We start from the raw sequence: 56,416 nt of genomic DNA, 5'->3' as shown, positions 1-56,416 counted from the left end.
TCGACGTCCGGGACGTGGCCAGGGCGCACATCGCCGCCGGCTACACCCCGGCCGCGCACGGGCGGTACATCACGAACGCCGAGACGATGAGCATGCTGGACATCGGCAAGGCGCTGCGCGCGGAGTTCGGCTACCGGCCGTCGTTCCCGCTGATCGAGGCCCCCAAGGCGCTGATCAAGCTCGCCGCCCCGGTGGCGGGCCTGACCCGCAAGTTCGTCGACCTGAACGTCGGCTACCCGCTGCGCTTCGACAACAGCCGGACGGTGGCCGACCTCGGCATCACCTTCCGTCCGGGCGCCGAGTCGGTCGTCGAGCACTTCCAGCAGATGATCGACGACGGATTGGTCCGGGGTTAGGGCGAGCCCTAGGACAGGTACTCCGCGAGCAGCGCTGCCTCCGCACGCAGCACGTCCGCCTGCGCGGCTGCCTGCGCGGGAAGGGCTCCCGCCGCGTCGATCCGCTCGTCGTGCTCGGCGCGCACGATCGCGCGCACCTCGTCCTCGCTCAGGTCCCGCCGGTCGGTCTCGGTGGCGCCGAGGCCGGAAACCGCCCCGGCGATCGGGCCGGAGGTTCGCGCGCTCACCGGGCCGGCGTCAGCCGCCGGCTGCGCCTCGGCGTTGGCGATCGCGGCGAGCACGGTCCGCAGCACCCGCACCCGGTCGGTGTCACGGGCGCGCATCGCGGTCGTGAGGTCGGTACGGAGGGTGTCGTGGAGCTCGCTCATGCGAGCGAACCTACGACGCGGACCGGGTGCCGGGCGACCGGTTTCCCCCGGGGCCGGGGGAGGGCGCGGCGGCGTTCCGGACGCCACTAGGATTGCCCGCATGCCTGACATCACCCGAGACGAGGTCGCCCACCTGGCGAACCTCGCCCGGATCGACCTCGACGACGCCGAGCTCGACCACCTCGCGCCCCAGCTCTCCGTGATCCTGGAGAGCATCGCGTCGATCGCCGACGTGGCCGCCGCGGACATCCCGCCGACCTCGCACGCGATCCCGCTGACGAACGTGTTCCGCGAGGACGTCGTCCGTCCGAGCCTGACCGCCGAGCAGGCGCTCTCCGGTGCCCCGGCGTCGGAGCAGCAGCGTTTCTCGGTCCCGCGGATCCTGGGTGATGAGCAGTGACTGAGCAGGGGAAGGAACGAGGCACCAGCCTCCTCGACAAGTCCGCCGCCGAGCTGGCCGACCTGCTCGCCGCCGGCGAGACCACCAGCGTCGCGATCACCCAGGCCTGCCTGGACCGGATCGCCGCTGTGGACACCGACATCCACGCGTTCCTGCACGTCGACGCCGAAGGCGCCCTGGCTCAGGCGGCCGCCTCCGACGCGCGCCGCTCCGCCGGTGAGCCCGCCTCCCCGCTCGACGGCGTCCCGATCGCGGTCAAGGACGTGCTCGCGACCGAGGGCCTGCCGACCACCTGCGGCTCGAAGATCCTGGAGGGCTGGATCCCGCCGTACGACGCGACCGTGGTCGAGCGCCTCAAGGACGCCGGCCTGCCCATCCTCGGCAAGACCAACATGGACGAGTTCGCGATGGGCTCCTCGACCGAGCACTCGGCGTACGGGCCCACGCACAACCCCTGGGACCTCGACCGGATCCCCGGCGGCTCCGGCGGCGGCTCGGCCGCCGCGGTGGCCGCGTTCGAGGCTCCGCTGGCGATCGGCACCGACACCGGCGGCTCGATCCGCCAGCCGGGTGCCGTCACCGGCACGGTCGGCCTGAAGCCGACGTACGGCGGCATCTCCCGCTACGGCCTGGTCGCGATGGCCAACTCGCTCGACCAGGTCGGTCCGGTGACCCGGACGGTGCTGGACTCGGCGCTGCTGCACGACGTGATCGGCGGCCACGACCCGAGGGACTCCACCAGCATCGACCACCCGTGGGCCTCGTTCGCCGAGGCCGCCCGGACCGGTGCCGCCGGTGACCTGAGCGGCGTCCGCGTCGGCGTGATCACCGAGCTCGGCGGCGAGGGCTACCAGGCCGGCGTCCAGCAGCGGTTCGACGAGTCCGTCGCGCTGCTGGTGAAGGCGGGCGCCGAGGTCGTCGAGGTGTCCTGCCCGAACTTCGTGCACGCGCTGGCCGCCTACTACCTGATCATGCCGAGCGAGGCCTCCTCGAACCTGGCCCGCTTCGACGCGATGCGCTACGGCCTGCGGGTGCTCCCCGACGGCGACCCGAGCGCCGAGGACGTGATGCGGGCGAGCCGCGACGCCGGCTTCGGCGACGAGGTGAAGCGCCGGATCATCCTGGGCACCTACGCCCTCTCCAGCGGCTACTACGACGCGTACTACGGCCAGGCGCAGAAGATCCGCACCCTGATCAGCCGGGACTTCGAGGCCGCGTTCGAGAAGGCCGACGTCCTGGTCTCGCCGACCGCGCCGACGACGGCGTTCAAGCTCGGCGAGAAGCTCGACGACCCGGTCTCGATGTACCTCAACGACATCGCGACCATTCCGGCGAACCTGGCCGGAGTCCCGGGCCTCTCGCTGCCGGCCGGCCTGGCGCCGGAGGACGGCCTGCCGGTCGGGTTCCAGATCCTGGCCCCGGCCCTGGCCGACGACCGGCTCTACCGGGTCGGCGCGGCGCTGGAAGCCCTGCTGGAAGCGGAGTGGGGAGGTCCGTTGCTGGACCAGGCCCCGTCGTTGTCGGACGTCGAGCCTGTCGAGACGCCTGGAGGCGCAGCATGACCGAGACCCTGATGCCGTACGACGACGCGATCGCCGCCTTCGACCCGGCCATGGGCCTGGAGGTGCACGTCGAGCTGAGCACGAACACCAAGATGTTCTGCGGCTGCTCGGTGGAGTTCGGCGCCGAGCCGAACACCCAGACCTGCCCGACCTGCCTCGGCCTGCCCGGCTCGCTGCCGGTGATCAACGGCAAGGCGGTCGAGTCGGCGATCCGGATCGGTCTCGCGCTGAACTGCGAGATCGCCGAGTGGTGCCGGATGGCCCGGAAGAACTACTTCTACCCGGACATGCCGAAGAACTTCCAGACCTCCCAGTACGACGAGCCGATCGCCTTCGACGGGTACCTCGACGTCGAGGTTGACGGGGAGACGTACCGGGTCGAGATCGAGCGCGCGCACATGGAGGAGGACACCGGGAAGTCGCTGCACGTCGGCGGCGCCACCGGTCGCATCCAGGGCGCTGACTACTCGCTGGTCGACTACAACCGCGCCGGGATCCCGCTGATCGAGATCGTCACCCGCCCGATCCTCGGAGCGGGGGAGAAGGCCCCGGCCGTCGCCCGCGCCTACGTGGCGACGTTGCGCGACCTGCTGCTCGGCCTGGACGTCTCCGACGTACGGATGGAGCAGGGTTCGATGCGCTGCGACGTCAACCTGTCGCTCGCGCCCAAGGGCTCGGACGAGCTGGGCACCCGGACCGAGACCAAGAACGTCAACTCGCTGCGCTCGGTCGAGCGGGCCGCCCGCTTCGAGGTCTCCCGGCAGGCCGCGCTGCTGCAGGCCGGGGAGTCGATCCTCCAGGAGACCCGGCACTTCCACGAGGACACCGGGTCGACCACCTCGGGTCGCGAGAAGTCCGACGCCGACGACTACCGGTACTTCCCGGAGCCCGACCTGGTGCCGGTGGCGCCGAGCCGGGAGTGGGTCGCCGAGCTGAAGGCCGCCCTGCCGGTGCCGCTGCGCGAGCAGCGCGCCCAGCTCCAGGCGGACTGGGGTTTCACCGACCTGGAGATGCGCGACGTCGTCGCCGCCGAGGCGGTCGGCCTGATCGCCGAGACCGTCGCCGCCGGTGCACCGCCGCAGGCCGCCCGCAAGTGGTGGGTGGCCGAGCTGACCCGACGGGCCAACGAGGACGGCGTCGAGCTCACCGAGCTGCCGATCACCCCGGCGCAGGTGGCTGCGATCCAGGCCCTGGTCGACGCCGGCACCCTGAACGACAAGCTGGCCCGCCAGGTCTTCGACGGCGTCCTCGCCGGCGAGGGCGAGCCGGACGCCGTGGTGGCGGCCCGAGGGCTGGCCGTGGTCTCCGACGACGGCGCGCTGGGCGAGGCGATCGACCGCGCGATCGAGGCCAACCCGGACGTCGCCGAGAAGATCCGGGACGGCAAGCACGCCGCCGCGGGTGCTCTGATCGGCGCCGTGATGAAGGACATGAAGGGTCAGGCCGACGCCGGCCGGGTCCGCGAGCTGATCCTGGAGAAGTTGGCCTGAGCCCGGAATCGAGGCTGGGGTAAGGTCAAGCGTTCCCTCGGGGAGCAGACCACGCGTCGGTGGTCGGGGAAAGCCGGTCCGAGTCCGGCGCTGACCCGCAACCGTAGGCCGGCCCAGCAGCACCGGGCCGGCGAGCCGGAGCACCCGCCACTCGACGTCCCTCGTAACAGTCGCTGTCGTGGAAAGCAGCGGGCGGCGTCGGCCTCCCGCTCATGCAGCGGGAAGGAAACCCATGAAGCCCCTTGTTCGTCGCGTCTCCGCGGTGATCGCGTCCGCCGCCCTGGCCGTCTCCGGAGCCACGCTCCTCGGCAGCCCGGCACAGGCCGCCACCCCCGACCCCCGGCCTCTCGCCGTCGGGGCCACCTGGCTCACCGGTCAGCTGGTCAACGGCGTCCTCGGCGGGACCTGCGACCAGTACACCTGCGGCGTCACCCTGGACGCCGGATCCGCGCTGATCGAGGCCGGCGCGCCGGCCTCGGTGGTGAACGGGATCGGGTCCGGCTTCGACGCCGTCGCCAAGGGCTACTTCCAGCCCGGGGACATCACCACCACCGGCAGCTACTCGGCCGGTGCCACGGCGAAGACGCTCGCCTTCGGCCAGTCGCTCGGGACCCCCAAGACCACCTTCGACGGCGTCGACCTGGTGGCGCGGCTCAAGAGCCTGGTCTCGGTCGCGCCGAACATCGCCGGTCGCATCGAGGACAAGGCCGTCGTCGGCGGCAACCCGGACCCGTCCGGCGACTACGCCAACGTGGTCGGCCAGGCGTTCGCCGCCGCGGCCCTCTTCACCGACAACCCCGCCTCCGCGGAGGCGATCTCGGTCCGGGACTTCCTGCTTACCCAGCAGTGCGACGACGGGTTCTTCCGGTTGTTCTACAAGTCCGACGAGAACTTCGCGCCGGACAAGACCGGGCCGCAGGACTGCCAGTCCGGCGTCGCCGCCGGTCAGAGCGCTCCCGACGAGGACACCACCTCGACGGTGATCCGGCTGCTGCTTCCGCAGCGCGCAACCCCTGCGGTCGGCGGCGCCATCACCGACGCCAAGAACTGGCTGATCGCGCAGCAGCGCGCCGACGGTTCGTTCGGCGGCGGACAGTTCAACCCGGACTCGAACACCAACAGCACCGGCGTGGCCGGCTGGGCGCTCGGCGAGCTCGGTGCGCTCGGTGACACCGCCGCGGCAGCCGCCGCGGCCAAGGCGGCGGTCTGGGTGCGCCAGCACCAGGCCGACGAGGTCACCGGCTGCGCGAACCAGCTGACCGGTGCGACCGGCGCGATCGGCCTGAACGACGGTGCGGTGACCACCGCCCGTGCGAACGGCATCACCGGTCCGGCAGCCGCGCAGTGGCAGCGGGCGACCGCGGGGAGCCTCGCGTCCCTGCAGTACGCCCCGGCCAAGGTCGGCACCTACAAGGTCGACGACAACGCCAGCGGCTACGCCAAGGCCGGATCCACCGTGAAGTACACGGTCTCGGGCGTCGCTCCCGGAGAGAAGGTCTGCGTCAGCGGTATCGGTGCCGCCCGGCGGGTCGTGGCCGGTCCGTCCGGCTCCGTCGTGGTGCCGGTGGTGCTTCCGGCCGGGACCGCCAACCGGGTGCTGACCACCCGGGTCCAGTCGGGTAGCTCGGCCGCGGTGCAGACCGACGTGCTCGGGGCGAGGACCCTCGGCGTCGTCGCTCCGGCGAAGGTCAAGCGCGGCAAGAAGGTCACGGTCACGGTCCGCGGGCTCAAGCCGGCCGAGCGGGTCCGGGTGACCTACAAGGGCGTCAAGGTCCGGGCCGGCATCGCGAACCCGAACGGCGTCTTCGTGGCGCGGTTCCCGGTCGGCCGCAAGGTCGGCAAGGCAGCAGTGCGGGCGTACGGCCAGTTCGCCGACATCCGCAAGGGTTCGGACGTGCTCAGGGTCGTCCGCTAGCTCCTCATGACGTGCCGGGGTCGACCAGCAGGATCCGGTCGTCCCCGGCCTGCGGGTCACCACGTCCATCGGTGTTGGACGTGGTGACCCACAGGTTCCGGTCCGGTGCGACCACCACGGTGCGCATCCGCCCGTACTTGCCGACGAAGAAGCCCTTCGGGTTCGTCGCGCGAGCACCGGTCACGTCGATCCGCCACAGCCGCTCCCCGCGCAGCGACGCCATCCAGAGCCGGCCCTCGGCGAAGGCCAGCCCGGACGGGGACGCCTTCGAGGTCTCCCAGACCTGCTGCGGGTTGCGGTACCGGTCCTGCTGGCCGCGGCCTTCGACCTCCGGCCAGCCGTAGTTGGTGCCCTTCTCGATCAGGTTGAGCTCGTCCCAGGTGTTCTGGCCGAACTCCGAGGCCCACAGGTTGCCGCCCTGGTCGAAGGCGAGGCCCTGGACGTTGCGGTGCCCGAGCGTCCAGACCGGCGAGGACGGGTCCGGGTTCCCGGGGGCAGGATCGCCGTCCTGGGTGATCCGGAGGATCTTCCCTGCCGTCGTACCGGGGTCCTGGGCGAGCGGGCCGTCGCCGGTCTCGCCGGTAGCGACGTACAAGGCGCCGTCCGGCCCGAACTCCATCCGGCCGCCGTCGTGGATCTGGCCGCGCGGGATCCCGGTCAGAATGGCTCGCGGAGCTCCCAGCCGCCCGTCGGCGTACGTCATCCGCAGCACCCGGTTGTCGTCGTCGGTCGAGGTGTAGACGAAGATCCGGCGGTCCTGCGCGTACGACGGCGAGACGACCAGGCCGAGCAACCCGGCCTCGACCCCGGACACGGTCTCGTCGATCCGGCCGACCTCGTCGGCCTTCCCGTCGTGGACGCGGAGGATCCGGCCGCTGTCGCGCTCGGTGACCAGGGCGGAGCCGTCCGGGAGGAAGTCGATGCCCCAGGGCGCCTCGAGGCCGGTCGCGACGGTGCCGATCACCTTCGGGGCGCGTGCCGCGGGGGCCGGCGGGGTCGTCGGGGACGTGCTGCCGGTGGAGGCCCTGGTCGGGCTCGGCGTCGCGTCGGGTTCGTCGGTCCCACCACCGCAGGCGGCGACCAGGGCGAGCGCGGGCACCAGGCTCAGGACGGGCTTCACACCCCGAACGTAGCCGAGGAACCCCGCTACTCCACGCGATCGAGCAGGTCGAGCAGCAGCTCGTGCACCTCACCGGGGTGCTCCATCGCGACGAAGTGGGTCGCCTCGAACTCGTGGTACTCGGCGTCCTCGATCCGCTCCGCGGCGGTGCGCATGTCCGCCGCGGAGGCGAGCACGTCCCAGCGTCCGGCCACGAACGACGTCGGTACGTTGATCGAGCGCAGCGAGACCCGGACGTGCTTGGAGGTCTCCACGGCCAGGTGCATGTACCAGTCGACCGGGGTCTGCAGCATCCCGTGCACGGTCATCGCGGTCAGCTCGGGGTCGGCGACCGGGAGCATGAACCCGCTGTGGCTCAGCACGCCGACGGTCCGCGGGCCGATCGGCAGCCGGGTGGTCACCAGCGAGGCCGGCTTGCCGACGAGCCGCATCAGCCGGGCGGCGTTCACGGTGATCGCGGCCCGGAGGAAGCGCGGGACGTGCAGCGGCGCCAGCATCGAGGAGAACGTGCCGCCGGGCACGCCGGCGACGGCGAAGAGCCCGCTGACCCGCTCCGGGTGCAGGAAGGCGAGCTCGAAGGCGGTGTTGACGCCCATGGACCAGCCCATCACCGGGCAGGCGTCGATGCCGGCGTCGTCCAGGACCGCGAGGGCGTCCTCGACGAAGGCGTCGATGCCGACGCGGGTGCCGTCCTCGGGACGGTCCGAACCTCCGGTGCCGCGGTGGTTCCACGAGATCACCCGGACGCCGCAGTCGGGGTCCAGCAGTGCCGGCCAGGCGTACGGGTTGGTGCCCAGGCCGTTGCAGAGCAGGACCGTCGGCCCCTCCACGTCGTTGGTCCAGGCGCGAAGCCTGGTCCCGTCGGCCGCGATCACGTCGTAGTAGCGCAGGGCGAGGCCGTCCTCCGGCTCGGGGACGACGTGCAACGGGACCGCAGAAGCTGACATGCGCTGAGTGTGCCCCAGCCCCGCTGCGTAAGGGGGCTGTTCGTGGCTCAAATCACCGCGTGGCGGAACTCAGCCGACGTGGCTGACCGGTGCGGCCTGCTCCTCGGTGCTGGCGGTACGGCCGGCCAGGTAGCCGGCCACGAACTCCTCGACCTCGACACGTTCAAGGCGGCGGGCAGTCAGGACCGTGCAGGCCGCCATCGCGTTGCGGCGTGCCTGTTCCTGGCTGCGGGTCGACCAACGTGCCACGAGGCCCAGAGGTGATGCTTCGATCAAGCTCATCCGGACTCTCCTCCCTGTGTTGGTACCGGCGAACTTACGGACCGGAGGGGACGCCACGGTCACACCCACGTGACAAGTGTGTGAACAGGTCTGCACGTCCACCCCTTGAGGTCGACCGGGGAGGAGGCGCATGCTCGACCGATGAACGCAACGATTCTCCTGGTCGGCACCCGCAAGGGCCTGTGGGTCGGCCGGTCCGACGAGCGTCGTACGGCGTGGACCTGGTCGGGTCCGCACTTCGACATGATGGAGGTCTACTCCTGCATGGTCGACGTGCGCGACGGCCGGCCTCGCCTGTACGCCGGCGCCTCGTCGCCGTGGACCGGACCGCAGATCCAGATCTCCGACGACCTCGGCGAGACCTGGCGGGCCACCTCCGGCGCGCACTTCCCCGGTGACCTGGACGCGTCGGTCGAACGGGTCTGGCAGCTCGTCGCGGGCTCGGAACCAGGGGTCGTCTTCGCCGGTACCGAACCCGGTGCGGTGTTCCGGTCCACCGACGGCGGTGAGAGCTTCGCTCTCGAGCGCGGGCTCTGGGAGCACCCGCACCGTCAGGAGTGGGGCGAGGGCTTCGGCGGCCAGGCGTTCCACACGATCCTTCCGCACCCGACCGATCCGGACTCGGTGACCGTGGCGATCTCGACCGGCGGCTGCTACCAGACCGCGGACGGCGGCGCCTCGTGGGAGCCCCGCAACGTCGGCGTCCGGGCGGAGTTCCTCCCCGAGGGGGAGCAGTACCCCGAGTACGGCCAGTGCGTGCACAAGATCGCCCGGCACCCGGACCGCCCGGAGCGGCTCTTCCTGCAGAACCACGGCGGTGTCTACCGCTCCGACGACCACGCCGCGACCTGGACCTCGATCGCCGACGGGCTGCCGGCCGATTTCGGCTTCCCGATCGTGGTGCACCCGCACGAGCCGGAGACGGTGTACGTGTTCCCGATCAACGGCGGGGACCGGCGCTACCCGCCCGAGGCGCACGCGAAGGTCTGGCGTTCCCGGGACGCGGGGGAGTCCTGGCAGCCGCTCGACCGGGGGCTGCCCGACGACTTCTACGTCGCGGTGATGCGGGACGCCCTCTGCGTCGACACGCACGACCAGCCCGGCATCTACCTGGGTGCCCGGAACGGAGCGGTCTGGGGTTCGCCGGACGGCGGCGAGACCTGGGACCAGGTGGTCGCCAACCTGCCCGACGTGATGGCGGTCCGGGCCGCGGCGTACTGACCGGAGCGGCGGCGGAGGGCCGTTCTGCGGAACACCTGTGCGAACCGCTGGTCCCGTCGGGGAGAATGGGCCCATGACGCAGACACCTTCCTCGGCGCCCGACATGAAGCCCCGCTCCCGCGACGTCACCGACGGCCTCGAGAAGGCCGCCGCGCGAGGGATGCTCCGGGCGGTAGGGATGGGCGACGACGACTGGGTCAAGCCGCAGATCGGGGTCGCGTCCAGCTGGAACGAGATCACCCCCTGCAACCTGTCGCTGGACCGGCTCGCGAAGGCCGTGAAGAACGGCGTGCACGCCGCCGGCGGCTACCCGCTCGAGTTCGGCACGATCTCGGTCTCCGACGGCATCTCGATGGGCCACGAGGGGATGCACTTCTCGCTGGTCAGCCGTGAGGTGATCGCCGACTCGGTCGAGACCGTGATGATGGCCGAGCGGCTCGACGGCTCGGTGCTGCTGGCCGGCTGCGACAAGTCGCTCCCCGGGATGCTGATGGCCGCGGCCCGTCTCGACCTGGCCAGCGTCTTCCTGTACGCCGGTTCGACGATGCCCGGCTCGGTCGACGGCCACGACGTCACCATCATCGACGCGTTCGAGGCGGTCGGCGCGTGCCTGGCCGGCAAGATCACCCGCGACGAGGTGGACCGGATCGAGAAGGCGATCTGTCCGGGCGAGGGCGCCTGCGGCGGGATGTACACCGCGAACACGATGGCCTCGGTGGCCGAGGCCCTGGGCATGTCGCTGCCCGGCAGCGCCGCGCCGCCGGCGGTCGACCGCCGCCGTGACGGCTTCGCGCACCGCTCCGGCGAGGCCGTCGTCGAGATGCTGCGCCAGGGCATCACCGCGCGCCAGATCATGACCAAGCCGGCCTTCGAGAACGCCATCGCGGTCGTGATGGCGCTGGGCGGTTCGACGAACGCCGTCCTGCACCTGCTGGCGATCGCCCGCGAGGCCGAGGTCGACCTGACCATCGACGACTTCAACCGGATCGGCGACAAGGTCCCGCACCTCGGCGACCTGAAGCCGTTCGGCAAGTACGTGATGAACGACGTCGACAAGATCGGCGGCATCCCGGTCGTGATGAAGGCGCTGCTCGACGCCGGCCTGATGCACGGCGACTGCCTGACCGTGACGGGCCGGACGATGCGGGAGAACCTGGAGGCGCTGAACCCGAAGCCGCTCGACGGCGACGTGCTGCGGCAGATCAACGAGCCGATCCATGCCACCGGAGGCATCACCATCCTCAAGGGCTCGCTGGCCCCCGAGGGTGCCGTGGTCAAGAGCGCCGGCTTCGACGACACCACGTTCACCGGGACGGCCCGTGTCTTCGACGGGGAGCGGGCCGCGCTCGACGCCCTGGCCGAGGGCAAGATCGTCGCGAACGACGTCGTCGTGATCCGCTACGAGGGCCCCAAGGGCGGACCGGGCATGCGCGAGATGCTCGCCATCACCGGCGCCATCAAGGGCGCCGGTCTGGGCAAGGACGTCCTGCTGGTCACCGACGGCCGGTTCTCCGGCGGCACCACCGGCCTCTGCGTCGGCCACATCGCCCCGGAAGCGGTCGACGGCGGCCCGATCGCGTTCATCAAGGACGGCGACCCGATCACCCTCGACGTCGCCAACAAGACCCTCGAGGTCACGATGGACGATCTCGAGTCCCGCAAGGAGGGCTGGGAGCCGAACCCGCCGAAGTACACCCGCGGGGTCCTCGGCAAGTACGCCAAGGTCGTCCAGTCCGCCGCGCACGGGGCGGTCTGCGGCTGACGGCAGCCGTTTGTCGGTGCCGTGCGGCAGGCTGGCCGCATGGATCAGAGGATCAGCTTCATCACCCTGGCCGTCGCCGACCTCGGACGGACGCACGCCTTCTACGTCGACGGCCTCGGCTGGACCCCGGAGCTCTACGTCCCGGGCGAGGTGCTGATGATCCGCGCCGGTGAGCACCTGATGCTCTCGCTCTGGGCCGAGTCCGGCTTCGAGGGCGAGGTCGGGGCCATCCGGCGCGGCGAGGGGATCGTCCCGATCACGCTGGCGCACAACGTCCGCACCGAGGCCGAGGTCGACGAGATCCTGGCGCTCGCGGCGAGCATCGGCGCCGACCCGGTCGCCCGCGGCGAGCGCCGGGACTGGGGCGGCTACACCGGCTACTTCGCGGACCCCGACGGATTCCGCTGGGAGATCGCCGTCAACACCGCGATGGAGCACCTGGTCATCCCGGACTGACAGCTCCGGGCGCCGCGACAGGCCCGGCGTACGAGACGCCGGGCCTGTCGTGACGATCCGCTCAGCCGAAGATCGCCAGCAGGGCGGTCAGCAGGCCGCCCTGGTTCGGCAGCGTCCAGTCGCCGTCCAGCGGGGTGACCGGGATGTTGTTGGCCGCGAGCGCGGTCGTGTCCGCCTTCTTCCGGGTCTCCGCCGGCGGGACGCCCGGGTTCAGCAGGTAGGTGCCGCCGGTGGCCGGCACCGAGCCGGTGAAGTCGAATCCGATGTCGTTGGACGTCCCGGCCACGGTGGTGACGGTCTTGCCGAGCTTCTCTCCGGCAGCGGTGTCCACGAACGGGTAGTTCGCGTTGAGCACCAGGCCGGGCTTGAGCTGCTTGCTCTTGATCGTCTTCAGCACCAGATCGGTCGCGAACGCGGCAGTCTGGGCGAACGGAACGAACGGGATCTGGGCCAGGTTGCGGGGCACCTCGGCGCTGAACGCGAAGGCCGGGACGCCGTACTCGCGGGCGGTCACGGCGGCGCCGACGGTGCCGGAGTGGTTCAGCGTCGCGCCGACGTTCTGGCCGAAGTTGATGCCGGAGAGGACCACGTCCGGCCCCTCGGGCCAGTAGTTCTTCGCGAACCGGCTCAGCGCGATGTTCACCGTGTCGGCGGGCGAGGCGGACGGGACGCCGGAGGCGCACGGCCCGGCGGTCATGCAGACGCCGAAGACGGCTCCGCCGGTCGAGGAGCCCGCGCAGTCGCTGGTGTACGCCGCGGGCGGGGTGACCGCCTGGACGGTCAGCGGCACCGGAGCGAAACCGGGCGAGGCGATCCGGGCAGCGGCGCCGCTCTGCTGCGACCACGGGGCCACCACCAGGACGTCCGCGCCGGCGGCGCAGAAGGCCTTGCGGAGCTCGTACAGGCCCTTGCCGTCGGTGCCGAAGCCGGCGTCCAGCCCGCGGGCGCTGTCGTCGTTGGTGATCAGGACCTTGAGGCCGTTCAGGCTCGGCGCCGGGGGAGCGGCCTGGGCCGGGGCGATGCCGATCGTGCCGACCAGGGCGGTGAGCAGCGCGGCGCCGATGGCGACGAGTCGCGCGGGTGAGCTGATGGATCGCATGGTTCTCCTCGTGGAAGGGTGCAAGTGCCCTTACATTCGGGCCGTGCGGGTGAACCGGTCCAAGACCGGTTGGGCATGACCGACGAGTAACGAGGGGACGGCAGCGTTGAACATCCAGCAGCTCCGCTACGTCGTCATGACCGCGGACCGGGGCAGCATGACCGCTGCCGCGGCCGCCCTGTACGTCGCTCAGCCGGCGTTGAGCCGCGCGATCCGGCTGCTCGAGCGCGAGCTCGACGTGGTCCTGTTCGCGCGCTCCGGGCGCGGGGTCGTGCTGACGGTCGACGGCGAGGCCTTCCTGGTCGGCGCGCGCAAGGTGCTGCGCACGCTCGACGAGCTGCGCGGGGTCGGCGAGGCCACCAGCCGCGACGCCCAGCTGGTGATCGCCGCGACGCCGACCCTGCAGGCCTCGATGGCGGTCCCGATCCTGGCGCTGCTCCAGCAGCAAGGGATCGCCGTGCCCACCCGGCTGATCGGGGCGGGGGACGCCCGCGAGGTGCACGAGCTGGTCGGTACCGGCCGGGCGGACCTCGGGATCTGCGACCAGGCGATCGAGAGCGACCTGGTGGCGGTGCCGCTCGGGGTCGCCGAGATCCTGCTGGTCTCGCCGCCGGAGCTGGAGGCTCCCGACCCGATCACGGTGGCGCAGCTGAGCGGTCTTCCGCTGGTGCTGCCGACCAGCGGAACCGACCGCCGGGCCGCGTTCGACCGCTTCTTCGAGGCCTGCGGCTGCGTGCCCGAGGTCGCGATCGAGAGCGACGAGCGCAGCGTCTGGCTGGAGGCGGTGCTCTCCGGACTGGCCTCCTGCATCTGGCACAGCGTGGACTCGCTGCGCGCGCCGCTGCGCGAGTTCTCGGTGCGCAAGTTCGACCCGCCGATGTTCCAGGAGCTCTCGGTGGTCCACCGCGGCGCCGACGACGCGCCGGCGATGCTGCTGCTCCTCGACGTGATCCGCGAGTTCGCGGCGCTGCGGGCGTCCTCGGCGGCCTGATCGAGGGCTCGCCGTCGCCGGCCGCTGTCCGCGATCACCACCGGTGGTGTCGAATGGAGGCGTGCCGACCTCCGAGGACTCCGTCGACTGGGTGCCGCTGTACCTGGTCTCGCTGCTGCTCGCCGCGTTCCTGCTGGTGATCGCCGCCGTCGGGCAGCAGGCGCCGGCCGCGCCGGCAGATCCCGGTCCGAGCAGCGGGAAGCCGGCGCCACGGGCGATCAGGCCGGCTCCGCCCGCGTCGTCCGCCCCGACGCCGGCGGGCCCCGAGGTCCCCCGGACCCTTCCCGGGGGAGCGGCCCGGATCTTCACCGGCGACCGGGTGCTGGTCGCCTACTACGGCACCGCCGGCACCGGCTCGCTCGGGGTGCTGGGCGAGGGTTCGCCGGAGCAGATCATGCCGCGGCTGATCAGGGCGGCCGCCCCGTTCGCGCGCGGCGGCCGCCCCGTCCAACCGGTCTTCGAGCTGATCGCCACGGTGGTGCACGGAAGTCCCGGCAAGGACCGCGACTTCAATGCCGACATCCCGCGGGCGCAGGTCCAGCGCTACATCGACGCCGCGCACCACCACGGCGCGCTGCTGATCCTGGACCTCCAGCCCGGGCGCGCGGACTTCCTGTCGGTCGCCAAGCGCTGGGAGTGGGCGCTGAAGGACCCGTGGGTCGGCCTCGCGCTGGATCCGGAGTGGCGGATGCGTCCCCGGCAGGTCCCCGGCCGGGTGATCGGCTCGGTGGCGGCCGCCGAGGTCAACCGGGTCTCGGCCTGGCTGGAGGACCTGACCGTGCGCGAGGGGCTCCCGGAGAAGGTCTTCCTGCTCCACCAGTTCCGGACCTCGATGATCCGCGGCATCGAGCGGGTGCGGCCGCGACCGCACCTGGCGATGGTGCAGCACGTCGACGGGTTCGGTCCGCCGCGGGCGAAGCTGGCGACCTTCCGCGCGGTGATCAGGCCGTCGCAGTTCGCGCTCGGCTTCAAGCTCTTCTACGACGAGGACGTCCCGCGGATGCGCCCGGAGCGGGTCCTGCGGATCCGGCCGCGGATCTCGTTCGTCAGCTTCCAGTGAGCGAGCGAAAGGAGAACCAGTAGTCGAGACGCGTGTCCCAAATGATGGGATGACTGGCATAGTGAGTTGAGCGCCGTACGGCACGAGGGGCACTATGTGTCCATGCGTTTTGAGATTCTTGTACGCACGCGACGCGTGAGCTGAGGCCACCAGCCCCAACGCCCACGCGTCGACCCCTCGCTGCCATCATTGGCCGGGGGGTTTTTTGATGCAGAGAAGCCCACGAGAGACCACCGAAGGAATGCGATGACCGAGCAGGGCACGACCGGGACGCAGGTGACCGGTGCCCAGAGTCTGATCATGTCGCTGGAGAGCGCCGGCGCCGAGAACATCTTCGGCATCCCCGGCGGAGCCATCCTCCCGGCGTACGACCCGCTGTACGACTCCAAGATCCGGCACATCCTCGTACGCCACGAGCAGGGTGCCGGGCACGCTGCCCAGGGGTACGCCGCGGCGACGGGCAAGGTGGGGGTCTGCATGGCCACCAGCGGCCCGGGCGCGACCAACCTGGTCACCCCGATCGCGGACGCCTACATGGACTCGGTCCCGATGGTCGCCGTCACCGGCCAGGTCCCGGCCGCGGCGATCGGCACGGACGCGTTCCAGGAAGCGGACATCCGCGGCATCACGATGCCGATCACCAAGCACAACTTCCTGGTCACCGACCCGGCCGAGATCCCGCGCACCGTCGCCGAGGCGTTCTACCTGGCCTCGACCGGCCGCCCGGGCCCGGTCCTGGTCGACGTGGCCAAGTCGGCGCTGCAGGCGATGACGACCTTCGACTGGCCGGCCGAGATCAACCTGCCCGGCTACCGCCCGGTGGCGCGGCCGCACTCGAAGCAGATCCGCGAGGCGACCAAGCTGATCCTGGAGGCCAGCAAGCCGGTCCTCTACGTCGGCGGCGGCGTGATCCGGGCGAAGGCGGCGCAGGAGCTCCGGGTGCTCGCCGAGATGACCGGCATCCCTGTGGTCACCACGCTGATGGCCCGCGGCGCGTTCCCGGACAGCCACCCGCAGCACCTGGGCATGCCCGGCATGCACGGCACGGTCGCCGCGGTGGCGGGTCTGCAGAAGAGCGACCTGATCATCAGCCTCGGAGCACGGTTCGACGACCGGGTGACCGGCAACCTGGACTCCTTCGCGCCCGGCGCGAAGGTCATCCACGCCGACATCGACCCGGCCGAGATCGGCAAGAACCGGTACGTCGACGTGCCGATCGTCGGTGACTGCCGCGAGGTGATCGCCGACCTGATCGTCGCGCTGCAGGCCGAGCAGGACGCCGGCAACACGGGAGACTTCGAGGGCTGGGTCAAGTTCGTCGCCGGCATCAAGGCGCAGTACCCGCTCGGCTACGACACTCCCGCCGACGGCCTGGCGCCGCAGTACGTGCTCGAGCGCCTCGGTGCGATCAGCGGCCCGGAGTCGATCTACTGCGCAGGTGTCGGCCAGCACCAGATGTGGGCCACCCACTACCTGGGCTTCGAGAACCCCAACACCTGGATCAACTCCGGTGGTGCCGGCACGATGGGCTTCGCGGTCCCGGCCGCGATGGGGGCGAAGGTCGGCCGACCCGACGCCACCGTCTGGGCGATCGACGGCGACGGCTGCTTCCAGATGACCAACCAGGAGCTCGCCACCTGCACGATCGAGGGCATCCCGATCAAGGTGGCGATCATCAACAACGAGTCGCTCGGCATGGTGCGGCAGTGGCAGACCCTGTTCTACGAGGGCCGCTACTCCAACACCGACCTGCACACCGGGCCGAAGCGCCGGATCCCGGACTTCGTCAAGCTCGCCGACGCGTACGGCGCCGTGGGACTCTCCTGCGACAACGCCGGTGACGTGGACGCGACGATCAAGAAGGCGATGGAGATCGACGACGTCCCGGTGGTCGTGGACTTCCGGGTCTTCCGGGACGCGATGGTCTGGCCGATGGTCGCCGCCGGCACGTCCAACGACGACATCAAGTACGCCCGCGACCTGGCGCCCGACTTCGAGGAGGACGAGCTCTGATGACTGTTCATACGTTGAGCGTTCTGGTGGAGAACAAGCCCGGCGTCCTGGCCCGGATCGCCGGCCTGTTCAGCCGCCGCGGCTTCAACATCGACTCCCTGGCCGTCGGCCCGACCGAGCACCCGGAGATCTCCCGGATGACGATCGTGGTCAACGTCGAGGAGTCCCCGCTCGAGCAGGTCACCAAGCAGCTGAACAAGCTGATCGAGGTGATCAAGATCGTCGAGCTGGAGGACCGCGAGTCGATCGAGCGGGAGCTGCTGCTGGTCAAGGTCAAGGCCGACCTGGAGACCCGTTCGCAGATCCTCGACGTGGTGCAGCTGTTCAAGGCGCGCGTCGTGGACGTGTCCCCGGACGCGATCACCATCGAGGTCACCGGCAACTCCGACAAGCTCACCGACTTCCTGCGGGTCCTCGAGCCGTTCGGCATCCGGGAGCTCGTCCAGTCCGGCCTGGTCGCCATCGGCCGCGGCGGACGCTCCATCACCGAGCGCACCCTGCGCCCGGTTCCTGTTCCGGTCACTGCCTTCGGCGCCTGACGCGCACGACGGGCTTCGACAAGCTCAACCACCGAGAATCAATCAGAAGGAGAGCCCCCGTGGCTGAAATTTTCTACGACGACGACGCCGACCTCGCCCTGATCCAGGGCAAGCAGGTCGCAGTGATCGGGTACGGCAGCCAGGGCCACGCCCACGCGCTGAACCTCCGTGACTCCGGCGTCGACGTCCGGGTCGGCCTGAAGGAAGGCTCCAAGAGCATCGCCAAGGCCGAGGAGGAGGGCCTGCGCGTCCTCCCCGTCGCCGAGGCGGTCCAGGAGGCCGACGTCGTCGTCATCCTCGCCCCCGACCAGTTCCAGCGGCACATCTACGCCGAGTCGATCGAGCCGCACATCGCGGCCGGCGACACCCTCGTCTTCGGCCACGGCTTCAACGTGCGCTTCGGCTACATCCAGGCCCCCGAGGGCGTCGACGTCATCCTGGTCGCCCCGAAGGCCCCGGGTCACACGGTCCGTCGCGAGTACGTCGCCGGCCGCGGCATCCCGGACATCATCGCCGTCGAGCAGGACGCCTCGGGCAACGCCTGGGAGCTCGCGAAGTCCTACGCCAAGGCCATCGGCGGCACCCGCGCCGGCGTCATCAAGACCACCTTCACCGAGGAGACCGAGACCGACCTGTTCGGTGAGCAGGCCGTCCTCTGCGGTGGTGTCTCGCACCTCGTCCAGGCCGGGTTCGAGACCCTGACCGAGGCCGGCTACCAGCCGGAGATCGCCTACTTCGAGGTCCTCCACGAGCTGAAGCTGATCGTCGACCTGATGTGGGAGGGCGGCATCGCCAAGCAGCGCTGGTCGGTCTCCGACACCGCCGAGTACGGCGACTACGTCTCCGGCCCGCGCGTGGTGACCCCCGAGGTCAAGGCCAGCATGAAGTCGATCCTCGATGACATCCAGAGCGGTGCGTTCGCGACCCGGTTCATCGCCGACCAGGACAACGGCGGTGCCGAGTTCCTCAAGCTCCGCGAGGAGGAGGCGCAGCACTCCATCGAGGCCACCGGCCGCGCGCTGCGCTCGCACTTCTCGTGGAAGCAGGAAGACAAGGACTACACCGAGGGCTCGGCCGCACGCTGACAGCGGAGCGTCCGCGGCGTTGTTCGGCCCTCGACGGCCGCTTCGCTCTAAGGCCGCATTCGGGCCTCCGCCTTGCGGCCGCACGCGCTGTCAACGTGCGGGCACGCTGACCCCCGCAAGCTCATCCCGCGGCCCCGGACCGGAAACGGTCCGGGGCCGCGGTGCTTTCCCTAGGGTGGGCCCGTGACCTCTCCCTCCCTCTCCCGTCGCGGCCTGATCACCGCGGCCGGCCTCGGCGCCGGCGTCGCCCTGACCCCGGCCTGGATGGCCGACGCCGCCCGCTCGGCGGCGGTGGACGCCGACACGCTCTGGCGGTGGAACCACCTGCTGGCCGACGGCGGACCGCGGCTCACCGGGAACGCCGCGCACCGGCACTTCGTCGACTGGCTGGCGGCGAAGTTCGCCCGGACCGGGCTCAAGGTGCACCGGGACCGGCACACCTTCACCCGGTGGGCGCCGCGGCGCTGGAGCCTGACCGTCGCCGGCGAGCCCATCGACGTCGCCTACTACTTCCCGTACTCCGGCGAGACCCCGCCCGGGGGAGTCACCGGCAAGCTCGTCCACCTCGGACTGAGCCCGACGAACGCGGTGGCATGGGGCGTCGCCCGGGGCAAGATCGCCGTCGTCGAGGTCGCCTCGCCGCAGCTGCCGATCGGCGCCGCCTTCCCCTCCACGGGACACTTCCCGCCGGCCGCGAAGCAGCCGCTGCTGGCGCCGGCACCGTCGATCACCGACATCGCGGTGGCCCCGCTGCTGGAGCTCGCCCACCGGGCGGGCGTCCTCGGCGTGGTCTGCATCCGGACCGGCGTCAGCGACGCCCTGGCCAAGGACCAGTACAGCCCGTTCACGACCGGCCACCAGGGCTGCCCGGCGCTCTGGGTCGGGCCGACCGCGGGGAAGCGGCTCCGGACGCTGGCCCGTGCCGGGGCGAGGGCCACGCTCACCCTCGACGCCCAGCTGATCCCGAACGCCGCCACCGACACGATCTGGGCGGTGCTCCCGGGCAGCGATCCCCGGGAGGCGGTCGTGGTGAACACCCACACCGACGGGCCCAACGTGGCCGAGGAGAACGGCGGGCTCGGCCTGCTGGCGCTGGCGCGCGAGTTCTCCCGGGTGCCGCGGTCGCGTCGCCGCCGGTCACTGATCTTCGTGGCGACGACCGGGCACTTCCAGATCCCGCAGCTGAGCACCGGGGCCCTCCTCGCCCAGTCCGCGAGCCGCTGGATCGCCGACCACCCGGAGCTGCTCGACGGCCGGTCCCGGAAGACGGTCGCCGCCCTCACGCTGGAGCACCTCGGCTGTCGGGAGTGGGCCGACGACCCGCGCCTGAACCGGTACCGGGCGACCGGGCTGAACGACGTCGGGTTCTGCTACACCAGCAACAACCGGATGCGGCGGCTCTACCTGCGCAACGCCGCCGGCACCGCGAACCGGCGTACCTTCACGGTGGCACCGCCGCCGGCGCTGTACTTCGGTGAGGGGCACGACTTCTACAAGAAGCGGATCGCCACGATGTCGTTGATCCCGGCCCCGTCGTACCTGGTCGCGGCGCCGCGCAACGGTGCCATCGAGAAGCTCGACAAGCACCTGATGCTGGGTCAGGTCCGCACCTTCGCCAAGGTGATCCGATCGCTCGACGAGCTCAGCGCCCGGCAGATCGGGACCTCCACCGGGCTCTGACCGCCCTGACTGAAGGGGCCTTCAATCCTGCGCGAACACTGGCCCCAGAACTAGAACAAGTTCTAGAGTCACTCCATGGACCTCATCGCGATCGAAGAGATCAAGCGCCTCAAGTACCGCTACTTCCGCACCCTCGACCTGAAGATGTGGGACGAGTTCGGCGACTGCCTGGCCGAGGACGTCAGCGCCCGGTACGGGACCCAGGCGATGGACAAGCCGCTGCACTACGACAACCGCGCCGACGTGGTGGCCTTCATGTCCGAGAACCTCGGCCCCGGGATCGTCACCATCCACATCGCCAACCACCCCGAGATCGACGTCGACGGGGACACCGCCACCGGATCGTGGGCCTTCGAGGACACCGTGATCGTCCCCGACTTCAAGATGACGATCCGCGGCGGCGGCTACTACCTGGACGAGTACCGCCGGGACGCCGACGGATCGTGGCGGATCAGCGCGACGAAGTACGAGCGGATCTACGAGTCGATGACCTCGCTCGAGGACACCCCCAGCTTCAAGCTGATCGCGAACCGCTGGGACCCGTCCCTCCAGCACTGACGCAGACGTGTGCCTGAGCGCGTCACGAGTGACGCGCCCAGGCACACGATCGGCTACTTGACCTCGGAGCGGGTCACGACCCGGAGGCCCAGGGCCAGCGGGATCGCCAGCCAGATCAGGCCGGTCACTCCCAGGTGCGCCCACTCGGCGGCACTCGGGTCTCCGTTGAAGAGCGCGCCCTGGGCGTAGTTGAAGTCGACCCACGGCCAGACGTCCTCGAACCAGGACTGGGCATTCGCGAGCACCATGAACAGCGTCGGCAGCACGAACGAGATCACGAAGTAGCCGACGATCGCCGCGGGCGAGTTGCGCAGCACCACGCCGAGCATGAACCCGGCGAGCATCCCGAGGGCGTTGGCGAGCACGATCAGGGCGAAGTCCAGCAGCGACAGGTCCCAGACCGTGTCCACGCCGGCGATCGCCGAGCCGATCACGTTGCCGATCGCGCCGACGGCGAGCGCCAGCAGCATCGAGGTGACCGCGACCGTCAGGGTGGCGAGCACCTTCGCGCCGATCACCCGGCCGCGGTGCGGAACGAGGGTGAACGTGGTCAATCCGCTGCGCTGGCTCCACTCGCTGGTGACCGACAGGATCGCCACCATCGGCAGGATCACGGCCATCGGGAAGCCGATCGCCGCGGAGAAGGCCTCCTGGGTCAGCTCGTCGTTCGGTGCGAACAGCAGCGTCGCGCCGGTGGCGAGCACGGCGGCGATACCGATGCTGGCCATCAGCCAGAACCCGGACCGGGTGTTGAACATCTTGGAGATCTCGACGCCGACGATCCTCGACATCGGGATCGGGTCGACCGTGTGCGGCGCGTGGGCCGCGTGGGCCGGGCGCTCCAGGGTTGCGGTGCTCATGCTGCGCTCTTCTCTGTGGGGGCGGTGCCGGACTCTCGTTGGGTGGCGGCGGTGAGCTCGAGGAACATCTCCTCCAGCCCGGCGCCGTCGGCGGACCGGAGCTCGACCAGCGGGACGCCGGCCGCCAGGGCGACCTCGCCGACCTGGCCCGGATCGGCGTCGGTGCGGATCGTGCCGTCGGTGCCGAGCGTGCAGGCCACGCCGGCGACCTCGAGGGCGTGCGCGAGATCCCGCGCCCGCGGCGTCCGTACGACGGTCCCGGCGGCCGCGAGCAGCTCGCTCTTGGTGCCCTGGGCGACGATCCGGCCGTTGCCGATCACCACCAGGTCGTCCGCGACGACCTCGATCTCGTGCAGCAGGTGCGAGGAGAGCAGCACCGTGCCGCCCTGGTCCGCGTAGTCGCGGAGCAGGTCGCGCATCCAGCGGATGCCGGCCGGGTCCAGTCCGTTGGCCGGCTCGTCGAGGATCAGGACCTCGGGGTCGCCGATCAGCGCGGTGGCGATGCCCAGCCGCTGACGCATGCCGAGCGAGTAGTTCCGGACCCGGCGCTCGGCCTCGTCATCGGTGAGGCTGACCCGGTGCAGCAGCTCGTCGACCCGGCCCTTCGGCAGGCCCATCGTGCGCTGGGCGATGCCGAGGATCTCCCGGCCGGTGCGCCCGGCGTGCTGTGCCGAGGCGTCCAGCAGGACGCCGACCTCGAGGCCGGGGTTCGGCAGGTCGGCGAACGGCCGCCCCTTGATCGTCGCGGAACCGGTCGTCGGCTGGGTGAGCCCGACCATCATCCGCATCGTGGTGGACTTCCCGGCGCCGTTCGGCCCGAGGAACCCGGTGACTCGTCCGGCCCGTGCGGTGAACGAGACGTCGTGGACGGCGGTGAAGCCGCTGTAGGTCTTCGTGAGTGCTTCGACGGTGATCATGACCCGAACTCTCGTTCCCGGAGCCCTGCCCGCACATCGGGGAGAACACCCGAGACGCCCCTGAGATCACCCCGGGGGACCTCAGGGTCGGAACATTCCGGGCGGGCCGGTGGTTGACCCGGCATGCGTATCGAGATCTGGAGCGACGTCGTCTGTCCGTGGTGCTATATCGGGAAGCGCCGGTTGGAGAAGGCCCTGGGGTCGTTCCCCGGCAAGGAGGATGTGGAGATCGTCTGGCGCTCGTTCCAGCTCGACCCGTCCGCGCCGGCGATCCCGGTCGAGACCGTCGCCGAATCCCTCGGCCGCAAGTACGGCGGGGGAGTCGAGGGCGGCAAGCAGATGATCGATCGCGTCGAGGCGGTCGCCGCCGAGGAGGGCCTGCTCTTCCGGCACCACGCGTCCCTGCGGGTGAGCACCGTCGACGCGCACCGGGTACTGCACCTGGCGCTCGAGACCGGTGGCCCCGAGCTGCAGGGTCGCCTCAAGGAGGCGCTGCTGGCGGCGTACTTCATCGAGACCGAGAACGTCGCCGACCACGACACCCTGGCCCGGATCGCCGTCGCCGCTGGTCTCGACGAGGCCCGGGTGCGGGCGGTGCTGGCGACCGACGAGTACGCCGACGCGGTCGAGGCCGATGTCCGGGAGGCGGCCGCGCTCGGCGCCACCGGCGTGCCGTTCTACGTGGTCGACCGCAAGTACGGGATCTCCGGTGCGCAGTCGCCCGAGGTCTTCGCCGACGTGCTCGAGAAGGCCTGGAACGAAGCGCACCCGAAGCTCGACCTGGTCGGAGGCGGGGACGCGGACGCCTGCGGCCCGGACGGCTGCGCGATCTGATCCCACTCCGGGTTTTGCATGGTCATGCATGATGATGCATACTTCTCGGGTGTCCAAAGTTCTCACCAGCCTCCCGACCGGCGAGCGCGTCGGCATCGCCTTCTCCGGGGGTCTCGACACCTCGGTAGCCGTCGCCTGGATGCGGGACAAGGGCGCGATCCCGTGCACCTACACCGCTGACATCGGCCAGTACGACGAGCCCGACATCGACTCGGTCCCCGACCGCGCCAAGCAGTACGGCGCCGAGATCGCCCGGGCCGTCGACATCAAGCCGCAGCTGGTCGAGGAGGGCCTGGCCGCACTCGCCTGCGGGGCCTTCCACATCCGCTCGGGGGCGAAGGCGTACTTCAACACGACCCCCCTGGGCCGCGCGGTCACCGGCACGATGCTGGTGCGGGCGATGCAGTCCGACGACGTCAACATCTGGGGCGACGGGTCGACGTACAAGGGCAACGACATCGAGCGGTTCTACCGCTACGGCCTGATGGCCAACCCGGAGCTGCGGATCTACAAGCCGTGGCTGGACGCGGACTTCGTCAACGAGCTCGGCGGCCGGCACGAGATGAGCCAGTGGCTGCTCGCGCACGGGCTGCCCTACCGCGACTCGGTGGAGAAGGCGTACTCGACCGACGCCAACATCTGGGGCGCCACTCACGAGGCCAAGACGCTCGAGCACCTCGACGTCTCGCTGGAGACCGTCGAGCCGATCATGGGCGTGAAGTTCTGGGATCCCGCGGTCGCGATCGAGACCGAGGACGTCTCGATCAGCTTCGAGGCCGGGCGCCCGGTGGCGATCAACGGCAAGCGGTACGACGACGCCGTGGCCCTGGTCCTGGAGGCCAATGCGATCGGCGGCCGGCACGGTCTCGGCATGTCCGACCAGATCGAGAACCGGATCATCGAGGCCAAGTCCCGCGGCATCTACGAGGCGCCCGGGATGGCGCTGCTGTTCGCGGCGTACGAGCGGTTGCTCAACGCCATCCACAACGAGGACACCCTCGCCAACTACCACCTCGAGGGCCGCAAGCTCGGCCGCCTGCTCTACGAGGGCCGCTGGCTGGACCCGCAGGCGCTGATGCTGCGGGAGTCGATCCAGCGGTGGATCGCCTCGCTGGTCACCGGGACCGTCACCCTGCGGCTGCGCCGTGGCGACGACTACACGATCGTCGCGACCGAGGGCCCGCACTTCTCGTACCACCCCGACAAGCTCTCGATGGAGCGCGTCGAGAACGCCGCGTTCGGCCCGACCGACCGGATCGGCCAGTTGACCATGCGCAACCTGGACATCGCCGACAGCCGCGCGAAGCTGGAGCTCTACGCCAACCAGCCGCTCGACCAGGGCACGGTGCTGGTCGAGAACGGCACCCTGTTCGGGGAGCTCCCGGCCGGCGGCTTCGACCAGATCGCGATCAGCGCCGAGGTCGACCCGGACGTCGAGGCGGCCGTGGACGAGGCCGCGATGGAGCTCGGCACCGACTGAACCCCTACCGGGCGGCGATCGGGGTGCCGTCCCAGCGCAGGGCCCAGGCGTTGTCGACCCGGACCATCGCGACCTGGGCGGCGTACGGGCGCCGGCCGTCCTGGTCGACCAGGGTCCCGCGCAGGTACGCCGTGGCCTCGCGCCCGTGGCGGTGGACGGCGGAGACGTGCAGCCGGCGGATCCGCGCTCCCGGGTCGTCGTCGACCATGGCGACGCACGCCTGGTCGTGCCGGACGCCGGTCGTCAGCAAGGCCGCCGGCGTACAGGCGCCGGCATGTCCGGCCTCGGCCCGGACCAGGAGGGTGACCGCCTGCTTGGCGGCCTTCGCGACGCTGCCGTTCAGGTGCCGCTGGTAGATCGCGACGCTCCCGTAGGCCAGGACGCCGACCAGGAGCACCACCCCGGCGACGGCGGCCGCTGCCACCAGCGGACGCCCGAAGGCGACGACCTGGGTGTCCCCGACCGAGAGGCCGCTGGCCGGCTCGGTGACCGGGGTGTCGCAGGCCAGGCAGAAGGTGCCGGTACGGGGGAGGGTGGCGCCGCAGTGGGCGCACAGGTGTTCTTCCACCCCAGCACCTTCGCACCGGCACCGGCCCGGATCGGCACCGTTCAGCGTATTTTCAGCGCGCTCCTACGAGGTTCTTCGGCTGCCAAGGCGACCGCGAGGCGCGGCACCGATTCGGGTAAGGTGGAGGTCTGGGCACAGCGTCGTGCACGGCGACCTCTCGACAGCACCCGGCAGCAACGCGACCGGGGCAGGTCGGTCGCCCCTCACCTGCCGGCATCTCGAACCCAAGGATCATCGTGAGCAAGCCCGTCGTCCTCATCGCTGAAGAGCTCAGCCCCGCCACCGTCGAGGCTCTCGGGCCCGACTTCGAGATCCGGAACTGCAACGGGGCGGACCGCGCCGAGCTGCTGCCGGCGATCGCCGACGTGGACGCCGTCCTGGTCCGATCGGCCACCCAGATCGACGCCGAGGCGCTGGCCGCGGCCACCCGGCTCAAGATCGTCGCGCGCGCCGGTGTCGGTCTCGACAACGTCGACGTCAAGGCGGCGACCCAGGCCGGCGTGATGGTCGTGAACGCCCCGACCTCCAACATCGTCAGCGCCGCCGAGCTCGCGGTCGCCCTGATGCTCGCCGCCGCGCGGCACGTCTCGCCGGCGCACGCCGCCCTGCGCAACGGCGAGTGGAAGCGCTCCAAGTACACCGGCATCGAGCTCTACGAGAAGACCGCCGGCATCGTCGGCCTCGGCCGGATCGGCGTCCTGGTCGCCCAGCGGCTCTCCGCCTTCGGCATGAACGTGATCGCCTACGACCCCTACGTGCAGGCCGGCCGGGCCGCCCAGATGGGTGTCCGGATGGTCTCGCTGGAGGAGCTGCTCGCCGAGGCGGACTTCATGAGCGTGCACCTGCCGAAGACCCCCGAGACGGTGGGCCTGATCGGCGCCGAGCAGCTCAAGGCCGCCAAGTCGAGCCTGGTGCTCGTCAACGCCGCCCGCGGCGGCATCGTCGACGAGGCCGCCCTGTACGACGCCCTGAAGACCGGGGAGATCGCCGCGGCCGGGCTGGACGTCTTCGCGAAGGAGCCCTGCACCGACTCGCCGCTCTTCGAGCTGGAGAACGTGGTCGCCACCCCGCACCTGGGCGCCTCCACCGACGAGGCCCAGGAGAAGGCCGGCATCGCCGTCGCCAAGTCGGTCCGGCTCGCCCTGAGCGGCGAGCTCGTCCCCGACGCGGTCAACGTCCAGGGCGGCGTGATCGCCGAGGACGTCCGCCCGGGCATCCCGCTGACCGAGAAGCTCGGCCGGATCTTCACCTCGCTGGCCGGCGAGGTCGCCCAGTCGATCGACGTCGAGGTGCGCGGTGAGATCACCGAGTTCGACGTCAAGGTCCTCGAGCTCGCGGCCCTCAAGGGCGTCTTCGCGGACATCGTCGAGGAGCAGGTGTCCTACGTGAACGCGCCGCTGCTCGCTGCCGAGCGCGGCACGGCCGTCCGCCTGGTCACCGACCCGGAGAGCCCGGACCACCGCAACCTGATCACCATCCGCGGCACGCTCGCGGACGGCACCCAGTTCTCGGTCTCCGGCACCCTGGTCGGCATCAACCAGCGCGAGCGCCTGGTCGAGGTCAACGGCTTCCTGGTCGACCTGGAGCCGACCGACCACCTGGCCTTCTTCCGCTACGAGGACCGTCCCGGGATGGTCGGCACGGTCGGCCAGATCCTCGGCGACGCCGGTGTGAACATCGCGGGCATGCAGGTGGCCCGGGACGCCAAGGGCGGCAAGGCGCTGGTCGCGCTCTCGGTCGACTCCGCGGTGCCCGGCGACGTCCTGGAGCAGATCCGTTCGGCGATCGACGCCGAGACCGTTCGCGGGGTGGATCTCACCGAGTAGACCGGTCGCATCGAATTCGGGGCAATGTCTCCCGGGCCGTCATGGACTGGGATACATTGCCCCGAATCGTTGTCCCGGACTGTCCGGAATACACGTTTGATGCACCTTCTCTCGGGATCGGCCCGGCTGCACCCCGGATCGATGCCACCAACGACCCGTGGGGGACCTGTGTCACTACGCACGCGCATCCAAGCCGGGGCAGCCTTCGGGGCAGCCGCAGCCGTCGTCGCCAGCCTCGCGACCATCGCACCGGTCGCCTCGGCGCAGCCGGTCGTGACCATGCGTGACACCACCACCAGCGCGAGCAGCAGCACCTCGCCGGCGCGGGTCGCCGCGCTGCGGCCGGCCACGAAGGCCGGCCAGGCCGCCGGTCGCAAGGCGGGCGCCGCCGCCGGCGCCAAGGCGGGCCGGGCAGCCGGTGCCAAGGCGGGCGGAGCGCGCGGCGCGAAGGCGGGTGAGGCCGCCGGCCGGAAGGCTGGTGCTCTCGCCGGCGCGAAGGCGGGTCGCAAGGCGGGTGCGAAGCTCAGCTCCAGCCTCGGCGTGAAGGCCGGCACCAAGGCGGGCACCAAGGCGGGCCGGAAGGTCGGCCGGAAGGCCGGTGCCAAGGCGGGCGCGGCGGCCGGGCACCGGGCCGGGAAGGCTGCCGCCGCGAATACCCCCAACTGCGGCGTGAACACCTACCGCAAGCCGGACGGCACTCCCTGGAAGTGCACGTTCGCCGACAACTTCAGCGGTGACTCCCTGGACACCAGGCTGTGGCGCGTGATGACCAGCGACGAGTTCGCGTTCGGCGTCCGCAAGGACTGCTTCATGAACAGCCCGAAGAACGTCTCCGTCTCCGGCGGCGTGCTGAACCTGGTTGCCCGCCGGGAGTCGAGCCCGGTGAGCTGCGCCCGCGGCCGCGGCACCTTCGTGACGCCGTACAGCTCCGGCATGGTCAGCACCTACCAGAAGTGGGAGCAGGCCTTCGGCCGCTTCGAGTTCCGGGCCAAGTTCCCCTACACCGAGGAACGCGGCGTGCAGACCTCGCTGTGGCTCTGGCCCGCCGATGCCTCCGGCGCGGTCTGGCCGATCACCGGCGAGATCGACGTGGCCGAGTGGTACAGCCAGTGGCCGGACCGGGTGATCCCGTTCCTGCACTACGTCGGCCTGAACGACAGCAAGGCGACCAACAAGGAGTGCTACGTCGACCGGGTCCAGGACTGGCACACCTACCTGCTGGAGTGGTACCCGGGCACCATCAGGATCAGCTACGACGGCCAGACCTGCCTGCTGAACGACACGCTCTCGTCGCCGTTCGACAAGCCGTTCTTCATGGCGATGTTCGGCGGCTTCGGCCTGGCCAGGAACGCGCCCACCGCGGCCACCCCGGCCGTCAACCGGTCGCAGTTCGCCTGGGTCCGCGCCTGGTCCTGAGTCAGATTTCCGTTGGCCGTATGGCTATGCAATCTGACTGATTTGCGCTACTTTTTACCCTAATTGTGGGATCGGACCGGTTGCACCCGGGTCGACTCGCGTCGCTGAGTGGGGAGGAACGGCTCATGCATGCTCGCGTCCTGAAGCGGGTTCGTGGTCTGGCGGCAGTGGTGGTCCTGGGGCTCGGAACGGCGCTGCTGGCGACCGCCCAGCTGTCTCCGGCGGAGGCCAAGCTTCCCGCCAAGGCGGTTGCCGGTCCCTGCGGTACGGCGGTGGTGCTCAAGGCCGACGGAACGCCGTGGACCTGCACCTTCGGCGACGACTTCACCGGGTCCACGCTGGATACCTCGAAGTGGTTCATCCAGACCACCGCGAACAGCGCGTACAACTCCGGCGGCGCCTGCTACACCGACACCAAGCAGAACGTCACCCAGTCGATGGGCAGCCTGAAGCTGGTCGCGCGCAAGGTCTTCAAGGCCTTCGTCTGCGCCAGCCCGACCGGCAGCTATCTCACCAACTACACCGCCGGCACCGTCAGCACCTTCAACCGCTTCGCCCAGGCGTACGGCCGGTTCGAGGTGCGGGCGAAGTTCCCCTCGGGCCGACTCCCCGGCCTGCAGTCGGCGATCTGGATGTACCCGCAGGAGAACACCCAGCCGTGGCCGTACAACGGTGAGATCGACATCGCCGAGTGGTACAGCCAGTACCCGGACCGGGTGATCCCGTTCCTGCACTACGGCTCGTCCTACATGGACCCGAACGCGACCAACACCAACTGCAAGGTCGCCAACGTCAGCGGCGCCTGGCACACCTACCTGCTGGAGTGGACGCCGCAGGCGATCAAGATCAGCTACGACGGCAAGGTCTGCCTGACCAACACCGCGGTCGCCGGCCAGTACCCGTTCAACAAGGCCTACATGCTGGTGCTCAGCCAGATGCTCGGCACCGGGTCCAACGCGGTGACCTCGCGCACCCAATTGCCGGCGACGACGCAGATCGACTACGTGCGCGTCTGGCAGTAGGCCCGGATCTAGGGATCTAGGCCACCAGCGACGGCGCCTTCCGGCGGAGGGTGCCCGGGTCGGCGAGCGTCTGCTCCCAGGCGACCGCCAGCCGGGAGATGGCGTCGGTCAGCACGTGCGCCGGCTGGGTGTAGGGGAGGCGCAGGAACCGGTCGAGCCCGCCCTCGGGGGCGAAGCTCGGGCCGGGCGCCAGCAGCACGTCCTGGGCGGCCGCCCGCGGCACCAGCGCGGAGGAGTGCGGAGCGGGCAGCTCGCACCACAGGTTCAGGCCGCCTGACGGGGGCCGCACCTTCCAGTCCGGCAGGTGCTCGCGGAGCGCCTCCAGTGCCGCGTCCCGCGAGGCGCGCAGCTGGGCGCGGCGGTGCTCGATCAGGCCGGCGTGGTTCCGCAGCAGGTCGGTGCCGACGAGCTGCTCGAGGAGCGGGGCGCCCAGGTCGAGGCTGAGCCGGGCGCGGAACACGTCGTCCATCAGTGCCCGGGGCGCGCGCAGCCAGCCGACCCGGATCCCGCCCCAGAACGGCTTGCTGAGCGACCCGACGGTGATCGATCCGGGCAGGTAGGAGCCGAACGGTGCCGGCATCGACTGGCCGTCGAGCGGCAGCTCGACCATGGACTCGTCGATGATCGGGGTGGTGCCGACGGCCGCGAAGGCGGCGGCGACCTTGGCCCGGCTCTCGTCGGAAAGCAGGTGCCCGGTGGGGTTGTGGAAGTCGGGGATCAGGTAGGCGACCTGCGGACGGGTCTGCCGGATGGTGGCGAGCAGGTCCTCGGCGTCCGGGTCCTCGCGGCCCACCGGGCTGCAGGCCAGCCGGGCCCCGGTGTGCTGGAGCGCGGCGATCGCGTTCGGGTACGTCGGGTTCTCGACCAGCGTCCGGGTACCGCGTCCGATCAGGGCGCGGGAGGCGATCGCCATCCCGGACTGGGCGCCCGGCACGATCATGATCTGCTCCGGCGCGGTCGCCAGGCCGCGCTCGGTGAACCGGTCGGCGACCGCCTCCCGGAGCACCTGCAGGCCGGAGGGGTAGTAGCCGGTGCTGGCCAGGTAGCCGGGCAGGTCCGCGACGGCGCGCTCGTAGGCGGCCAGGATCCCCGGGCCCGGCACCGGGGAGGCGCAGGTCAGGTCGATCTTCCCGGCGGGCAGGTCGCCGGGCGGCAGCAGGTGGTCGCTGCGCAGCCCGCGAGAGGCCGGCAGGCTGGCGACGCTGCCGGAGCCCTGGCGGGAGGTCAGGAAGCCGTGGTCGCGGAGCTCGGCGTACGCGCGCGTGACGGTGGTCCGGCTGACGCCGAGGGCATCGGTGAGCTCGCGCTCGCTGGGCAGCCGGACGCCGACCGGGAGCCGACCATCGGTGATCAGCACCCGGAGGCCCTCGGCCAGTCCGCGGTAGGCCGGTTCGCGGTCGAAGTCGCCGACCAGGGCGGCGACGCGGGCGGCGGCTATGACCTGGCTCATACAGACCAGTGAAGCACGATTGGCTATTTAGAACCAGACCAATTAGCGGGAGAGTACTTCCATGCCCGCCTTTGACTACTCCCGGATGGGAACCCCGCCCCTCGGCCGCCGGCCACGTCGTCGTCTCACCCTCGACTCGCTGCTGCGCCGTGCCGGTCTCCGCTGACGCGACCCCGCGCCAGCTGGCCCGGCTCGGCCCGATCGAGCAGCTCCGCGCGGGCCGGCTGACCCGTCGGCTCGTCCAGCTCGCCCTCGGCCTGGCGCTCTACGGCTTGACCCTGGCGATGATCCTGCGCGCCGCGATCGGGAACGCGCCGTGGGACGTCCTGCACCAGGGCATGGCGAAGCACCTGCCGCTCTCGATCGGCGAGGCGGTGATCGTGATGAGCCTGGTGGTGCTGCTCCTCTGGATCCCGATCAAGGAGCTGCCCGGCCTCGGCACGATCGCGAACGCGTTCCTGGTCGGCCTCTCCGCCGACGTAGCGCTGAGCCTGCTCAGCACCCCGGACTCGTACGTCGTCCGGATCGTGATGCTGCTCGCCGGCGTCCTGCTCAACGGCGTGGCGACGGCGCTGTACATCGGCTCGCAGTTCGGCCCCGGTCCCCGGGACGGCCTGATGACCGGGCTGCACCGCCGTACCGGCGTCTCGATCCGGCTGGTGCGCACCGGGCTGGAGGTGAGCGTCGTCGTGATCGGGTTCCTGATGGGCGGCGTCGTCGGCGTCGGGACGCTGATCTACACCCTGGCGATCGGGCCGATGGTGCAGGCGATGCTGCCGTACGCGATCGTCGAGCTGCCGGCCCGGGACACCGGTCCCGTCCTGCGTGCGGTGCCGAGCGACTAGTTCTTCGTAGCGATCAGCACGGAGGCGTCCGGCGCGACCATCACCTCGACGGCGGTGAACCGGTCGTCGGAGAGCCAGGTCTCCCGGAGCGTGTCGACCCGCCCCATCGTGACCGGCGGCCAGGTGTCGCACGGCGTGAAGTCGTCCATCACCACGATGCCGCCGGGTTCGACCAGGTCGGCCACCGCGTCGACGCCGGCGTCCTCGGGGGAGGACGGGTCCAGGAAGAGCAGCGAGTACGGGCCCTTGTTGAGCAGCGTCGACCAGTTCGCGGCGAGCACCTCGACCTGCGGGTCGTCGTCGAAGATCACCTGAGCGGCCACGGCGAGCTTCTCGTCCAGCTCGGCGGAGAGGATCATCGAGCCGGGGCGCGCGCCCGAGCGGAGCCAGGCGGTCCCGACCCCGCAACCGGTGCCGAACTCCGCCATCGTGCCGTTGCGGGTGGCGGCGAGCGCGGCCAGCAGCCGCCCGGTCTCGTTGCGGCAGAAGGAGACGTAGCCGGCCCGGCGGGAGACGTCGAACGCGCGCGCCACGATGGCCGGTACGTCGGGGGGAGCGCTCATGCCGGAAGTCTTTCAAAAGCACCGTCGCATTCCACATCGCGGCCCGAAGTCTCGAATCGTGGGACGTCCTGGTTAATTCCCGTTCACCCCGGCGCCAGTCGATCTATCCTCGATTCACCATGCGGAGCCTGTTCGTATCCATTCGCCGCCGTGGCGGGGCCTAACTCGTAGGCCACCTCGCCGCGGAGTTCGGCGTACCCGTGCCACCAGGCCTACGACTTCCACTCCGCGAGCGAATCGAGCACCACCATGTACGAGATGCATTTCCAGCACGGCACGGCACCCGAATGGGGACCTGCGAAGCACGACCCCGACAGCCCCGCCTCGCTGGCGGCGCTGCAAGCCGCTCTTGACCTGCGAGACAACGGCGGCCCGCGCCCCGACGACAACTAACCTCGTCGCCATGCCTACCGAAGAGAACCAGTCGCTGAAGCTCGCCGTCATCCCCGGAGACGGGATCGGCACCGAAGTGACTGCCGAAGCCCTCAAGGTGCTCGAGCAGGTGACCGCGTCCAGCGTCGCCGGCGGTGCGAAGTTCGAGCCGACCCGCTACGACCTGGGGGCCGAGCGCTACCTGGCCACCGGCGAGGTGCTTCCGGACTCGGTGCTGGCGGAGATCCGCAACCACGACGTGATCCTGCTCGGTGCTGTCGGCGGCAAGCCGAACGACCCGAACCTGCCGCCGGGCATCCTCGAGCGCGGCCTGCTGCTGCGCCTGCGGTTCGAGCTCGACCACTACGTGAACCTGCGCCCGTCCCGGATCTTCCCGGGATCGGTCTCCCCGCTGGCCCCGCACATCCTCGAGAAGGGCGAGGTCGACTTCGTCGTCGTCCGCGAGGGCACCGAGGGTCCGTACACCGGCAACGGCGGCGCGCTCCGCGTCGGTACGCCGGCCGAGGTCGCCACCGAGGTCTCGGTGAACACCGCGTTCGGTGTCGAGCGGGTCGTCCGGGACGCGTTCGCGCGGGCCCAGCGCCGCCCGCGCCAGAAGCTCACCCTGGTCCACAAGACCAACGTGCTGGTCAACGCCGGCTCGGTCTGGTGGCGGCTGTTCCAGGAGGTCGCCGCGGAGTACCCCGAGGTGACCACCGACTACATGCACATCGACGCCGCGATGATCCACATGACGACCGACCCGGGCCGTTTCGACGTGATCGTCACCGACAACCTGTTCGGCGACATCATCACCGACCTCGCTGCCGCCGTGACTGGTGGTATCGGCCTGGCGGCGAGCGGCAACGTGAACCCGGACCGGACCGCGCCGTCGATGTTCGAGCCGGTGCACGGTTCGGCGCCCGACATCGCGGGTCAGGCCAAGGCCGACCCGACCGCGGCGATCCTCTCGGTCTCGCTGATGCTCGACCACCTCGGCCTGACCGAGGCGGCGCGGACGGTCGAGGACGCGGTGATCGCCGACCTCGCCTCCCGCGAGCCCGGTGCGGCGCTGAGCACGCCCGAGATCGGCGACCGGATCGCCGCCCGAGTAGCCGGCTGAGCTGCGCGGCGGCACCTGCCTGACCAGGCCGGGCCCGGGACGCAGCTCAGGGAGCTTTCTCGGCGGTTAACAGCCACTCACCCCTGTTCTGCAATTCCGATCCAGAGAGATAACGTGAACTCATGACCCTCGACATCTCGATCGTCCCCTCGGCGAACCCGCGCACCGCCGCGCAGGTGGCTGAGATCCTGGCCGACCCCGGCTTCGGGACGTACTTCACCGATCACATGTTCACCGTCGAGTGGACGCCCGAGAAGGGCTGGCACGACGCCCGGATCACTGCGTACGGGCCGCTCACCCTCGACCCCGCGACCGCGGTCCTGCACTACGCGCAGGAGACCTTCGAGGGGATGAAGGCCTACCGGCACGAGGACGGCTCGGTCTGGACGTTCCGGCCCGACCAGAACGCCGAGCGGATGAAGCGGTCCTCGCACCGGCTCGCGCTGCCGGTCCTCGAGCCCGAGGACTTCGTGCAGGCGGTGGACGCGCTCGTCGCGGTCGACCAGCGCTGGGTGCCGGAGGCCGGGTCCGAGAAGAGCCTCTACATCCGCCCGTTCATGATCGCCACCGAGGCGTTCCTGGGCGTGCGGCCCTCGCAGCACGTCACCTTCATGGTGATCGCCTCGCCCGCCGGCGCCTACTTCAAGGGCGGGATCAAGCCGCTCACGCTCTGGCTCACCGAGGAGTACACCCGGGCGGGCCGCGGCGGGATGGGGGCCGCCAAGACCGGCGGCAACTACGCCAGCTCGCTGGTGGCGCAGCAGGAGGCGACCGCCCAGGGCTGCGACCAGGTGGTCTTCCTCGACGGTGCCGAGGGCAAGTACGTCGAGGAGCTCGGCGGGATGAACATGTACTTCGTGTTCGCCGACGGCCGGATCGTCACCCCGGCGACCGGGACCATCCTCGAGGGCATCACCCGGTCCGCGATCATCGAGCTCGCCCACCAGTCCGGTCACAAGGTCGAGGAGCGGCTCTTCTCGATCGACGAGTGGCGCGAGGGCGTCGCGTCCGGGGAGATCACCGAGGTCTTCGCCTGCGGCACCGCGGCCGTGGTGACCCCGGTCGGCACCCTGAAATGGGAGGGCGGCGAGGTCCAGGGCTCCACCGAGACCGGCCCGCTCACCCAGCAGATCCGCCAGAGCCTCATCGACATCCAGTACGGCCGCTCCGCCGATGAGTTCCACTGGATGCACCGCGTCCTGTAGTCGTTGAACAGGCCCTAGCTGTCGATTGAGGCGGGCGTTGGTGCGCCGAGTCGGCGACTAGGCCCAGATCGGGGCGAGCTCTTCGGCGATCAGGGTTCCCTGCCGCAACCCGGTCTCCGCGCTGGCGCGGCGCCGGGACGGGTCCAGGGCATTGGTCCCCATCGCCTTGCCGGCGATCGCGTCCGGGCTGATCACGTGCGTCCGGCTCGCGCCGGTGCGCTCGAGCTGCCGGGCGACGGACTGGTCGCGGGAGACCGCCAGCGTCGTGGGAGCCAGGACGACGACCGTGTCGGCACCCTCCGCGAGGTCGGCGTTGGTCGCGGACCGGGCGCCGCCGTCGACGTACGTCGTCCCGCCGATCCGCACCGGCGGCCACACCAGCGGCACCGCGCAGCTGGCGGCCACGGCGTCCAGGACGCTGACGCCCGAGGTGCGGTCGAAGACGGTGAACTCGCCCCGGTCGACGTCGACCGCGGTGATCCGCAGGTCGCGCTCCGGCCACTCCGGCTCGCCGATCCGCGACCGGATCACCGCGAGGCGGGCATCGGCCGGCTCCGGGTGCGCGGCCAGCGCCGCCTTGCCGACCTTCCGCCACTTCGCTGACTGCTCGCCGCGCCGGGCCAGCATCACGCCGAGCTTGAGCAGCGTCGTCGGGCCGAGCTTGGCGGCCAGCTCGCCGTCGGCGGGTCGCAACTGGTCGTCGTACGCCGCGTCCAGGGGGCCGGTGGTGATCCGGGTGCCGACGACCGATCCGGCCGACGTACCGATCACCAGATCGGCCGCGGTCAGGTCGACGCCCGAGCGTCGCAGGCCCTCAAGGACGCCGAGCTCCCAGGCGACGCCGGTAACGCCACCCCCGCCGAGGACGAGTGCTCGCATCACGTGGGGTGTCCTTCTCAGATCGGCGGGCTTCGTGTCCGCGCCGCTCGAGGATGTGGCAGACTCGAAGCGTGCACGCAGCAAGCATCATTATCGTCTAGCGCGTCAGGCCGCACTCAGAAACCAGGCCTGTCGCGCCAACCTCTCGTCCCCGCGGGAGGTTTTTTGTTTGTCACCACACAGAGGACCCGAAGATGAGCACCCCGGACACCTTCCACGTCTACGACACCACCCTGCGCGACGGCGCGCAGCAGGAGGGCCTGAACCTGTCGGTGGCGGACAAGCTGGCGATCGCGCGGCACATCGACGGGCTCGGCGTCGGCTTCATCGAGGGCGGCTGGCCGGGCGCCAACCCCAAGGACACCGAGTTCTTCGCCAAGGCGCGCGAGGAGCTGAAGCTGCAGAACGCGCAGCTGGCCGCATTCGGGGCCACCCGCCGGGCGGGGATCAAGGCCGCGGACGACCCGCTGATCGCCGCGCTGCGCGACTCCGGCGCGGGGGTGGTCACCCTGGTGGCGAAGTCGCACGACCGGCACGTCGAGCTCGCGCTGCGGACCACGCTGGAGGAGAACCTCGCGATGGTCCGCGACACCGTCAGCCACCTCCGCGCGGAAGGGCAGCGGGTCTTCGTGGACGCTGAGCACTTCTTCAACGGCTACCGGGAGAACCGGGCGTACGCGCTCGAGGTGCTGAACGTGGCGTTCGAGGCCGGCGCCGACGTGGTCGCGCTCTGCGACACCAACGGCGGCATGCTGCCGAACTGGGTCAGCGACGTGGTCGACGACGTGCTGTCCAGCACCTCGGGACGGATCGGCATCCACGCCCACAACGACACCGGGTGCGCGGTCGCGAACAGCCTGGCCGCGGTGGAGGCGGGCGCGTCGCACGTCCAGGGCTGCATCAACGGGTACGGCGAGCGCACCGGCAACGCGGACCTGATCAACGTCGTCGCCAACCTGGAGCTCAAGCTGGACCGTCAGGTGCTCCCGGCCGGGCTGCTCCGCGACGCGACCCGGATCGCGCACGCCGTCGCCGAGGTCACCAACGTGCCGCCGTCCTCGCGCCAGCCGTACGTCGGCGTCTCGGCCTTCGCGCACAAGGCGGGCCTGCACGCGAGCGCGATCAAGGTGGACCCGAACCTCTACCAGCACATGGATCCGGAGGGCATCGGCAACGACATGCGACTGCTGGTCTCGGACATGGCCGGCCGGGCCTCGATCGAGCTGAAGGGGCGCGAGCTCGGCTTCGAGCTGGGCAAGGACGTGATCGTCGAGGTCACCGCGAAGGTCAAGGAGCTGGAGCAGCGCGGCTACACCTTCGACGCGGCCGACGCGTCGTTCGAGCTGCTGCTCGCCGAGGCCGTCGAGGGTTCCCGGCCGTCGTACTTCGAGGTCGAGTCCTGGCGGGTGATCACCGATTCGGCGCCGGGGGAGGAGGCCGGGTCCGAGGCCACCGTGAAGCTGATGGCCGGCGGAGACCGCCTGGTCGTGACCGGTGAGGGCAACGGCCCGGTCAACGCCCTCGACCACGCGCTGCGCCGGGCGATCCAGCAGCTGTACCCGGAGATCGTGAAGTTCGAGCTGATCGACTACAAGGTGCGGATCGTGGACCAGGGCCACGGCACCGACGCGATCACCCGGGTGCTGATCGAGACCTCGGACGGCGAGTCGTCGTGGGTCACCGTCGGCGTCGGCCACAACGTGATCGAGGCGTCCTGGGAGGCGCTGGTCGACGGGTTGGCGTTCGGGCTACGGCGTCACGGGGCCTGAGACGACCCGGCCGACCAGGTCCTCCCAGCCGGCGACGATCCGCTCGACGTCCATCTGCTCGATGTTCACCTGCTGCCGCAGGATCGGGACCTCCAGCGGCGCCAGCAGCGCGGTCGCAAGCAGCGCGATGTCGCCGCGCACGCCGAGCTGACCGAGCAGGTAGCGCACGTGCGTTGCGGTGAACGAGTACGCCGCATAGCTGCGACCGGTATCCGCCCCGGAGGCCGCGAGCAGCAGGTCCGCGTTGGCCAGGTTCGAGGTCAGCCGAGCGCGTCCGAACGCGATCAGCCGCTCGTACGGCGGTGCGTCCGGTCCGAGCGGCGGCGGCCCGCTGATCACCGACGCCTGGAACGCCGCCTCGGACTCGTCGAGCAGGCGCGCCATCAGGCCGGCTCGGTTGCCGAACCGCCGGAAGACGGTGCCCTTGCCGACGCCGGCGGCCTCGGCCACGGCGTCCATCGTCACGGCCTCGACGCCGCAGCTGTCGACCAGCCGCGCGGCCGCGCACATCAGCGCGTCCCGGTTGCGGGCGGCGTCCCGGCGCTCCGGCACGGGCTGGCCGAGGATCGGTAGCAGCTCCGGCTCGGTCATGGCCGACACCCTAGGCCGACTCCGCCGCCAGCGCAGCCAGGATTCCGTGCGAGCTGCCGAACAGGTGCCTGGCGGTGCTGCCGGGCGGCCGCACCGTCGTCCCCGAGGACCAGCCGGAGGCGTTCCTCCGCGCCCGGGTGCAGGCCGGCTCTGCCGCGGGTCTCGAAATGTCCGGAATAGCCGCGGAATAGAAACGGACCCTGGTCCGGTTATGACTCCTGATGCTCGTCCCCTCACACCACCAGGAGCCAGTCATGACCCGTGTAGCCGTCCTCGTCGGGAGCCTTCGCACCGACAGCGTGAACCGCCAGATCGCCGAGTCGCTGCGGGCGCAGGCCCCGGCCGACGTCCAGATCGACATCGTCGAAGGTCTCGGCGACGTCCCGTTCTACAACGAAGACATCGACGCCGACGCACCCCCGGCCGCCGCCACGTCCGTCCGCGAGCAGGTCGCTGCTGCCGACCGCGTGCTCGTCGTCACCCCGGAGTACAACGCCACCATGCCGGCCGTGCTGAACAACGCGATCGACTGGCTCTCCCGCCCGTACGGCGCCGGTGCCCTGGTGGGCAAGCCGTTCGGCGTACTCGGTGTCACCCCGACGCCGTACGGCGGCAAGTGGGCGCACGAGCACGCCCGGCTGTCGGCGACCATCGCCGGGGCCGTGGTGGTCGAGGACGTCACCGTCTCGCAGACCTCGATCGACGTCGACGTGCTGAACGACGCCGAGGTGCAGGGGCGGCTGCGCGGAGCGCTGGAGACCCTGGTCGCCTACGTGCCGGAGCCGTCGGCGGCCTGAGGCCTGCTCGCGGAAGCGGCGACGCGCTAGCGTCGACCCGTGAGCGAGCTCCACGACCTGACCGCCCTCGAGCAGGGCGCGGCCGTCAAGGCCGGCGACACCTCGTCGGCCGAGCTGGTCGAGCACTACCTCGAACGCGCCGAGCGACTCAACGGGTCGCTCGGCGCGTTCGTCACGCTCACCCCCGAGCGCGCCCGTGACCAGGCCCGTGCGGGCGGCGGTGACGGACCGCTGGCGGGGGTGCCGACGGCGATCAAGGACCTCAACGCCACCGCCGGGGTGCGCACCATGTTCGGGTCGGTCCTGCTCGCCGACAACGTCCCCGAGGTGAGCGACGAAGTGGTGCTGCGGATCGAGGCGGCCGGCCTGGTCAGCCTCGGCAAGACGAACACCCCGGAGTTCGGATCGCCTTGCTACACCGAGTCGGCGGTCGCACCCCCGGCGGTCACCCCGTGGGACCCGACCCGGATGGCCGGCGGGTCCAGCGGTGGAGCGGCGTCGGCGGTGGCCGGCGGGCTGGTACCGGTCGCCCAGGGATCGGACGGTGGCGGGTCGATCAGGATCCCGGCGAGCTGCTGCGGCCTGGTCGGACTGAAGCCGACCCGCGGCCGGATCTCCGGAGCTCCGCTGTACGGCGAGATCACCGGGCTGGCGACGGCGGGTCCGCTGGCGCGCACGGTGCGGGACGCGGCGGCGCTGCTGGACGTGATGGCCGGGCGTGCCGTCGGCGACCCGTTCTGGGCTCCCGCCGAGCAGCGCTCCTTCCTGGCCGCGTGCGAGGACGACCCCGGCCGGCTGCGGGTGGCCCGGTTCAGCGCGCCGGTGATCGCCGACGCCGAGGTGGACCCGGAGTGCGTGGCCGCCTGGGAGGACGCAAGCCGGTTGCTGGAGTCGCTGGGGCACGAGGTCGTCGACATCGAGCCGCCGATGCCACGAGACGCGGTGCCGACGTTCGAGACCTGCTGGGCGGTCCTGACCGGTCTCTCTACCGTCGGTCTGGACGAGGAGGCCCGGTCGCGGTTGCAGCCGCTGACTCGGTGGCTCGGTGAGCGCGGTGAACGAGTCTCCGGACCCGAGTTCGGCTTGGCGCTGGGGGAGCTGCGCCGGATCGCCGCCCGGACGCTGACGGCGTTGGCGTCGTACGACGTGGTGCTGACGCCCACGCTGGCCCAGCTGCCGTTGCCGGTCGGAGCGTTGCGCAACGACGAGGACCCGGCCGCGGACTTCGAGGCGCAGAAGCGGTTCACTCCGTGGACGTCGATGTGGAACGTCACCGGCAGCACCGCCGTGTCGTTGCCGCTGCACCAGAGCGCCGGCGGACTGCCGGTCGGCGTGATGCTGGCCGCGGCGCCGGGACGTGAGGCGCTGCTGCTCGCGCTGGCGGCCCAGGTCGAAGCGGCGGATCCCTGGATCGGTCGGGTCCCGCCGGTCTGGTGAGGCAGGCTCCGGGTCGGCCACGTGGTCGAGAGCAGAGTGGGGCCACGATCGGGCCGCCGGTGATCGACGAGATCGTCTCGCTTGATGAGCGGCGTGCTGGCGGGCTCTCCTGAGCCGGCCTAGGTCCGCCGGCTGAAGGTGACCCTCCCGGAGGGATCGCTCTTGAGCTGGTAGCGACCGTCGTGCGCGAGGGTGTGGTGCCGCGGACAGAGCAGCATCCCGTTGCGCACGCTGGTGCAACCGCCCTTCGCCCAGGGCGTCGGGTGGTGCGCATGGCACATCCCGGGCGGCCAGTCGCACCCGGCGGCGTTGCAGCCCTTGTCGCGGAGCGCGAGAGCGTGCCGTTGTGCTCCGGTGTGGAACCGGGTCTTGCGGCCGAGATCGAGGGGCTGGGACGGCGAGCCGAGCACTGCCGGGATCAGCCCTGCTTCGCAGGCGAGTCGGCGGGCCTCGGACGCCGAGATCGCGGCACCGGTGTCGAGAACCGCGGCCCGCTGGCTTCCGCCGATCAGGTTCTCCATGCTCATCGTGACCACGACGGTGGCGGCGAGACCGCCGGCCTGCGGGGTGTCGTCGGGCGAGCGGGTCTCGACGTACTCGGTGAAGGCCTGGCCGAGCCGCAATGGCCGGGCAACCCGGGGACGGGTCGCGGAAGTCGCCCGGGAAGCCTGGTGCCGTGGCGCTGCGATGGCGGTCAGGTGCTTCTCCAGGATCTCGCCGGCGAGGACGGGGATCTTGAATCGGCCGACCATCGACCCCTGTCCGTCGGGGTGCATCACGAAGGTCGCAGCTGCCGCGGCGACCTGCTCCTCGCGCTCGAGAACCGCCTGCTCGTGCGCCTCGGCGACCTCTGGAGCGATCACGTCGAGGATCTTGCGGCCGAGGACGCGCAGCTCCCGCGGGTCGTGGTGCTCGGCAAGCGCGACCATGTGGCGCTCGGCGTCGGCACGGAGCTGGTGGGGGACCAGGTCGTGGGGGAGTGCTTCGACGGAGCTGAGGATGACCGCCGCCTGGTCCACCGAGACGGCCCCCGCGGACATCGCCGCGGCGGTGGGTTCGTGGGCGCTGTCGTCGAGCTGCTCCGCAAGCGCGACCGCCCGGTGCGCGGCCGGCTTGGTCGTCCGGGTGGTGGTGGCCCACCAGCCCGCGGTGTTCGCCGAGCCGACGGCGTCACCGACCTGGTGCCGGTCCGCCGCGCGCAGCAGCTGCAGCTCGAAGGCGTCGTACTGGTTCTTGAAGCGGGCGGCTCTGCTGAGCAGATCGCGGAGATCGTCCGGGGAGTGCGTCCACGCCGGCACATCGGTGCCTTCGGCCAGGGCCGCGTCCAGAGCGTCGAGCATCCGCGCATGAGGGTGCGTCGGAGGCTGGTCGTCGACGGATCCCGAACTCATGCGACGACCCTAGAACCAACCCCCGACACGTAGTTCCGGAACTCCTTGACGTACCGCCCGCCCGGAATCGACTACTGCGGTGCCGGCTTCACCAGGGTGATGGTGACGACCCGGCTGACGCCACGGGCGTGGGTACGGCCCCGGGGCTTGAGCACCCGCAGCTTGAGCGTGCCGCTCCCGGCGACCGTCGGCGTGAAGCCGAACCGTGACCGCGCGCTGAGCTTCTGCGTCCTGATCGTCTTCCAGGCACCCCGCACGTAGGCCTGCAGGGAGACCGACCTGCCCGCAGCCCCGGGACGTACGCTGCCTGTCACCTTGATCGTGGCGCCAGGAGTGGCCGTCCGTGCCGACGTCTTCACGGTCACCACGTACCCGGTCCTTGCCTCGGCCGGCGCAGCCACCGCACCGCCGGCCAGGCCGGCGACCATGATCGACGCCGTCAGCATCGCTCGAACTCGCATCGACATGCCCTTCTCGTAGGTGCGTCGAGCCTACGGGTTCAGGGGCGTGCGTCGGCGTCGGCGGTGGCGATCAGGCGTTCGCACTCCGCGACCAACCTTTGCCGGATCGGCGCCCCTCGCTCGCTGAACCCGCGTTGTGCCGCGACGTACTCGGCCCGGCCCTCGGGCGTCTCGATCGCGACCTGGCTCCACGGCTCACCGTTGGGCTCGAGCGCCAGGCCGGTGAAGTCGTAGGGAGCCGCGCGCATGTCGAGGATGCGGATGTCCCACGCCAGTTCGAATGCATCGGCGACCAGTTCCGACGGGATCAGCGGGGTCAGGCGGAAGGCGTGCTTGTAGAGGTCCATACCCGCGTGCAGGCATCCCGGCTGCTCGAACGCGGCCCGGTCGTCCCGCCCCGGCTGCAGGACGTTCAGCGGGCGTGCCTGCGGGGTGAAGAATCGAAACGCGTCGAAGTGCGAGCAGCCGATCCGGCTCTCCTCGACCACGGCGTCCGTGCCGGTCGCACCGAGGCGCAGGGGAGCCGGGTGCCGGACCTCGTTGCCCGGGGCGTCGCTGCGGTACACCATCGCCCACTCATGCAGGCCGAAGCAGCCGAGGGTCGGCGGCCGCGAGGCGGTGGCGGTCAACAGGGCGTGCAGGTTCTCGATCATCGGGCGCTGCGAGGCGAGGTGGGCCGCGGTGACGGTGCCGCCGGCGTACCCCTTGAGGCCGTCGTACTCCGGCGCCTCGGCCAGCGTGACGCCGTACCCGGGGTGCCAGCGGCGGAGCGCCGCCGGTCGTTGCGCGTAGTAGGTGAAGAGGAAGTCGTGGACCGGGTGGGCCTCGCCGCGGTACCGGCGCTCCAGGTGCGGTTGCACCCGGAGGTCGACCCGGTCCTCGTGCGCCCGGGCGCGCTCCGCCCAGGCGGAACGGGCGAGCACGGTCGATGACACGCCAAGGAGGGTACGTCGGTAGAGTCGAGTAGTGCGTATCGCGAGGTTCACCACTGGAGAAGATCCCCTGTTCGGCGTGCTCACCGGGGACGTCGACGACAACGGCATCCCCGATGACGACTGCGTGATCGTCGGGCTCAACGGCGACCCGCTCCACGTCGGGCTGCACCTGGCGAACAAGGAGTACCCGCTCTCCGAGGTGCGCCTGCTCTCGCCGGTGATCCCGCGCAGCAAGGTGATCGGGATCGGCCGCAACTACGCCGCCCACGCCGCCGAGCTGGGCCACGACCTGCCGTCCGAGCCGTTGATGTTCATGAAGCCGAACACCAGCGTGATCGGCCCGGACGACCCGATCTTCTACCCGTCGCAGAGCAACGAGGTGCACTACGAGGGCGAGCTCGCCGTGGTGATCTCGCGCCCTTGCCGGGACGTGCCGGCTGCCACGTTCCGCGACGTGGTGCAGGGCTACACCGTCGCCAACGACGTCACCGCCCGCGACCTGCAGCGCTCGGACGGCCAGTTCACCCGGGCCAAGGGCTTCGACTCGTTCTGCCCGCTCGGCCCCTGGATCGAGACCGAGCTCGACGTCTCCGACCTCGCCGTGAAGACCTACGTCAACGGCGAGCTCAAGCAGGACGGCCGCACCGCCGACATGATCTTCGGCGTCCCGGAGCTGATCGAGTACGTCTCGTCCGTGATGACCCTGCTCCCCGGAGACGTCATCCTCACCGGCACCCCCGAGGGTGTCGGACCCGTCCAGCCCGACGATGAGATCGAGATCTTCATCCAGGGCATCGGCAACCTGACCAACAAGGTGAAGAAGCGTGACTGAGAAGCTCGAGAACGTCCGGGTCCGGATGGCGCCCAGCCCGACCGGATCGCCGCACGTCGGCCTGGCCCGTACGGCGCTCTTCAACTGGGCGTTCGCCCGCCACCACGGCGGCACCTTCGTGTTCCGGGTCGAGGACACCGACAAGGAGCGCAGCACCGAGGAGTCGCTGACCGCGATCATCGAGGTCTTCCGGTGGCTCGGCCTCGACTGGGACGAGGGCCCCGAGGTCGGGGGCGCCTACGCGCCGTACAAGCAGTCCGAGCGCGGCGACCTGTACGCCGACGCGCTGGCCCGGCTGCGTGCGGGCGGCTACACCTACGACTGCTACTGCACCACCGAGGAGCTCGACGCCCGTCACGAGGTCGCCAAGGAGGCCGCCAAGGCCGCGATCACCGCGGCGAAGGCGGCCGCCGCGGCCGACCCGGAGGACGCCGGGCTCAAGGCGAAGGTCGACGAGGCCGTCACCGTTCTGAAGTCCCAGGTCCTCGGGTACGACGGCTTCTGCCGCGCGCTGACCGAAGAGCAGGTCGCGGGATTCGCGGGCCGTGCGGCCGTGGTCCGGTTCCGGATGCCGGAGGGCCGGATCGGCTGGGACGACCTGGTCCGCCAGGAGATCTCCTTCGACACCAAGCACGTGCCGGACTACGCGCTCGCGCGCCCCAACGGCGACCCGCTGTACACGCTGGTCAATCCCGTCGACGACGCTCTGATGGAGATCACCCACGTGCTGCGCGGGGAGGACCTGCTGTCCTCCACGCCCCGTCAGATCGCCCTGTACGACGCGCTCGCCGCGGTCGGGATCGGCAACGGGACGACGCCGCGGTTCGGGCACCTGCCGTACGTGATGGGCGAGGGGAACAAGAAGCTCTCCAAGCGCGACCCGGGCGCCAGCCTGCTCGGCTACCGCGAGGACGGGTTCGTCGCCGAGGGCCTGCTCAACTACCTCGCCCTGCTCGGCTGGTCGGTCGCTGCCGACCGGGACGTCTTCGGCGTCGAGGAGCTGGTCGAGAAGTTCGACATCGCCGACGTCAACGCCAACCCGGCGCGCTTCGACCTCAAGAAGGCCGAGGCGATCAACGCCTCGCACCTGCGGTTGCTGTCGCTCGACGAGATCACCCATCGGGTGCTGCCGTTCCTGAAGGCCGCCGGCGTCGTCAGCGACCCGGTCTCCGATGCGGACGCGAGGCTGCTCGAGCTGGCGATGCCGCTGATCGCCGAGCGGATCAACAAGCTCACCGAGGCGCCGGAGATGCTCGGCTTCCTGTTCGCCGACGAGGTGGCCTTCGATGCCGACGACGTGGCCAACGTGCTCGACGAGGACGGACGCGCCGTGGTGGCGGCTTCCCGCGAGGCACTGACCGCGCTGACCTCGTGGAGTACCGCGGACATCGAGGCTGCTCTGCGCGCCAAGCTGGTCGAGGAGCTCGGGATCAAGCCGAAGAACGCGTTCGGACCGGTCCGGGTCGCGATCACGGGTCGCCGGATCTCGCCGCCGCTGTTCGAGTCCCTCGAGCTGCTCGGCCGGGACGTCTCGCTGGCCCGGCTCGACGCCGTCCTCGGCTGAGGATGACCGCGACGCCGGCGCCCTCCGCGGAGGGCACGCCGTACCCACTGGTCCTGCGGACGCCGACGTACGCGTGGTGGCAGCCGGCTGCGGGTCTGGTGCTGCTCCCGATCGCGATGTTCATCGTGGTACCGCTGCTCCTGCTTCCGCTGCTCGCGGCCACGGTGGCGGCAGACCACACCGGCTCCTTCAGCAAGGCCTTCGAGGCGGCGGCGAGCCTGGACCCGGTCAGCTGGCAGGGCCTGCTCTACCTCAACCTGTCCCTGGCCGGCCTGACCCTGGTGACGTGGGGGATCGTCCGGTTCGTGCACGGTGTCCGCCCGCGGTGGCTGACCTCGGTAGCGCCGGGGTTCCGGTGGCGGTTCTTCTGGGCCTGCTTCGGGTTGTCGGTGGTGGCGATCCTGGCCCAGATCCTCGTCGGCGCTCTGATGCCCAGCGATCCGAACGACCTCGGCGGCTCGCTCAACCACGTCGACGCGACGTACCTGGCCCTGGCCGCGGTCGTCCTGTTCAGCACGCCGCTCCAGGCGATCGGCGAGGAGTACGTCTTCCGCGGTTACTTGATGCAGGCGTTCGGCGCGCTCACCCGGCGGCCGTGGATCGCGGTGGTGGCGAGCGCATTCCTGTTCGCGTGCGCGCACGGCGTCCAGAATGCGCCGCTGTTCCTGGACCGGTTCGCCTTCGGGCTGATGGCCGGGTACGTCGTGCTGCGCACGGGCGGGCTCGAGGCGGGGATCGCGCTGCACGTCTGGAACAACCTGGTGGCGTTCGGGCTAGCGCTGGCGATCGGCGACATCGACGACACCCTCAACGTGACCGAAGTCGGGTGGTCGAACCTCCCGCTCACCATCACGCAGAACGGCGTTTACCTGATCCTGGTTCTGCTCGTCGCCCACAGGATGGGAATCACATCGCGAACAACGCACCCCGTTTTGGTGGCCGGAAGCCCACGCGTGTAAGGTTTCGTCTCGGTTCGGACAGCCTCAGTATGTGTCCGAATTGGTGGGATATGGTGTAATTGGCAGCACGACTGGTTCTGGTCCAGTTAGTCAAGGTTCGAGTCCTTGTATCCCAGCGAGTGACGTCAGTGGCTCACGATTTGGCTTGCGCCTCGTGCAACCGATAGAGTCACCCTCGCTCAGGCGCTGCTGCGCAGGGCCGTGCACGACAAAACTGAAGAAACCTGCTCCGTTCGTCTAGTGGCCTAGGACGTCGCCCTCTCACGGCGGTAACACGGGTTCAAATCCCGTACGGAGTACCCAGAGCAAGAGCCCGGTCCCATCGGACCGGGCTCTTGCGTGTGTCAGGACGGTGCGGTTCAGTCATCGAACGGTCGCGTCCGTTTTCCGCTAGAACTGTCGGTGGGCATCGGGAAGACTCGTCGGCATGCACCAGGACACGGAGGCCTGCTACCGGGCCGTGAAGAGCAAGGACCGCCGCTTCGACGGGGTCTTCTACACGGCGGTGCGCACCACCGGGATCTACTGCCGCCCGAGCTGCCCGGCGATCACCCCGAAGCTCGCGAACGTGACCTTCCACCCGAGTGCCGCCGCGGCCCAGCTCGCCGGCTACCGCGCCTGCAAGCGCTGCCTGCCCGATGCGACACCCGGCTCGCCCGAGTGGGACCTCGCCGCGGACGTCGCCGGCCGGGCGATGCGGCTGATCTCCGACGGGATCGTGGACCGCGACGGCGTCGACGGGCTGGCGGCCCGGCTCGGCTACTCCACCCGGCAGCTCAACCGGGTCGTCTCGAGCTCGTTCGGGGCGGGGCCGCTCGCGCTGGCCAGGGCGCGTCGCTCGCAGACCGCGCGGGTGCTGATCGAGACCACCGAGCTCTCCTTCGCGGACGTCGCGTTCGCTTCCGGCTTCGCGAGCATCCGGCAGTTCAACGACACCGTCCGCGAGGTGTACGCCGCGACGCCGACGGAGCTGCGCGGCCGACGCGGCCGGACCAGTGCGTCCGGTTCGATCGTCACGCGGATCGGCGTACGCGAGCCGTTCGCGGGGACCGAGCTCCTCGGCTTCCTGGCGCTGCGCGCCGTACCGGGGATCGAGGCGGTCGACCTGGAGGCGGGCTGGTACGAGCGCTCCCTCGATCTGCCGCACGGCCCCGGCGTCGTCCGGATCGATCTCCGCGACCGACCGGCGGGTCAGGTGCCGTGCCGGTTCGCGCTGGCCGACGCGCGCGACCTGGCGCCCGCCCTGGAGCGGACCCGCCGCCTGCTCGACGCCGACGCCGACCCAATCGCGGTCGACGAGCAGCTCGGCGACGATCCCCGGCTCGCGCCGCTGGTACGACGCCGCCCCGGACTGCGCGTCCCCGGCCACGTGGACGGCTTCGAGGTCGCGGTCCGCGCCGTCCTCGGGCAGCAGGTCAGCGTCGCCGGCGCACGCACGCTGGCCGCCCGGCTGGTCGACTCGCACGGTCGCGAGCTGGACCTCGCCGGGCAGCACCAGGTGACCAGTCTCTTTCCCGCCGCCGATGCACTGGCCGGCATCGACCCGGAGGAGATCGCGATGCCGCGGGCCCGGGGGCGCGCTCTCGCGGCCATGGCCGCCGCTGTCGCCGACGGGACCGTCGCGCTGGATCGCAGCGCCGACCGCGGCGAGGTCCGCGACTCCCTGCTCGCCGTACCGGGGATCGGGCCGTGGACGGCGGACTACATCGCGCTCCGCGCCCTCGGTGACCCCGACGTGTTCCTGCCGACCGATCTCGGCGTCAAGCACGCGGCCGAGCACCTCGGCATCGACGACATCGCCCGGCACAGCGAGGGCTGGCGACCGTGGCGCTCGTACGCACTCATCCACCTCTGGTCGGGCCTCTCCGGCCAGACGAACAAGGAGTCATAAGGTGACGACGACCATCCAGCAGCACCAGGCCATCGAAAGAGCAGCGACCATGTGGACCGTGATGCCGTCGCCGAAGGGCGCGGAATCGTTCGGCGACCTGCGGATCATCGCGAACGATCACGCGATCCTGGCGATCGAGTTCTCACCGTTCCGCGGGCTCGCCGACGGGAAGCCGATCGGGGACCGCAACGACGAGGCGCCGCTGCTGCGCCGTGCCGTCGAACAGCTCGAGGCCTACTTCGCCCGCGAGCTCCGGGTCTTCGACCTGCCGCTGGCGCCCCTCGGCTCCTCCTTCCAGCAGGCCGTCTGGCAGGAGCTGGCCCGGATCCCGTGGGGCGAGACCGCGTCGTACGGCGAGATCGCCCACCGGCTCGGGCACACCAACGCCGCCTCCCGCGCAGTCGGCTCCGCGAACGGCAGCAACCCGATCCCGATCGTGATCCCGTGCCACCGCGTGATCGGCGCCAACGGATCATTGACCGGGTACGCCGGCGGCCTCGGACGCAAGCAGCAGCTGTTGGAGCTGGAGCAGGACGCGCTGTTCTGAGGGATGAGGTGTGGTCCGGCCTCGGGCCAGCAGCACCCGGCCCGCCCACGCCTCCCCGAACATGCGAATGTTGCTCCTGGTGCTGGAGTGCGCTCGTTCCGCCCCATGCGTCACATTCGCATGTTCGGGGACGGGCGGCGCGGGCGGGCGCGGGAACGACGGGGCGGGGGAGCGCTAGGTGCCCTCGGTCAGCTTCCGGGACACGTTCTCCTGGGCGATACGCCGGATCGACAGGAGCACGGGCTCCTGGAGGACGGTGCCGATGACGGCTGCTTCGACGTCGGCGTCGATGAGCTCGCCGCGCTCGTCGAGGTGGACGGAAGCGACCTCGCGCATCACGATCGGGCGCAGGGCGTGGGCGTAGAGGAACAGCATCTCGTCGCTGATCGGGTGGCCGACGTCGTCGAGCACGTCGAGGGCGTGCGCGAGAGCCGCTGCCTGGGGGTGTCCCGGGGCGAGCTGCCAGCCCTGCGCCTCCAGCATGTCGTCCACGCGCGCCAGGGATCCGGGGGTGGGCGGGGTGCTCTCGGCGGTTCCGAGGCGGGTGTGCGCGGCGCCGACCGCGTCGTGCCACGAGTCGGCCGCCTCGATCCCGTCGAGTACCTGCCGGACTGATTCCAGGCGGAGGCCGGCGACGTCGGTCAGGGCCCGGATGAGTCGGAGCCGCCGCACGTGGGTCTCGTCGTACGCCGCCCGGGTTGCCCCGGTCGCGGTGCCGCTCGGGAGCAGGCCCTCACGCAGGTAGTACTTGACCGTTGCCACGCTGAGTCCCGAGCGCGAGGCCAGCTCCGCCATCCACATGAAATGATCTTGACATTAGATAGTTCTACTGTCCAATATTGGAGAGTAGAACTATCTAAGGAGTTCGCATGTCCGACGAGTCCCGGATCCTCGCGGGGATCCTCTTCCTGTCGCTGGTCACGGTCGAGACCGGCGGCCTGTACCTGGTCAAGCTCTGGAAGGACGCCGCCGGCGCCACGCCGTTCCAGATCGGATTCGCCCGCGCCGGGCACGCGCACGCCGCGGTGCTGCTCGTACTGGGGCTGCTCGGCCTGCTGTACGTCGACCAGTCCGGTCTCGAGGGCGGATGGGCGTGGATCGCGCGCTCCGGGGTGCCGATCGCGGCCATCCTGATGCCGGCCGGGTTCTTCGCGGCGTCGGCCGGCACTGGCCGGACTACGCCGAACGGGTTCATCGGGCTGGTCTTCGCGGGAGCCGGAGTGATGGCGGTCGGCCTGGCCACGCTGGGCGTCGGGCTGCTGATCGCCTGACCATGCTCGGTGTCCCACCGGGGTCGACACCGCCGCCCCGGTCTTCGGTTGCTGACGCCTGACGTCAGCCTGCGAGCGTCTCCTCGCGGAACTTGGCGAGTAACTCGGCGAGCTTCTTCTCGTCGCGCTCGGTGGCGGGGACCAGCAGCTCGGCGAGGATGTCGGTCAGCTCGGCCAGCTGCCGGTTGAGCTGGCGGTTCTCCATCACCGCGTCCTCCAGGTCGAGGATCCGCTTCGGCAGGTAGACCGTCTCCGACAGGTACCGACGGATGCCGTACTTCTTCCGGCTCATGCTGATGCCTCCTGGTTCGGGTGGTTCCAGTGCGCGACGATCCGGGCGACCTTCGGGTCGGGCCGGTCGAACAGGTCGGTGCCGCGTTCGACGGTGACCTCGTCGACGATCCCACCGCGCGCGGTGATGCCGGCGATCACGCGGTCGACGGCGACCCGCTCGACGAGGTGCCCCGGGGTCGGCTTCGGTCGGCGAACGCCGCGTTCGAACATGCGAATGTGACGCATGTGGCCGCCGGACCTCACTCCAGCCCCACGAGCAACATTTGCATGTTCGGCGACGGGGCGGGGGTGAGAGGAAGGGTGCGACCAGTCGGTGCTGAACTCGAGCAGCAGCGAGCCGCCGCGGCGCAGGGCCATCGAGGCGATCAGGAAGAGGTGGTCGAGGGCTTCGGGGTTGAGGCAGCCGACGAGGCCGCGGGCGTAGAGGTGCACCGGGTCGGGGATGCGGGCCAGCTCGGCGCCGGCGGCGAGGGCGGATCGGCGGTCGTTGAGGGCGAGGGTCCGGGCCTGGTCCTCGGTGCCTCCTGACCGGACGATCCGGCGGCGGGTCTGGCGCAGCGCCGTACCGGACGCGTCGTAGGCGAGGACCAGCCGGCCCTGGCGGGTGAACCAGGACGCGTCCCGGCCGGTACCGCAGCCGAGGTCGGCGATCGGCGCCCCGGGCGGGATCCGCTTCGCTGTCCACTTCGCGAACGACGACGGCTGCCACGGCACCTGCTTGCGGTGCTCTCGGTAGTACTCGTTCCACGGCACCACGTCGTGCCGGACGCCGCGCACCCAGCCCTCGATCCGGCGCAGGCCGCCCGGAGGGTCGTCGTTCTGGAAGGCCGGGTCCGGCGTCCGCCAGGACGGCCCGTAGAGGAAGGCGAGGACGGCCTCCGGGTCCGCGGGGGCGGGCAGCTCGACGCCTTCGAGGGTGACGATTCCCGCAGGGCTGAGTGCCGAGACCGGCAGCGGGCCGCTCCGGCCGCCGAGCTGGTAGTAGGTGCCGCCGACGTGGAACCCGCCGAAGATGTCGATGTGCACCACCCGGCCGTCGGCGAGCCGGTGCATGAGCTTGAGGTCGGCGCCCGACATCCGGACCACCCGCCAGCCGAGCCGGCGCAGCTCGCGCTCCATCGCGTAGGACTCGTAGACGACCTGGGCAGGGGTGTCGGCGCGGCTCAGGTAGGCCAGGTCGGCGTCCGAGTCGTGTCCGATCATCCGGCCGTCGCGGACGGCGCCGAGCAGGCAGCCGTAGGAGAGGTGCGCGTCGTACCCGAGCGAGCGTAGGTCCGCGAGCGCCTGCCGGGTGCCCTCGACGACTTGGGCGCGGATGTCGTCGCCGGTCTCGGAGAACACCCGGGTCAGGTGGCCGGCGCTGTCGACCGCGAGCGGGTTGCCGTGCCGGTCGCGCAGCGCCAGCGGCTCGTCGGAATCGCCGAACGCGACGGTCTGCTCGTGGTGCACCTCGTCGGTGCCGACCAGGGCGACCCGGGTGGTGCCGTGCAGCCGCCCGCGCAGCGCGGCGGGCCAGCGCACCCGCCAGCCCCGCGGGGTCCAGGTCCCGTCGCGCGGCGTGCTGAACGACCAGACGTAGGCGTCGTCGAAGGTGACTGCCAGCGTTCCGCGTCCGCTCCGGGGCACGAGCACGTGGTGCTCGGTCACGGCGTAGGGCACGAGGAGTCCGATCAAGCAGGCAATGTTTAGCGGATCAGTTTACTTTAACCGCGCCTGCCGAGGTCATTCCGCGGCGGCGCGCCGCAACGACTCCGAGAGCCGGTCGGCGGCGGCGAGCACGGCCGGCGCGTGCATCCGGCCGGGCTGGCGGGAGAGCCGCTCCAGCGGACCGGAGACCGAGACCGCGGCGATGATCTTGCCGCTGGGGGAGCGCACCGGCGCCGAGACCGAGGCGACGCCCTGCTCGCGCTCGCCGATCGACTGGGCCCAGCCGCGGCGACGGATGCCGGCCAGAGCGGTGGCCGAGTACGCCGCGTTCTGGAGTCCGCGGTGGATCCGCTCGGGGTCCTCCCAGGCCAGCAGGATCTGGGCGGCGGAGCCGGCCCTCATGGTGAGCTGCGACCCGACCGGGATGGTGTCGCGCAGGCCGCTCGGGCGCTCGGCGGCGGCGACGCAGACGCGGTACTCACCCTGGCGGCGCCACAGCTGGGCGGACTCGCCGGTGATGTCGCGGAGCCGGGCCAGCACCGGGCCGGCGGCGGCGAGCAGCCGGTCCTCGCCGGCGGCGGCGGAGAGCTCGGCCAGCCGCGGGCCGAGGACGAAGCGGCCCTGCATGTCACGGGCAACCAGGCGATGATGTTCCAGAGCGACCGCGAGCCGGTGCGCGGTGGGCCGGGCCAGGCCGGTGCCGGCCACCAGCCCGGCCAGCGTCGCCGGTCCGGACTCGAGGGCAGCGAGAACGAGGGCGGCTTTGTCGAGAACGCCGACTCCGCTAGAGTTGTCCATATAGCAATACTGCCGTCTCACCCGCTGAGATGCAAGTGTACGGTCGGTATTGACCCGAAGTGGTGTTCGACGAGGCCCGGAAGGCGCGGGCCCGTCATCGAGGAGACGAAGGAGGAGCCATGGGCAAGACCCTGGCAGAGAAGGTCTGGGACGAGCACGTCGTCCGTTCGGCGGAGGGTGAACCCGACCTCCTGTACATCGACCTCCACCTCATTCACGAGGTGACCTCCCCGCAGGCGTTCGACGGGCTCCGTCTCGCCGGCCGTCCGGTACGCCGCCCCGACCTCACCCTGGCGACCGAGGACCACAACGTCCCCACCGTCGACTGGGACCAGCCGATCGCCGACCCGGTCTCCAAGACCCAGGTCGACACGCTGCGCAAGAACGCCGCCGAGTTCGGCGTCCGGCTGCACCCGCTCGGTGACGTCGACCAGGGCATCGTGCACGTGGTCGGCCCGCAGCTCGGACTGACCCAGCCGGGCATGACGATCGTCTGCGGCGACAGCCACACCAGCACCCACGGTGCGTTCGGCGCGATCGCCTTCGGCATCGGCACCTCCGAGGTCGAGCACGTGCTCGCCACCCAGACGCTGATGCAGGCCAAGCCGAAGACGATGGCCGTGACCATCAACGGCTCGCTGCCGGCCGGCGTCACCGCCAAGGACATGGTGCTCACCCTGATCACGCACACCGGCACCGGTGGCGGTCAGGGCTACATCGTCGAGTACCGCGGCCAGGCCATCGAGGAGCTCTCGATGGAGGGCCGGATGACGGTCTGCAACATGAGCATCGAGTGGGGCGCGAAGGCGGGCATGATCGCCCCCGACCAGACCACCTTCGACTACATCGCCGGCAAGCCCGAGGCGCCGACCGGAGCCGACTGGGACGCGGCCGTCGCGCACTGGAAGACGCTGGTCACCGACGCCGATGCCGAGTTCGACGAGGAGATCGTCCTCGATGCCTCGACGATGACGCCGTTCGTCACCTGGGGCACCAACCCGGGCCAGGGCGTGGCCCTCGGCGGGACTGTTCCGGTCCCGGCCGACTTCGAGGACGAGCAGGACCGGATCGCCGCCGAGAAGGCGCTGGAGTACATGGGCCTCGAGGCCGGCACCCCGATGCGCGACGTCCACGTCGACACCGTCTTCGTCGGCTCCTGCACCAACGGCCGGATCGAGGACCTGCGCCTCGCCGCCGAGATCATCAAGGGGCACAAGGTCGCCGACGGCACCCGGCTGCTCGTCGTACCGGGGTCGGTGCGGGTGCGCCTGCAGGCGATGGAGGAGGGTCTGGACAAGGTCTTCACCGAGGCCGGTGCCGAGTGGCGGGGAGCCGGGTGCTCGATGTGCCTGGGCATGAACCCCGACCAGCTGGCCGTCGGCGAACGCAGCGCCTCGACGTCGAACCGCAACTTCGAAGGCCGTCAGGGCAAGGGTGGGCGCACCCACCTGGTTTCCATTCCCGTGGCTGCCGCCACCGCGGTGCGCGGCACGCTCTCGTCACCTGCTGACCTGGTCAGCGCGGAGGTCTGATCATGGAGAAGTTCACCAGCCACACCGGCGTCGCCCTGCCGCTCAAGCGCAGCAACGTCGACACCGACCAGATCATCCCTGCGGTGTACCTCAAGCGGGTGACGCGCAGCGGGTTCGAGGACGGCCTCTTCGCGGCCTGGCGCAACGACCCCGAGTTCGTGCTGAACAAGCCCGAGTACGCCGGTTCGTCGGTGCTGGTGGCCGGCCCCGACTTCGGCACCGGCTCGTCGCGCGAGCACGCCGTGTGGGCGCTGCAGAACTACGGGTTCAAGGCCGTCATCTCGTCACGGTTCGCCGACATCTTCCGCGGCAACTCCGGCAAGGCCGGGCTCGTCGCAGCGCAGGTCGACGAGAAGGTCGTGCAGCGGATCTGGGACTACCTCGACGAGCACCCGGGTGCGACCGTGACGGTCGACCTGGAGAGCCGCACCGTGAAGGCGGGCGAGGGACCGGACGCGATCGTCGACTCGTTCGACATCGACGACTACACGCGTTGGCGCTTGCTCGAAGGTCTCGACGACATCGGGATCACGTTGGGAAATTCCGAGTCGATCACTTCGTTCGAATCCGCACGCCCGTCGTGGAAGCCGGTGACCCAGCGCTGATCCGGTTCGACATCGCGTCGGAGAATTCCCATCTCTGTATGGGGAATCTCCGACGCTTCGTCATTCGTGCACGACGTCGTTGATCGTCGTCGGTCGACCGCGATCGAATTGCGTTTCGAATTCTCTGCGCCGACACGCGCAGGTGTGCATTGCTGCGACGGTCCGATTTGCCTAGCGTGCAAAGAGAAAGTCGAGCACGGAGCTCGATACCAGACGTTCACGAAAGGGAAGCTTGTGAACAAGAGTCAGTTGATCGACGCTCTTAGTGCTCGATTCGAGGGCAACAAGAAGGCGGCGGCGCACGCGCTGGAGTCGGTGCTCGACACCATCACCCGTGAGGTGGCGAAGGGCGAGAAGGTCGCCATCACCGGTTTCGGTTCGTTCGAGAAGCGCGTCCGCGAGGCTCGCTGGGTGCGCAACCCGGCGACCGGCGAGAAGATGAAGTCGAAGAAGACGAACGTTCCGAAGTTCAGCGCCGGCGCTGACCTGAAGGCGATCGTCTCGGGCGCCAAGAAGCTGCCCGCTCTCGCGCAGGCCACCGTGGTGAAGCAGACGTCGAAGACGGCTGCCGCTGCCAAGAAGACTGCGACCAAGACGGCCGCTGCTGCCAAGAAGGCTGCTCCGGCCAAGAAGGCTGCTGCGAAGAAGGCCGCCAAGAAGGCTCCCGCCAAGAAGGCCGCTGCCAAGAAGGCTCCTGCCAAGAAGGCTCCTGCCAAGAAGGCTCCGGCGAAGAAGGCCGCTGCCAAGAAGGCTCCTGCCAAGAAGGTGGCCGCGAAGAAGGCTCCGGCGAAGAAGGCCGTGGCCAAGAAGGCCCCCGCGAAGAAGGCCGTG

General features: G+C 70.6%; 54 protein-coding genes and 2 tRNA genes (1 of these 56 only partly in view). 37 read left to right on the top strand and 19 right to left on the bottom strand.

Annotated features, from left to right (window positions below):
- Window positions 1-356, top strand: partial view of an NAD-dependent epimerase/dehydratase family protein gene (locus EFK50_RS04405; protein WP_221177261.1) — the 3' portion only. The gene continues 697 nt to the left of window position 1, outside the view; 356 of the gene's 1,053 nt are visible here — the last part of the coding sequence; its start codon lies beyond the left edge, outside the window; it ends in the stop codon at window positions 354-356.
- 8 nt (window positions 357-364) lie between these two features.
- Here the strand turns inward: EFK50_RS04405 and EFK50_RS04400 are convergent, their stop codons facing one another.
- The gene (locus EFK50_RS04400) at window positions 365-724 is read right to left on the bottom strand and encodes a GatB/YqeY domain-containing protein (RefSeq protein ID WP_123226314.1); all 360 of its coding nucleotides are present in this window, start codon (window positions 722-724) and stop codon (window positions 365-367) included.
- Between the two features lie 100 nt (window positions 725-824).
- Between EFK50_RS04400 and gatC the strand changes: the two genes are divergently transcribed.
- From gatC to EFK50_RS04380, 4 genes are all read left to right on the top strand, one after another.
- Entirely contained in the window at window positions 825-1,124 is a 300-nt protein-coding gene (gene gatC, locus EFK50_RS04395) for an Asp-tRNA(Asn)/Glu-tRNA(Gln) amidotransferase subunit GatC (protein ID WP_123226313.1), read from the top strand.
- Window positions 1,121-2,686, top strand: a complete 1,566-nt coding sequence (gatA, locus tag EFK50_RS04390; protein WP_123226312.1) for an Asp-tRNA(Asn)/Glu-tRNA(Gln) amidotransferase subunit GatA — start codon at window positions 1,121-1,123, stop codon at window positions 2,684-2,686. The genes gatC and gatA overlap by 4 nt, the downstream gene beginning before the upstream one ends.
- Entirely contained in the window at window positions 2,683-4,176 is a 1,494-nt protein-coding gene (gene gatB / locus EFK50_RS04385; protein WP_123226311.1) for an Asp-tRNA(Asn)/Glu-tRNA(Gln) amidotransferase subunit GatB, read from the top strand. The genes gatA and gatB overlap by 4 nt, the downstream gene beginning before the upstream one ends.
- Window positions 4,177-4,408: 232 nt before the next feature.
- Complete coding sequence (locus EFK50_RS04380; protein ID WP_148046048.1) at window positions 4,409-6,091, top strand: prenyltransferase/squalene oxidase repeat-containing protein; 1,683 nt, start codon at window positions 4,409-4,411, stop codon at window positions 6,089-6,091.
- Window positions 6,092-6,095: 4 nt separating this feature from the next.
- Here EFK50_RS04380 and EFK50_RS04375 read toward each other — a convergent pair whose 3' ends face one another.
- The 3 genes from EFK50_RS04375 to EFK50_RS21795 all read right to left on the bottom strand — a co-directional run bounded on the left by EFK50_RS04375 (window position 6,096) and on the right by EFK50_RS21795 (window position 8,440).
- Window positions 6,096-7,211, bottom strand: a complete 1,116-nt coding sequence (locus tag EFK50_RS04375) for a PQQ-dependent sugar dehydrogenase (protein WP_221177260.1) — start codon at window positions 7,209-7,211, stop codon at window positions 6,096-6,098.
- Window positions 7,212-7,237: 26 nt separating this feature from the next.
- On the bottom strand, window positions 7,238-8,158 hold the full coding sequence (locus EFK50_RS04370; RefSeq protein ID WP_123226309.1) for an alpha/beta fold hydrolase: 921 nt from the start codon (window positions 8,156-8,158) through the stop codon (window positions 7,238-7,240).
- 69 nt (window positions 8,159-8,227) lie between these two features.
- Window positions 8,228-8,440 carry a hypothetical protein gene (locus EFK50_RS21795; RefSeq protein WP_148046047.1) on the bottom strand — a complete coding sequence of 71 codons (213 nt, stop codon included), beginning with the start codon at window positions 8,438-8,440 and terminating at the stop codon, window positions 8,228-8,230.
- A gap of 141 nt (window positions 8,441-8,581) precedes the next feature.
- On the opposite strand from EFK50_RS21795, the gene EFK50_RS04365 reads away from it, so the two are divergent.
- The 3 genes from EFK50_RS04365 (at window position 8,582) to EFK50_RS04355 (ending at window position 11,879) form a co-directional block, all read left to right on the top strand.
- The gene (locus EFK50_RS04365; RefSeq protein ID WP_123226308.1) at window positions 8,582-9,661 is read left to right on the top strand and encodes a WD40/YVTN/BNR-like repeat-containing protein; all 1,080 of its coding nucleotides are present in this window, start codon (window positions 8,582-8,584) and stop codon (window positions 9,659-9,661) included.
- Window positions 9,662-9,734: 73 nt separating this feature from the next.
- Window positions 9,735-11,423: a dihydroxy-acid dehydratase gene (gene ilvD, locus EFK50_RS04360; protein WP_123226307.1), complete on the top strand. Its 1,689-nt coding sequence runs from the start codon at window positions 9,735-9,737 to the stop codon at window positions 11,421-11,423.
- A 39-nt stretch (window positions 11,424-11,462) separates the two neighbouring features.
- A complete protein-coding gene (locus EFK50_RS04355; RefSeq protein ID WP_123226306.1) occupies window positions 11,463-11,879 on the top strand; it encodes a VOC family protein in 417 nt (138 codons plus the stop codon).
- A gap of 61 nt (window positions 11,880-11,940) precedes the next feature.
- Here the strand turns inward: EFK50_RS04355 and surE are convergent, their stop codons facing one another.
- Window positions 11,941-12,978 carry a 5'/3'-nucleotidase SurE gene (gene surE, locus EFK50_RS04350; protein WP_123226305.1) on the bottom strand — a complete coding sequence of 346 codons (1,038 nt, stop codon included), beginning with the start codon at window positions 12,976-12,978 and terminating at the stop codon, window positions 11,941-11,943.
- 106 nt (window positions 12,979-13,084) lie between these two features.
- Between surE and EFK50_RS04345 the strand changes: the two genes are divergently transcribed.
- The 7 genes from EFK50_RS04345 to EFK50_RS04315 all read left to right on the top strand — a co-directional run bounded on the left by EFK50_RS04345 (window position 13,085) and on the right by EFK50_RS04315 (window position 20,904).
- On the top strand, window positions 13,085-13,969 hold the full coding sequence (locus EFK50_RS04345; RefSeq protein WP_123226304.1) for a LysR family transcriptional regulator: 885 nt from the start codon (window positions 13,085-13,087) through the stop codon (window positions 13,967-13,969).
- Between the two features lie 61 nt (window positions 13,970-14,030).
- Window positions 14,031-15,029 (top strand): hypothetical protein, encoded by a 999-nt coding sequence (locus EFK50_RS22065; protein WP_183407681.1) that lies wholly within the window; start codon window positions 14,031-14,033, stop codon window positions 15,027-15,029.
- A gap of 246 nt (window positions 15,030-15,275) precedes the next feature.
- The gene (locus EFK50_RS04335) at window positions 15,276-17,042 is read left to right on the top strand and encodes an acetolactate synthase large subunit (RefSeq protein ID WP_123226303.1); all 1,767 of its coding nucleotides are present in this window, start codon (window positions 15,276-15,278) and stop codon (window positions 17,040-17,042) included.
- Window positions 17,042-17,581, top strand: a complete 540-nt coding sequence (gene ilvN, locus EFK50_RS04330; RefSeq protein ID WP_123226302.1) for an acetolactate synthase small subunit — start codon at window positions 17,042-17,044, stop codon at window positions 17,579-17,581. Before EFK50_RS04335 ends, ilvN begins: the two co-directional genes overlap by 1 nt.
- A gap of 59 nt (window positions 17,582-17,640) precedes the next feature.
- The gene (ilvC, locus tag EFK50_RS04325; RefSeq protein ID WP_123226301.1) at window positions 17,641-18,666 is read left to right on the top strand and encodes a ketol-acid reductoisomerase; all 1,026 of its coding nucleotides are present in this window, start codon (window positions 17,641-17,643) and stop codon (window positions 18,664-18,666) included.
- Window positions 18,667-18,849: 183 nt separating this feature from the next.
- A complete protein-coding gene (locus EFK50_RS04320) occupies window positions 18,850-20,346 on the top strand; it encodes a zinc-binding metallopeptidase family protein (protein WP_123226300.1) in 1,497 nt (498 codons plus the stop codon).
- Window positions 20,347-20,421: 75 nt separating this feature from the next.
- A complete protein-coding gene (locus EFK50_RS04315) occupies window positions 20,422-20,904 on the top strand; it encodes a nuclear transport factor 2 family protein (RefSeq protein ID WP_123226299.1) in 483 nt (160 codons plus the stop codon).
- Between the two features lie 53 nt (window positions 20,905-20,957).
- Here EFK50_RS04315 and EFK50_RS04310 read toward each other — a convergent pair whose 3' ends face one another.
- Together EFK50_RS04310 and EFK50_RS04305 are read right to left on the bottom strand one after the other, a co-directional pair.
- Window positions 20,958-21,764 (bottom strand): ABC transporter permease, encoded by an 807-nt coding sequence (locus EFK50_RS04310; protein WP_123226298.1) that lies wholly within the window; start codon window positions 21,762-21,764, stop codon window positions 20,958-20,960.
- Window positions 21,761-22,681, bottom strand: a complete 921-nt coding sequence (locus EFK50_RS04305) for an ABC transporter ATP-binding protein (protein ID WP_123226297.1) — start codon at window positions 22,679-22,681, stop codon at window positions 21,761-21,763. The genes EFK50_RS04310 and EFK50_RS04305 overlap by 4 nt, the downstream gene beginning before the upstream one ends.
- Window positions 22,682-22,804: 123 nt before the next feature.
- Here EFK50_RS04305 and EFK50_RS04300 point away from each other — a divergent pair, with 123 nt between their 5' ends.
- Together EFK50_RS04300 and argG are read left to right on the top strand one after the other, a co-directional pair.
- The gene (locus EFK50_RS04300; protein ID WP_123226296.1) at window positions 22,805-23,515 is read left to right on the top strand and encodes a DsbA family oxidoreductase; all 711 of its coding nucleotides are present in this window, start codon (window positions 22,805-22,807) and stop codon (window positions 23,513-23,515) included.
- Window positions 23,516-23,564: 49 nt separating this feature from the next.
- Complete coding sequence (gene argG / locus EFK50_RS04295) at window positions 23,565-24,995, top strand: argininosuccinate synthase (protein WP_123226295.1); 1,431 nt, start codon at window positions 23,565-23,567, stop codon at window positions 24,993-24,995.
- A 4-nt stretch (window positions 24,996-24,999) separates the two neighbouring features.
- Here the strand turns inward: argG and EFK50_RS04290 are convergent, their stop codons facing one another.
- Entirely contained in the window at window positions 25,000-25,563 is a 564-nt protein-coding gene (locus tag EFK50_RS04290) for a hypothetical protein (RefSeq protein ID WP_123226294.1), read from the bottom strand.
- 236 nt (window positions 25,564-25,799) lie between these two features.
- Between EFK50_RS04290 and serA the strand changes: the two genes are divergently transcribed.
- The 3 genes from serA (at window position 25,800) to EFK50_RS04275 (ending at window position 29,827) form a co-directional block, all read left to right on the top strand.
- Entirely contained in the window at window positions 25,800-27,389 is a 1,590-nt protein-coding gene (gene serA / locus EFK50_RS04285) for a phosphoglycerate dehydrogenase (protein ID WP_123226293.1), read from the top strand.
- A 168-nt stretch (window positions 27,390-27,557) separates the two neighbouring features.
- The gene (locus tag EFK50_RS04280; protein ID WP_123226292.1) at window positions 27,558-28,805 is read left to right on the top strand and encodes a glycoside hydrolase family 16 protein; all 1,248 of its coding nucleotides are present in this window, start codon (window positions 27,558-27,560) and stop codon (window positions 28,803-28,805) included.
- Window positions 28,806-28,930: 125 nt separating this feature from the next.
- Window positions 28,931-29,827, top strand: a complete 897-nt coding sequence (locus EFK50_RS04275; protein ID WP_123226291.1) for a glycoside hydrolase family 16 protein — start codon at window positions 28,931-28,933, stop codon at window positions 29,825-29,827.
- 16 nt (window positions 29,828-29,843) lie between these two features.
- Here the strand turns inward: EFK50_RS04275 and yczR are convergent, their stop codons facing one another.
- A complete protein-coding gene (gene yczR / locus EFK50_RS04270) occupies window positions 29,844-31,277 on the bottom strand; it encodes a MocR-like transcription factor YczR (protein WP_123226290.1) in 1,434 nt (477 codons plus the stop codon).
- A 149-nt stretch (window positions 31,278-31,426) separates the two neighbouring features.
- On the opposite strand from yczR, the gene yczE reads away from it, so the two are divergent.
- Entirely contained in the window at window positions 31,427-32,122 is a 696-nt protein-coding gene (yczE, locus tag EFK50_RS22060) for a membrane protein YczE (protein ID WP_183407680.1), read from the top strand.
- Here the strand turns inward: yczE and EFK50_RS04255 are convergent.
- The gene (locus EFK50_RS04255; protein ID WP_123226287.1) at window positions 32,119-32,685 is read right to left on the bottom strand and encodes an O-methyltransferase; all 567 of its coding nucleotides are present in this window, start codon (window positions 32,683-32,685) and stop codon (window positions 32,119-32,121) included. The two genes, yczE and EFK50_RS04255, sit on opposite strands and share 4 nt — an antisense overlap.
- A 403-nt stretch (window positions 32,686-33,088) precedes the next feature.
- Between EFK50_RS04255 and EFK50_RS04250 the strand changes: the two genes are divergently transcribed.
- Window positions 33,089-34,180 (top strand): 3-isopropylmalate dehydrogenase, encoded by a 1,092-nt coding sequence (locus EFK50_RS04250; protein ID WP_123226286.1) that lies wholly within the window; start codon window positions 33,089-33,091, stop codon window positions 34,178-34,180.
- A gap of 122 nt (window positions 34,181-34,302) precedes the next feature.
- Complete coding sequence (locus EFK50_RS04245; RefSeq protein ID WP_123226285.1) at window positions 34,303-35,385, top strand: branched-chain amino acid aminotransferase; 1,083 nt, start codon at window positions 34,303-34,305, stop codon at window positions 35,383-35,385.
- A 57-nt stretch (window positions 35,386-35,442) separates the two neighbouring features.
- Here the strand turns inward: EFK50_RS04245 and EFK50_RS04240 are convergent, their stop codons facing one another.
- A complete protein-coding gene (locus EFK50_RS04240; protein WP_246004051.1) occupies window positions 35,443-36,264 on the bottom strand; it encodes a patatin-like phospholipase family protein in 822 nt (273 codons plus the stop codon).
- A gap of 194 nt (window positions 36,265-36,458) precedes the next feature.
- On the opposite strand from EFK50_RS04240, the gene cimA reads away from it, so the two are divergent.
- Window positions 36,459-38,033 carry a citramalate synthase gene (gene cimA / locus EFK50_RS04235; RefSeq protein WP_123226283.1) on the top strand — a complete coding sequence of 525 codons (1,575 nt, stop codon included), beginning with the start codon at window positions 36,459-36,461 and terminating at the stop codon, window positions 38,031-38,033.
- Here the strand turns inward: cimA and EFK50_RS04230 are convergent.
- A complete protein-coding gene (locus EFK50_RS04230) occupies window positions 38,013-38,624 on the bottom strand; it encodes a TetR/AcrR family transcriptional regulator (RefSeq protein ID WP_123226614.1) in 612 nt (203 codons plus the stop codon). The two genes, cimA and EFK50_RS04230, sit on opposite strands and share 21 nt — an antisense overlap.
- 254 nt (window positions 38,625-38,878) lie before the next feature.
- Between EFK50_RS04230 and EFK50_RS04225 the strand changes: the two genes are divergently transcribed.
- A complete protein-coding gene (locus tag EFK50_RS04225) occupies window positions 38,879-39,421 on the top strand; it encodes an NAD(P)H-dependent oxidoreductase (protein ID WP_123226282.1) in 543 nt (180 codons plus the stop codon).
- 39 nt (window positions 39,422-39,460) lie between these two features.
- Window positions 39,461-40,858, top strand: a complete 1,398-nt coding sequence (locus EFK50_RS04220) for an amidase (protein ID WP_123226281.1) — start codon at window positions 39,461-39,463, stop codon at window positions 40,856-40,858.
- A 119-nt stretch (window positions 40,859-40,977) separates the two neighbouring features.
- Here EFK50_RS04220 and EFK50_RS04215 read toward each other — a convergent pair whose 3' ends face one another.
- The 3 genes from EFK50_RS04215 to EFK50_RS04205 form a co-directional block, all read right to left on the bottom strand.
- Window positions 40,978-42,249 (bottom strand): HNH endonuclease signature motif containing protein, encoded by a 1,272-nt coding sequence (locus EFK50_RS04215; protein WP_123226280.1) that lies wholly within the window; start codon window positions 42,247-42,249, stop codon window positions 40,978-40,980.
- Window positions 42,250-42,320: 71 nt separating this feature from the next.
- The gene (locus EFK50_RS04210) at window positions 42,321-42,716 is read right to left on the bottom strand and encodes a hypothetical protein (RefSeq protein WP_148046046.1); all 396 of its coding nucleotides are present in this window, start codon (window positions 42,714-42,716) and stop codon (window positions 42,321-42,323) included.
- A gap of 32 nt (window positions 42,717-42,748) precedes the next feature.
- Window positions 42,749-43,645 (bottom strand): 3-methyladenine DNA glycosylase, encoded by an 897-nt coding sequence (locus EFK50_RS04205; protein ID WP_123226278.1) that lies wholly within the window; start codon window positions 43,643-43,645, stop codon window positions 42,749-42,751.
- Between the two features lie 31 nt (window positions 43,646-43,676).
- Here EFK50_RS04205 and EFK50_RS04200 point away from each other — a divergent pair, with 31 nt between their 5' ends.
- From EFK50_RS04200 to EFK50_RS04170, 7 genes are all read left to right on the top strand, one after another.
- Window positions 43,677-44,477 (top strand): fumarylacetoacetate hydrolase family protein, encoded by an 801-nt coding sequence (locus tag EFK50_RS04200; RefSeq protein WP_123226277.1) that lies wholly within the window; start codon window positions 43,677-43,679, stop codon window positions 44,475-44,477.
- The gene (locus tag EFK50_RS04195; protein ID WP_281273982.1) at window positions 44,470-46,041 is read left to right on the top strand and encodes a glutamate--tRNA ligase; all 1,572 of its coding nucleotides are present in this window, start codon (window positions 44,470-44,472) and stop codon (window positions 46,039-46,041) included. Before EFK50_RS04200 ends, EFK50_RS04195 begins: the two co-directional genes overlap by 8 nt.
- Before the next feature lie 2 nt (window positions 46,042-46,043).
- On the top strand, window positions 46,044-47,000 hold the full coding sequence (locus EFK50_RS04190; RefSeq protein ID WP_123226276.1) for a CPBP family intramembrane glutamic endopeptidase: 957 nt from the start codon (window positions 46,044-46,046) through the stop codon (window positions 46,998-47,000).
- A 44-nt stretch (window positions 47,001-47,044) separates the two neighbouring features.
- A tRNA-Gln gene (locus tag EFK50_RS04185) sits at window positions 47,045-47,116 on the top strand.
- A 110-nt stretch (window positions 47,117-47,226) separates the two neighbouring features.
- Window positions 47,227-47,299: transfer RNA gene (locus EFK50_RS04180), tRNA-Glu, on the top strand.
- A gap of 128 nt (window positions 47,300-47,427) precedes the next feature.
- On the top strand, window positions 47,428-48,891 hold the full coding sequence (locus EFK50_RS04175; protein WP_123226275.1) for a DNA-3-methyladenine glycosylase 2 family protein: 1,464 nt from the start codon (window positions 47,428-47,430) through the stop codon (window positions 48,889-48,891).
- Between the two features lies 1 nt (window position 48,892).
- Window positions 48,893-49,438, top strand: coding sequence for a methylated-DNA--[protein]-cysteine S-methyltransferase (locus tag EFK50_RS04170; RefSeq protein WP_342772368.1), 546 nt, complete (start codon window positions 48,893-48,895; stop codon window positions 49,436-49,438).
- Window positions 49,439-49,612: 174 nt separating this feature from the next.
- On the opposite strand, the gene EFK50_RS04165 is transcribed toward EFK50_RS04170, so the two are convergent.
- Window positions 49,613-50,239, bottom strand: coding sequence for a MerR family transcriptional regulator (locus EFK50_RS04165; protein ID WP_123226274.1), 627 nt, complete (start codon window positions 50,237-50,239; stop codon window positions 49,613-49,615).
- A gap of 68 nt (window positions 50,240-50,307) precedes the next feature.
- Between EFK50_RS04165 and EFK50_RS04160 the strand changes: the two genes are divergently transcribed.
- On the top strand, window positions 50,308-50,709 hold the full coding sequence (locus tag EFK50_RS04160) for a hypothetical protein (protein ID WP_123226273.1): 402 nt from the start codon (window positions 50,308-50,310) through the stop codon (window positions 50,707-50,709).
- A 64-nt stretch (window positions 50,710-50,773) separates the two neighbouring features.
- Here the strand turns inward: EFK50_RS04160 and EFK50_RS04155 are convergent, their stop codons facing one another.
- Genes EFK50_RS04155 through EFK50_RS04145 form a run of 3 tightly spaced genes read right to left on the bottom strand, consistent with a single transcriptional unit; the run spans window position 50,774 to window position 53,448 of the window.
- Window positions 50,774-51,001 (bottom strand): DUF6752 domain-containing protein, encoded by a 228-nt coding sequence (locus EFK50_RS04155; protein WP_123226272.1) that lies wholly within the window; start codon window positions 50,999-51,001, stop codon window positions 50,774-50,776.
- Window positions 50,998-52,677 (bottom strand): class I SAM-dependent methyltransferase, encoded by a 1,680-nt coding sequence (locus EFK50_RS04150; RefSeq protein ID WP_148046045.1) that lies wholly within the window; start codon window positions 52,675-52,677, stop codon window positions 50,998-51,000. The genes EFK50_RS04155 and EFK50_RS04150 overlap by 4 nt, the downstream gene beginning before the upstream one ends.
- A gap of 48 nt (window positions 52,678-52,725) precedes the next feature.
- Complete coding sequence (locus EFK50_RS04145; RefSeq protein WP_123226270.1) at window positions 52,726-53,448, bottom strand: IclR family transcriptional regulator; 723 nt, start codon at window positions 53,446-53,448, stop codon at window positions 52,726-52,728.
- A 119-nt stretch (window positions 53,449-53,567) separates the two neighbouring features.
- On the opposite strand from EFK50_RS04145, the gene leuC reads away from it, so the two are divergent.
- From leuC to EFK50_RS04130, 3 genes are all read left to right on the top strand, one after another.
- Window positions 53,568-54,980 (top strand): 3-isopropylmalate dehydratase large subunit, encoded by a 1,413-nt coding sequence (leuC, locus tag EFK50_RS04140; RefSeq protein ID WP_123226269.1) that lies wholly within the window; start codon window positions 53,568-53,570, stop codon window positions 54,978-54,980.
- Between the two features lie 2 nt (window positions 54,981-54,982).
- Window positions 54,983-55,585 (top strand): 3-isopropylmalate dehydratase small subunit, encoded by a 603-nt coding sequence (gene leuD / locus EFK50_RS04135; protein WP_123226268.1) that lies wholly within the window; start codon window positions 54,983-54,985, stop codon window positions 55,583-55,585.
- 234 nt (window positions 55,586-55,819) lie between these two features.
- On the top strand, window positions 55,820-56,416 hold a 597-nt coding region (locus EFK50_RS04130), incomplete at its 3' end, for an HU family DNA-binding protein (protein ID WP_148046067.1).

It is taken from the genome of Nocardioides marmoriginsengisoli (assembly GCF_003725695.1).
Taxonomy (GTDB): Bacteria; Actinomycetota; Actinomycetes; order Propionibacteriales; family Nocardioidaceae; genus Marmoricola; species Marmoricola marmoriginsengisoli.
This window is presented reverse-complemented; position numbering and strand designations above follow the sequence as displayed.

Coding starts and splice junctions, on each gene's coding strand:
- EFK50_RS04380 (WP_148046048.1), top strand. CDS start 4,409: ATGAAGCCCCTTGTTCGTCGCGTCTCCGCGGTGATCGCGTCCGCCGCC.
- EFK50_RS04160 (WP_123226273.1), top strand. CDS start 50,308: ATGTCCGACGAGTCCCGGATCCTCGCGGGGATCCTCTTCCTGTCGCTG.
- EFK50_RS04355 (WP_123226306.1), top strand. CDS start 11,463: ATGGATCAGAGGATCAGCTTCATCACCCTGGCCGTCGCCGACCTCGGA.
- EFK50_RS04165 (WP_123226274.1), bottom strand. CDS start 50,239: ATGTGGATGGCGGAGCTGGCCTCGCGCTCGGGACTCAGCGTGGCAACG.
- EFK50_RS04305 (WP_123226297.1), bottom strand. CDS start 22,681: ATGATCACCGTCGAAGCACTCACGAAGACCTACAGCGGCTTCACCGCC.
- leuC (WP_123226269.1), top strand. CDS start 53,568: ATGGGCAAGACCCTGGCAGAGAAGGTCTGGGACGAGCACGTCGTCCGT.
- EFK50_RS04245 (WP_123226285.1), top strand. CDS start 34,303: ATGACCCTCGACATCTCGATCGTCCCCTCGGCGAACCCGCGCACCGCC.
- leuD (WP_123226268.1), top strand. CDS start 54,983: ATGGAGAAGTTCACCAGCCACACCGGCGTCGCCCTGCCGCTCAAGCGC.
- EFK50_RS04145 (WP_123226270.1), bottom strand. CDS start 53,448: ATGGACAACTCTAGCGGAGTCGGCGTTCTCGACAAAGCCGCCCTCGTT.
- gatC (WP_123226313.1), top strand. CDS start 825: ATGCCTGACATCACCCGAGACGAGGTCGCCCACCTGGCGAACCTCGCC.
- EFK50_RS04365 (WP_123226308.1), top strand. CDS start 8,582: ATGAACGCAACGATTCTCCTGGTCGGCACCCGCAAGGGCCTGTGGGTC.
- EFK50_RS04300 (WP_123226296.1), top strand. CDS start 22,805: ATGCGTATCGAGATCTGGAGCGACGTCGTCTGTCCGTGGTGCTATATC.
- EFK50_RS04335 (WP_123226303.1), top strand. CDS start 15,276: ATGACCGAGCAGGGCACGACCGGGACGCAGGTGACCGGTGCCCAGAGT.
- surE (WP_123226305.1), bottom strand. CDS start 12,978: ATGCGATCCATCAGCTCACCCGCGCGACTCGTCGCCATCGGCGCCGCG.
- ilvN (WP_123226302.1), top strand. CDS start 17,042: ATGACTGTTCATACGTTGAGCGTTCTGGTGGAGAACAAGCCCGGCGTC.
- EFK50_RS04315 (WP_123226299.1), top strand. CDS start 20,422: ATGGACCTCATCGCGATCGAAGAGATCAAGCGCCTCAAGTACCGCTAC.
- EFK50_RS04370 (WP_123226309.1), bottom strand. CDS start 8,158: ATGTCAGCTTCTGCGGTCCCGTTGCACGTCGTCCCCGAGCCGGAGGAC.
- yczR (WP_123226290.1), bottom strand. CDS start 31,277: ATGAGCCAGGTCATAGCCGCCGCCCGCGTCGCCGCCCTGGTCGGCGAC.
- EFK50_RS04210 (WP_148046046.1), bottom strand. CDS start 42,716: ATGTCGATGCGAGTTCGAGCGATGCTGACGGCGTCGATCATGGTCGCC.
- gatB (WP_123226311.1), top strand. CDS start 2,683: ATGACCGAGACCCTGATGCCGTACGACGACGCGATCGCCGCCTTCGAC.
- EFK50_RS04215 (WP_123226280.1), bottom strand. CDS start 42,249: ATGAGTTCGGGATCCGTCGACGACCAGCCTCCGACGCACCCTCATGCG.
- EFK50_RS04255 (WP_123226287.1), bottom strand. CDS start 32,685: ATGAGCGCTCCCCCCGACGTACCGGCCATCGTGGCGCGCGCGTTCGAC.
- EFK50_RS04225 (WP_123226282.1), top strand. CDS start 38,879: ATGACCCGTGTAGCCGTCCTCGTCGGGAGCCTTCGCACCGACAGCGTG.
- EFK50_RS04190 (WP_123226276.1), top strand. CDS start 46,044: ATGACCGCGACGCCGGCGCCCTCCGCGGAGGGCACGCCGTACCCACTG.
- EFK50_RS04175 (WP_123226275.1), top strand. CDS start 47,428: ATGCACCAGGACACGGAGGCCTGCTACCGGGCCGTGAAGAGCAAGGAC.
- EFK50_RS04400 (WP_123226314.1), bottom strand. CDS start 724: ATGAGCGAGCTCCACGACACCCTCCGTACCGACCTCACGACCGCGATG.
- EFK50_RS04240 (WP_246004051.1), bottom strand. CDS start 36,264: ATGCGAGCACTCGTCCTCGGCGGGGGTGGCGTTACCGGCGTCGCCTGG.
- EFK50_RS04310 (WP_123226298.1), bottom strand. CDS start 21,764: ATGAGCACCGCAACCCTGGAGCGCCCGGCCCACGCGGCCCACGCGCCG.
- EFK50_RS04230 (WP_123226614.1), bottom strand. CDS start 38,624: ATGACCGAGCCGGAGCTGCTACCGATCCTCGGCCAGCCCGTGCCGGAG.
- EFK50_RS21795 (WP_148046047.1), bottom strand. CDS start 8,440: ATGAGCTTGATCGAAGCATCACCTCTGGGCCTCGTGGCACGTTGGTCG.
- EFK50_RS04275 (WP_123226291.1), top strand. CDS start 28,931: ATGCATGCTCGCGTCCTGAAGCGGGTTCGTGGTCTGGCGGCAGTGGTG.
- EFK50_RS04250 (WP_123226286.1), top strand. CDS start 33,089: ATGCCTACCGAAGAGAACCAGTCGCTGAAGCTCGCCGTCATCCCCGGA.
- cimA (WP_123226283.1), top strand. CDS start 36,459: ATGAGCACCCCGGACACCTTCCACGTCTACGACACCACCCTGCGCGAC.
- EFK50_RS04155 (WP_123226272.1), bottom strand. CDS start 51,001: ATGAGCCGGAAGAAGTACGGCATCCGTCGGTACCTGTCGGAGACGGTC.
- ilvD (WP_123226307.1), top strand. CDS start 9,735: ATGACGCAGACACCTTCCTCGGCGCCCGACATGAAGCCCCGCTCCCGC.